This window comes from [Clostridium] innocuum (assembly GCA_012317185.1).
Taxonomy (GTDB): domain Bacteria; phylum Bacillota_I; class Bacilli_A; order Erysipelotrichales; family Erysipelotrichaceae; genus Clostridium_AQ; species Clostridium_AQ innocuum.
The window spans coordinates 4,037,005-4,094,675 of record CP048838.1; the positions used below are offsets into that span (position 1 = coordinate 4,037,005).

Sequence of the window (57,671 nt, forward strand, 5' to 3'; positions counted from 1 at the left end):
GTTCGAGCATTTCTTCAAACTCCTGCATTACATCCAGTATTTGCTGTATGACAGCATCATCCAGAGAGCGCAGATCCAGAGAAAAGCTTACACGATCACAAATGATATTGCAGGCGCCGGGGTAGGTATGAATTTCCCCGATTGTAGCCACCGTATGCGGCTGCTGCTGCGCAAGCTTCGTCATGTGCAGAATCCAGCGGGACATGGCGGTTACCGGATCATGACGACGATGCATCGGTGTTGCCCCCGCATGTGCACTTCTGCCATATATTGTGACCGTATATCTCACCAGCCCGGCAATCCCCTCAACAATTCCCACGGAGAGATTCTGTGCTGCCAGAACATCAGCCTGCTCAATATGTACCTCATAAAATGCTTCCAGCGATGACAGCTGGCAGGTCGCATAACACGCAGGATGATAGCCTGCCTGTGTCATTGCCTGTGCAAGTGTAATTCCCTTATGATCCACAGACAGCAGTCCGTCTTTTTCCACTTTCCCGCAAATCGAGCGGCTGCCAATCATGCCATATCCGAAACGGTTTCCTTCTTCATCCCGAAAGCCAATGACCATGATGGAACGCTGCGGCTGTATTCCTGCTTCCCGTATGGTCTGCAATACTTCAATACCTGTCAGCACTCCCAGACAGCCATCGAATATTCCGCCTTCCTTTACCGTATCGAAATGGGAGCCGCAAACAACAGGAGGCAGGTTTGGTTCAGCTCCCTTCAGCGTACCTATGATATTACCACAGGCATCAATCGTTACATGAAGACCGGCTTCCCGCATCCATTCCGTCAGCTGAAAAGCTGCCGCCTCATCCTCTTTTGTGAACGAAAGCCGTGTTACACTTCCATCTTCTGCTTTTCCAATCTGCCCCAGTGTCTGTATATGATTCCATAAACGCTTCTCATTGATTCTCATAGGCTACCTCCTGATTATGAACATTATAGCTGATTGCTTCAAAAAAGCCAAGACAGCAGAAAAGACACCATCAAACCGGTGTCTTGTTCTTTCGGTGCTAACGATGAGAGGAGTTGAAGGATTTGGTAATACTTATGAAATCAAGCGTCAGACGCACCTGTGATGTTTCATCCCGGATACTGCGCAGCTCCCGCATCAGATTCAGCTCTATCGGCATCAGCACCTGCTCAGTCTGAATACCGCAGATTCTGCTGATATCCATATTCAGATAATTCGCTATTTTCAAAGCGACATGCAGAGGCATCGTCCGTTCCTTTTTCAGATATTTTGTTACAGAGTTTTTATCCAGCCCGACACTTCTTGCGAGAGAAGACTTCGTCATATCCAGATCCTCAATTCTGTCATTCACATAATCTATAAATTTATCAGTCATCACGTCATTTTGCATACTATCACCACTTATATGTTCATTATAGTATAAGTGTTACCATAACATCTAAATTTAAACTTATATTATGCCATATGTAATATTTACACAGTATTTTAGAATCTTTTTAGTTACTACATTATAAATAAATGATTGCATTTTATGCAAAATTCGTTTATAATAACGATACCGTCATCAGAATACCTGACTTTTAACTTCATTCTCACAAATCAGTATCTGATGACGGCCTGCCTAGGTATCTGACAGTAAAAAGCTGTCAGATTTTTTTATTTCACTGGTAATATTTACATACAAAACCATACGATTTCCTGCACCAAACCGGATAAAACATGATATGATAAACAAAAGGAGGCGTTTTCTATGAAAAAGCTGTTATTTGTCTTACTTGCAGGAATGCTTATGCTTACCGGATGCGGTGGAGGAAATGATGATAAGAGCGGGGAAGCACCAAAAAGCAATGATGAAAGCTCAACAGAATTATCTACAAAGGAAGTGAGTGCCAAGCTGCGTGAAATCAATGACTGGTATGTTACAAATATCTGGAATGTCGGTTTATGTGATATCGGGTATTACACTTCCAGCGGTACTTCTGCGACAGGAGAGGAGCTGGACATCGAACTGACATTAAAGCAGTATAACGAAGCTGTTGCAAAGCTTGAGGAATACAACACCTTTGTGAACGGATTAAAGGATAAGAAGTACGATGATGTGAAATTTGCATGGGAAAAGCTGTATAAGGGCATCAAGGAATCCGATAAAATCGTTCAAAGCAATGAAATTAAGGCGAAATCCGATCTGGATTTAAAAACAGACAAGCTGAGCCAGTATCAGACAGCATTCCAGAAATATATCAATGCTCTGAGTGAAAGCTGACAGCCTATAAATTCAGCAGCATATAATGGTGTTTCAGCGAATTCCACAATCATTTTAGTATTGGCAAAACAAAGAGCCCATGTTCTGCCTTCCTTCAATACGTTGAAGGACGCATAAGGTAAGCCGGAAAATATCCATTGAGATTAGAAGATCAATCCCTTTCGTGTTTAACGACAAGGTGAAATCTTCTTTTTTTACCTTAACGCACCAGCACATCGCATTATCCTGTACACACAAAAAAGGGGTATTCACAACCATTGCACGGCAACGATCATTAGCACTCCTTTTGTATGCTTATGTTTTTACATCCACCGGCTGCGTTTCTTTTACAGCTTGGTGAATCCTTTACTAACATGAAAGTATAACAGGTTCATGAATTTATAAATATGCCTGTACAGCATCACCGCCGAATAATCGGAATCCATATTTCCATGTGATAATCCTTTGCCTCACATGATCCTTCTCCATACAGCTCCACGGTCGGCATGCTTTCATTTCGGTCATAGCCGCTCGCTGGCAGCACTTCTGCATAAATAGTTTTCCACAATGCAGGCAAGCCCTCAGCTATTGGTCCGGTGTTCTGAAATATCATCCAATCTGCCGCGGGAAGCGCAAAGGCCTCATACTCTTCTGACAGCATACCTTCCACCGCAATCATATAGCGGTTATTGCCGTACTTATCATATCCGAAGCACAGGCCGTAGGAAACTGCCGTAGCTGCTTCCTGCATCATACGCTGCAATGTGCCATCTGCCTTTACATCCGACCAAAATTTTATTGAACGATTTTCATTTTGTGTAGAAATCACGGAATGACCGGACAGATGCATACCGGCTTTCCTTTTTATTTCATATTTCATTTCTGTATTTCCGTGCACAGTGATAGCAAAGGATCTCGGCAGAAACAGCGGAAGCTGCAGATTCTGTTTTCTGGCCTGGCTCGGTGAACAGCCGAAGGCTCTGCGAAAAGCTGCCGCAAATACATCTGCGCTTTCATAGCCGTATTCCAATGCAATATCCAGTATGCGTTTCCTGCTATGAATAATTTCCACAGCAGCCTGCGATAGCCTTCTCGCTTTGACATATTCCAGATAACTCATATGATTCAGTAATGAGAATACTCTTTGAAAATCCGCATAGGAGCACCCGCTAAGCTGGGCAAGCTTAGCGCAATCCAAATCCTCCCTCAAATGTTGCTCCGTATAAGCCATGACCCTGTTGATTCCTGTAATCAGCTCCATCACCATCCTCCTTTCATTCAAAGTATAACCGGAATCGCATAAGAAAACCCGATGTTTAGAGAATTGATTTTATCGGGTTTATATTTTGTTTTTACAGCGCCTTTTCCATTAAATCAACCTGATCATCAACAGCCTGTAATTGTTCTTTAAATGTATAAAATCCATTGTGTTTCCAAAAGGAAGCAGCTTCCACATTCCCGTGTATACAGCCAAGACGCACACAGGTGATTCCCTGATTCGCAAGCTGTTTAAAAACTCCCTTCATGATATTGGAGCCTGTTCCTTTTCCCTGCTCTGAAACATCCAACATAAACAGACCGATATATGCAATTTGTGGTTTCGGATAATCGAAGATCAAATCCAGAATCGCAATAAGTGTCTGATCCTTTTGAAAAAAGCCGAGGAAGTATTTATCGTCTGCAGTCTTTCCCGGTGGAGTGCGGGATAAGTCCTCCATGATATTTTCATGTGTTGGCGCTGTTTTGAAGTATTTGTAATAGGTTTTATTTGCCTTGCATAGCGCATATATGTTTTTCACATCCTCTGGACAGAGTCTGCGGACGTGAAATGTATCAGAAAAATCTGTGAGCTTCATAAGCATCCTCCTTATCGCATGGTATTTCGACAACTGCTGCAGCAGCTATATCACAGTCTGAGAAGAAACCATTTCGGTAGCCGGTATGCTAACTAGTCTTAATAAACTCCGATTTCAACAATATGTACCGGCTCTTGACCGGATTCTGTAAGGTAAAGCCGCAGGATAGCAATGTTTTTTCTGAAGCATGATTCTCCCTATCGATGTCAGCAGTAATTCTGTAGGCGTCTGGAAAAGAAAATATCCTGTTTACCAGCAATTTCAGCATATCTTTTCCAAGGCCTTTACCAATACAGTCTTCTTCACCGATAAGATAATCAATGCCATATGTTCCAATGCGTGGTAGTGTACCAAAATCTTCTTCACTATCTGTAGCCTTGTAATACTGACATAGACCAATCGGTTTTTCTTGCCACATAACAATGAGATGTGTGATCCATTGATATTTTCCGTTTCGCTCTTTATATTCCATCATCCAGTCTTCGAGCGTAACACCAAGCTGTGGAATTTCATACCATTTTCTTACATGAGCCTTATGCAGCCAAGCCTCGGCCAGTGCAAGGTCACTTTCTGTGAATTCTCGTAATTGCAACATGGTTTTCCTCCTTTTTTCTGCTATCTATATATATGTAATAGATAATAACCCCATGATCTCTTGTGAAATGCATGCTGTTTTTAGCCTTTTGATAAGGAAGGCACAGAAATATCCCGTCCTTTTCTCTTATCATCCTGATAAAAATATCATAGCATACTCTGCGCTTATCTACAATGAAAGATGGATGTATCAAATCCTGCTTCGTTTTCTATCGGGGAAGAGAAGTATAAAATGCGGATTCCAATCAAAAAAGTTGGACAAATCATCAAATAAGCCTTTATTTATCGGCTTTTTTCGATGACATCCAACTTGGCACTTTTATTTGGTGGAGGTGAGGAGAGTCGAACTCCTGTCCAGAAACAGCCCCACGTACAGACCTCTACAGTTTAGTCCATGAAGATTAAGACATCAGCAGGTCATGAACATCCGCTGATGAATGTGCCTGAAGAATTTTCGTGAATCTGATCTCAGGCAAACCAGATTCCTTATCCCTTGCGTCTTACGCGCACATCCACATGGTCAAGGAAGAAGCATGCAGAGGCGGCTGCGAACCTATATCGGTTATTAAGCAGCGAAAGCCATTCTCTGGTTTCCACCAAAGAGGTTAGCTAATTTAGTTTTTCCGTTTAAATTTAATTGGTTATTACGTAACCACTCGACTGCAGTCTGTACCAGACATATCCCTGTCGAAACCAGTACACCCCCGGTTTTCAGGCATTGATAGTTTACCACAAAATACCGCAAACTACAATGCCGTTTGCTTTTTTGGCGAATTTTCCAGTCTAATACTGATTCTTCATCGCCTTTTCTATCTCGCGCTTGGCATCTTTTTCCTTTTGAACATTACGCTTATCATGCAGATCCTTCCCTTTTGCCAGAGCAATCTCCATTTTTGCCATTCCTTTTTCCAGATATACAGAAATCGGAATCACTGTGTAGCCCTTCAGCTTTACCTTCTGCTGCAGCTTACGGATCTCTTCCTTATGCAGGAGCAGCTTTCGTATTCTGGTTTCATCATGATTGAACCGGTTGCCAAACTCATACCCCAGAATATGCATTTCCTTTACATACGCTTCATCATTGGTAAAGCTGATATACGCATCCCGAATCTGGACATGACCCTGGCGAATGGATTTGATCTCCGTTCCCTGCAAAACCAGTCCGGCTTCAAAGCGTTCCTCCAGAAAATATTCATGAGAGGCCTTGCGATTAAATACAACAATTTTTCTTCCTGCCATGCCTGTGTTCCTTTCTAATATACGATCTTCACTTTATCATTCATAACCCTGTTCACAAGATTTATGTAATACTCCCTTGTATTCTCCTGATGATACTGCGTCGTCAGTGTATGACGTGCAGCAAGTTCATTTGTATAATCCTTCAGAGTATATGTACGAAAGAATGAGAAATTCCCTTCTATATGAGTAACGGTTGGAAGAAACTCCACATTTTTAAAGCTCACTTCACCATTCGTTATATTATAGGACAGGGTCCAGCTTGCCATGCCTCCCAGCATATTCTCATGATCATCCTGTGCAGACAGGAAATTGCCAAGTGAATAGATGACAAGAGTCTGATTCCCGTCTTTTCCTGTCACATAATCCATCGGCTGTATGACATGCGGATGCTCACCGATAATGACATCCACACCCAGATCACTCAGGAACTGTGCAAGCTCTTTCTGTTCCTCATTCGGCTCAAAGGAATACTCCGTTCCCCAATGCATACTAACGATTTGGACATCGCTGACCTTCTTCAGCTTTTCCACATCATTTTTTATTTTATCCTTATCAATCAAATCAACCATGTACTCTTTACCTTTTGGAAGAACATAGCCATTCAACCCATAGGTATATCCAAGTATTCCAAACTTCACACCCTCACGGGTGATAACCTGCAGCTGCTCACTTTCCTCTCTTGTTGCATGACTTCCCGTCACCCTGATATCCGGATGATGTTCCTTCATGTAAGCAAGCTGATTCAAGATACCCTGTACACCGGCATCCAGTGTATGATTACTGGAAGCCGCCATCCAGTCAAAGCCTGCATCCGCAACCGCATCCAGCACCTCGTAAGGCCCGTTAAAGGATGGATAATGGCTCAATCCCAGCTCCGTACCGCCGCAAATCGTCTCCTGATTGATATAGGCGATATCCGCCTTGCGTGTATAGCGGTTTGTATGCTCATAAATATCCTTAAAATCATAGGTGCCATCCCCCTTGGCATTGTAATAGAAAATTGCACCATGAATCAGATTATCCCCTACCGCAACAAAGGATACATCGCGGATATCATCTTTTTCCTCTGTTTTTACAACGGGGTCCGCAGCCTTTTCCTGCTTCGTTTCCTTCGTACCGCTTTTCCCCGAACAGCCTGTCACAAGCAGCACACACCCCAAAACTATCCATAATTTCTTCATACTCTTTCCCTCAATACCCTATCGGGATGCCTTCTTACGCTGCCGCTTTTTCTTCTCTACAACCTCAAAGTCAACCTCACGTTTGAAACGATCCGCTCCACTGCACTTTACACGAACCTTCTGCCCCATTTTATACACCTTAGCCGTATGCTCGCCAATCAGTGATTTCGTCATTTCATCATAATGATAATAATCATCCGTAAGGGCTGTCACATGCACAAGACCCTCTACCGTATTCTCCAGCTCTACAAACATTCCGAATTTGGTAATACCGCTGACAACACCGTCAAACATATGCCCGACAAAGCGCTCCATATACTGCGCCTTTTTCATATCGTCTACTTCCCGCTCCGCATCCACTGCATTGCGTTCCCGCTCACTTGCCTGATTAGCGGCAGCCTCACACCACAGCTCATCCTGCTTCATGCGCTCGACATCATCACTGGATGTAAAGATATAACGCCGAAGCATTCGGTGAACTACCAGATCCGGATAACGCCGAATCGGCGAAGTAAAATGCAGATAATTTTTCAATGCCAGACCGAAATGCCCGATACAGCGGTTATCGTAGCGTGCCTTCTGCATAGCCCGCAGCATAAAGCTCGATAACACAAAATAATTCTCCTGTCCTCTGGCCTCATTCAGAAGACTCTGCAGCTGTGCGGGGTAAACATTTTGTATACCGCCCTGAAAATTATAGCCGAGTGACTTTGCAGTAGTAGCAAAATCACGCATTTTCTTAGGCTCCGGAGCTTCATGGATTCGATACATGGAAGGGACCTCCATCCATTTCATGTGCATGGCGACACATTCATTTGCGGCAATCATAAAATCTTCAATGATCCGCTCACTCTCTCCGCGCTCCCGCAACACGATATCTGTCGGATTCCCCTTTTCATCAACGAGAATCTTTGCTTCTCTCGTATCAAAATCTATCGCTCCCAGACGCTCTCTTCGCCGTCGGATGATACCGGAAAGCACCTTCATGTTGAGACACAAGTTCAACAGGTGCGGATATTCCTTCTGTGACTGCGCATCACCCGCAAGAATCGCATTCACCTTTTTATATGTCATTCGCTCATCACTGCATATAATGGAAGGATATATCTTATAATTGTCGATTTCACCCTTCTTATCGATATCCATACAGCATGTCAGCGTAAGCCGATCCACTCTTGGATTCAGGGAACAGATTCCATTGCATAGGGCGTGGGGAAGCATCGGTACCACACGGTCAACGACATAGACCGAGGTACCTCTGGCATAGGCCTCCTGATCAATGGCACTTCCCGCCCTCACATAATGGGAAACATCCGCTATATGAACATACAGCCGGTATCCTTTATTGTTCTCCAGCTTTTCCACAGATATGGCATCATCCAGATCCTTGGCATCCTCTCCATCTATCGTAATGGTCAGCAGCTTTCGCAAATCCTTGCGCTGTGCAATATCATCCTCTTGGATGGTTTCCGGTATCTGCTGTACCTCCTGCATGACATCCTCAGGAAACTGCGGATTGATATCCTTTTCCAGTAAAACTGATAAAATATCAATACCCGGATCATATTTATAACCGATTTCCTTCTCAATATGGCACTTCAGTACAGTCCCATAGCTGTCAATTCCTAGCAGAACCTTGGAATCATTCACAAGACGGAAATCATCGAAGTTTGTTATTCTAACCTTGCGGTAATTCAAAAATGCATCCGACAGGAAATATTTTCTGCCCTCTTTGATTTTCACGGTTCCCACCAGCTGTCTGACACTGTGCTCCAGAACCTCAATCACTTCTCCCTCAACACTTTTATCATTGTTTGTCCATGTCTTCGCAAAAACAATATCCCGATCCATACCGAGACCCAGGTGATCCCGACCTATATAATAGCTGGTATCCGCTGTTTCCACAAAGCCGAAGCCTTTCGGATTGATGCGTAGTGTACCTGTAACATACCCCAGCTCTTCACTTGTGAAATAACGCTCCTTGGCGTCTCTTGCGAGTATATGCTCTGCTTCCAGATCATTTAACAGCTTCATCAGCTGTGTGAAGGATGCACTGTCTTCCATATCCAGGGCTCTTGAAAGCTGTGCCGCATGCATACCTCGATAACCGTTTCCATGAATCAGCGCCAGCAGTTCTTCTTTTTTATTCATAGCTCATCAGCCCTCCTTTTTTCCTATAACAATATTATACCATTAAAAAAAGACCTTAGACGGTCTTTCTTACTTACTTAACAATACGAATGATTATAACAAGAGCGAAAAACACAATTCCTGTCACCAGAGTGACATTGGACATGACTTTTTCAGAGCCACGTTCCTTAACGTTTGCGAACAGATTCAGTCCTTCACTTCCACCGAAGGCGCTTCCCAACCCGTCAGATTTTCCGCTTTGCAATAAGGAGAGTATTATTAAAACGACCGCTGCAATCATCAGTAAGGTGTCTAAAATGCCCATAATAATCCTCCTTTCTCAATACGTTCTTAATCATTATAACAAACACACGGATAAAAAACAATTTATTTTTTGTAAAAGGACGAGATTCTCCTGTGTTCAAGGCATAATGGATGTATCTTGTATGCTGTACATAAGACTTATGCTGTCAGATGCTCCCTCCTCGATCTGAACACGCTCCAGCTTCTGCCCCACAGACAGGACGAAAAACAGCTGCTTAACGCTCTCACTATATGATATAGGGAACACTGACAACGGAAACATTGCGCAATTTGCTCAGCTGCAGCTTTAGCTGCATGGAGGTTTGATTGTGCAGAGCATGAAAACGTTTTTTCTTCATAACGAATTGCGGTAGAATCACCGTTACACTTTCCTTCTTTTTCAAATCGTTCTGCGCTTCCTCGACATGATGCAATATCATTTCATTCACATTCCGGTATGGAGCATCCTCGACGATCAGCGGAATATCGAGCCGCATTTGCTGATACAGCTCCTGCAGCTTTTCAGTCGCCTCCGCATTCGTATTTACGTGATAGAATTCCATTTCCCTCACCTGCAGGGAGCATGCATAATGATAAGCCTTCAGAAAGCTGCGGTTGATGGAATCAACTGGCAGTATGACGCTTCCATGGATCTGCAGATCATACGGCTGCAATTCCTCGGCAGAACGGATTTTCAGGCTCTCCTTGACATAGTGGTAATGCCGGTGTATCCGCTCCATGATATATACAAGAACCGGAATGCAGATCAACACGATCCATGCACCGTGCAGAAATTTACTTGCTGCGATGATCACACAGGTAATTCCGGTGATCACCATACCGGCTCCGTTGATGAATGCCTTATGCTTCCACTTATCTTCCTTTCTTTTCACCCATCGTACAAACATTCCCGCCTGTGATAATGTAAAAGACAGAAATACACCGACTGCATACAGCGGCATCAAAAGATGGGAGGACGCATGAAAATAGATCACGAGTGCGGCAGAGAGGAAAAACAGCAACAGAATTCCATTGGAGAAGCTTAAACGGCTCCCCCTTGACATAAACTGTCTTGGCACGAATCCATCCCTTGCCAGAATGGACAACAGTAATGGTAAATCAGCAAAGGCTGTGTTTGCAGCCATTGTAAGAATAACTGCGGTCGTTACCTGCACCAGATAAAACAGCAGAGTCCCGTTTCCGAAAACAGCCTCCGCTATCATGGCAATCACCGTCACATTCGCATTTGGTATAATATGATATAGGGAAGCAAGTGCAGAGATTCCAAGGAAAATCACAAAGACCAGCCCTGCCAGAAGGTACAGCACACGCTTGGCATTTTTCTGCGCCGGTTCACGGAAATTAGGAATTCCGTCGCTTACTGCCTCTACGCCGGTCAGTGCCGTACAGCCGCTGGAAAAAGCCTTTAGAAACAGCAGCAGACCTGCATTCTCCACAAACTGCGGCATAGCTGCGGAAACAGCCGGAGTTTCATGGAATATCAGCACCTTTACAAAGCCTGTGACAATTAACAGTAAAATCGTGATAATAAACAGATAGGTCGGAATACCAAACAGAACACTGCTGTCCTTCATTCCCCGCAGATTGCCAATCGTAAGCAGGCTGATAATTATCAGCGCGATGCCCGTACGCATAGAAAGCAGCTGTGGGAATGCGGAGGTGATTGCTGCTGTTCCTGCACAGACACTGACCGCCACTGTCAGCACATAGTCAATTGCCAGAGAAGCCGCCGCAATCAATCCGAATACCTTTCCCAGATTATCACTGGCAACGATATAGGAACCTCCTCCCTGCGGATAACAATTGATGGTCTGCCGATAGGAAAATACCAAAATAAAAAGAAGAAATACAATTGCAAAGCCTACCTTCATCAACAGTCCGTAGGATGCCATTCCCAATACAGGAATCAATACCATCAGAATTTCCTCACAGGCATAGGAAACGGATGAAATCGCATCACTTGAAAGGACAGGAAGTCCCCATATCACACTGAACTTCTCATGATCCAGTGCATCACTACGCAGCGATTGTCCCAGCACAAGATGCTTTATTTTTTTTAACATAGCTACTCCCTCGATTTCTATGAAGCATGCAGAAAATATCTGCTGACACTATTTTATGCTTCCAGCGAAAATAGTCAATTCATACACAGGTTTATTTAGATAAACTTTATATACGATATAGTTTCGCAAAGTATGATAGAAATTCATTAGAGAAATGCTAGAAATCCTTATCATATGAAAAGGCCCTGATGGACTGATCAAGCTCGAACAGACAATAGCCGGTATCAAATCGCAGAATTCTGCAGGTCGCTCATGGACTGGGAAACAGGTAAAGGGATTACCTTTCTTTGGTATGCGACAGGAAAAGAATATAAGCAGCAGCCCTGAAGCACTCTTCGCAACAGCTTGTCCTTAATTTCTATAAGCAGTGGGCCACATTATTACCGCATTGCCTGAATCCGCTGCACTGTGCTAAAAACCATTTCACAACAAAAGGGTATCCTCCAGTAAATTCGAGAACACCCCATGATGTATTTATAAACGCTGAATGAACGCTTAATGCTTGTAAATGTTATAGAATGCTGATTTTCCCTGGAAAAGAGCAACATCACCCAGCTCTTCTTCAATACGAAGCAGCTGATTGTATTTCGCAATACGATCTGTTCTGGACATGGATCCGGTTTTAATCTGTCCCGCATTGAAGGCAACTGCGATATCCGCAATTGTCGCATCCTCTGTTTCACCGCTTCTGTGAGATACGACAGCCGTATAGCCGTGTTTCTTTGCGAGCTCCATTGCATCGAAGGTTTCTGTCAGTGTACCAATCTGATTCACCTTAATCAGGATGGAATTCGCGATATCCTTATCAATTCCCTCCTGCAGGATTGCCGGATTTGTGACAAACAGGTCATCCCCGACAATCTGAATTTTCTTACCCAGATGCTCCGTCAGCTTTTTCCAGCCATCCCAGTCGCGTTCTCCCAGACCGTCTTCAATGGAGATAATAGGATATTTCTCAACCAGTTCATCATACCATGCTATCATTTCATCTGTTGTCTTGGAGCCCTGTCCGGATTTTTTCAAATCGTACATCTTTGTTTCTGTATTATAGAACTCACTGGCCGCAACGTCCATCGCAATGCAGATATCCTCACCGGCACGGAAGCCGGCAGCCTCGATTGCTTCCATAATACATTTCAGCGGCGCTTCATTGTCTTCCAGGTTTGGCGCAAATCCACCCTCATCACCGACAGCAGTGACCTGTCCCTTGCTCTTCAACACTTTTTTCAGGGCATGGAAGGTTTCAGCACCCATACGAATTGCTTCGCGAATGCTTTTTGCGCCTACCGGCATAATCATAAACTCCTGAAAATCCACAGAAGAATCCGCATGACTTCCGCCGTTTAACACATTCATCATAGGTACCGGCAGTGTCTTGGCATTGATACCGCCTAAATAGCGATACAGTGGCAACCCATAGTAATCCGCAGCAGCATGTGCAACCGCAAGGGAGATTCCCAGAATCGCATTCGCTCCGTATTTGGATTTATCCTTAGTTCCATCGGCATCAATCAACGCCTTGTCAATTGCAGCCTGGTCGGTAACATCCATTCCCAAAACCACATCGATCAGAATATTGTTAACGTTCTCCACTGCCTGCAGTACACCCTTACCGCCATAACGGGAAGGATCGCCGTCACGCAGCTCCAGTGCTTCTCTTTCTCCAGTGGATGCTCCGCTTGGCACCATGGCACGACCTACAAATCCGGAAGCTGTTTCCACTTCCACCTCAATTGTAGGATTTCCTCGAGAATCCAGAATTTCTCTGGCATGAACATTTGTAATCAATGACATAACCTATGTCCTCCTTTATCTACACTTTTTATACATGCACAGTATAGCACAAACCCCCTTTTGTCTAAAGGAGTTTGCCCAAACTAACACATTTTCACACAATTTATTCCGCAAGTAATTCTCTAAGATCATCAATGGTACGCGTTGGATAAATCTGTAGTTTTTCCACATCCTCGCGCTGATGCACACCACTGGTCACAAAAATCGTATCCACATGGTTTTCCACACCCAGCAGGATATCTGTTTCCAGATTATCTCCCAGAATTACTGCCTCATCCGCATACAGCTGAAAATATTTCAATGCTTCCTCCAGAATCGGAGCATGCGGCTTCCCGATTTTCGGAGAAACCTGCCCGCTTGCATATTCAAACATCGCTACAATGGAACCATTGCCTACCGCAAATCCACCCGGCTGTGCAAGCAGGCGGTCATTATTGGTACCGATCAGCTTCGCTCCCTTCAACAGAAAATCCAATGCCTTAGAATATTTCTCATAGGTACCTGTGTTATCCAGACCAACAAAGACCAGATCAACATCCTGCTCTGTAACGGTAAAGCCGTTATCCTCCAAGGCCTCTCTTAGTCCATCCTGCCCGATATACCAGACGTTTCTTCCCTCATAATGCGCAGCCGCATACCTAGCCGCTGCCATGCTGGAGGTAAAGAAATGCTCTTCCCGGATACCGGTGAATCCCATCTGTTCCATATGCTCCACATTCTGGCGCTTTGTACGCTTTGCATTATTCGTCAGAAAAACAAAACGCTCGCCCCGTTTCGTCAGCGTGTCGATAAACTCCTTAGCACCTTCTATAATCTGTGATCCGCGATACATGGTACCATCGAGATCTATGAAATATGTTTTTTTCATACTGCCACCTGCTTTCTACTCCTTAATGATATAGAAAGCACCATTTTTGTCAAGTGGCACCTATCTGCTTTTCCCTCTTGTTTTCTTCTTTTTCGGGTTAACCAGGAGCAGGCCGATAATAATCAGAATAGCCGGCCAGTAATTCCCCACAAGATAGTTGAAATACATTGCCATTTGATCCGGATCAAAATTAGGCTTGAGAAGAAGCACAACACCACTGATTCCAATGATAAATCCTGCCCGTTCCCGCATTTTTATCACTTCCTGCCTCTATTATAGGAAGATACAGCGACGAATTTTGTCAGTTTCCCGCCATGTCTGCATATTTTTTTAAACAGCTGCATATATGCACAGCAGTCAATTATTTCCACTTTATTAAGGAAACAGTTTCTATCCTATGCTCCTGTGCTGTTTAAAGGAAGCCCTGAAAAGTCTTTTGAGTGCTCATTAAGGTAAACGAAAAAAGACGCAGGTATTCTACGTCTCAATTATTTTATAGAAATTCGCAGCGCTTTAAAGCTCCACTTTCTCCAATTCGCCGTATCCGATTTCCGTCGGAGTTTCACGCCCAAACAGAATGGTCAGTACAACAGCTGTCTGAGAATCCTCATGCAGTTCCTCAACAGTTCCTTCAACATTGGCGAAAGCCCCGCTCAGAATGCGTACACGGTCTCCAACAACAAAATCGATCTGTACCTTACGCTCACTCATACCAAGACGGCGCAGGATGCTCTCCATTTCCTCTTCAGCAACAGGGAACGGCTTCGCACCACCACCACTGGATCCGATAAATCCGGTAACGCCCGGCGTATTACGTACGATATACCATGCTTCATCTGTCATGATCATTTCAACAAACAGATAACCGCTGAACAGGTTGGTCGTTTTCTCTACTTCCTTACCGTTCTTGTATTCAATCTCTTTTTCTTCTGCGACAATTACACGGAACAAATAATCCTGTAGTCCCATGGATTCCACACGACGCAACAGATTTTCTTTTACACGATTTTCATGTCCGGCATATGTATTGACCACATACCACTGCTTTTTATTTTCCTCAGCCATGCTTTACCTCCTACACGATTCCAATCAGTTTCAAGAAACCGGATGATACAACCTGACACAGGTAAAAGAATAAGGCCAGGAATGCTACAAATCCAAATACTGTTACACTGTCTCTGGCAAGATCCTTTGCCTTTGGCCAGCGTATTCTCTTCATTTCGGTTAAAATCCCGTTAATACTGAACCATTTCATAAGCTGCCTCCTTATTTCGTTTCCTTGTGAAGTGTATGTTTACCGCATTTCTTGCAGAACTTCATCAATTCAATACGCTCATTATGCGTTTTTTTGTTCTTTGTAGTTGTATAGTTTCGAGAAAGACATTCGGTGCAGGTTAATATGACTTTATCGCTCATCAGGAACACCTCTTTCTTTGCCTATTTACTTTATCATAAAGAAGTGGTTTCGTCAATTTAATTTCCAATTCCAAGCAGGAATGCTGCGAATTCTACCGCATTTCCTCCCTTTCCCTGTCTTTTCGTACCTTCTGTAGTGTATTATCCACTTTTTTCACCTTGACCTGAAGCGTGTCCGCAATCTGGCGGTACGTATATCCAAGCGCACGCAAATCGACGATTCTTTTTTCCAAATCGCTGAGAGCCTCCTTGCGTGTATTCACACGATGCTGAAATTCATAGGAAACCGCAAAGCTTTCATTAGGCTTTTCCATTATATCAAGCAGACAGTAGCCTCCCGCATCCTCGCGTATACAGCTATCCAGGGAAAGCACACGTCGTTCATGTGCCGACTGCCGGTAACAGTCAATCAACAGATTGTGAAATACACTGCAAAAATAATGATAGAAGCTGGCCTCCTGATCCTCGCGATAGTCATCGATCGTCTGTACAAGCTTGAGTCTTGCCAGCTGCAGGTAGTCATCCTCAGATAGCCCGCTTTTGCAGGCTCCGATATATTTCTTAATCAGCTTATCAGCTATTTCCTCATACTTATGCATGAGGGCTGCAAATGCCATTTCGTCTTTTTGTCGTATTAAATATAGTAATTCATAATCGTTTTCGTAATATTCTTCCATCTATTTTCTCTCCCCGAAAGGGAAGCAGAAAATTACAGAGGATGGCGCTGTGCGTGAATCTGGTAAAGCAGGATGCCTGCTGCCACGGAAGCATTTAAAGAGCTGACGCTTCCCTCCATCGGCAGACGGACACAATAGTCGCAATTCTTTTTCACAAGAGAGCTGATACCGAAGCCTTCGCTGCCAATCACAAGAACAAGAGGTACATCATACTGTCCTTCACGGTAATCGCGGGAGTTCTCAAAATCTGTTCCGACCACCCAGTAGCCCTGCTTCTTCAGGTATTTGATTGCTTGTACAAGATTGGTGACCACGCTTACCTTTACGGTATCAATTGCTCCGGTACTCACCTTGGCAACCGTCGGTGTCAGACGAACATTGCGATGCTTTCCAATGATGACGCCATCTGCCCGGATACAGTCACAGGTACGTAGAATCGCCCCCAGATTATGAGGATCCTCCAAGCCGTCCAGCATCACCAGCAGCGGCTGTTTTCCCTGCGGAACGCTTTCCAGCAGCTCTTCCAGCTCCCAGGTCTTGTAATCGTCGATACAGGCGGCAATGCCCTGATGGTTTCCGTTCAGCAGCTGATCCATCTTCTTTCTGCCCAGAACCTTTACAGGGATTCGTCTTTTTTTGATTTCACCTTCCAGTGCTGTATCACGGATACCCTCCTGTATCAGAACCTCATGAATGGGCTTCCCGTCCTGCAGAAGCTGCTTTACAACATTCTTTCCATATACATACTGCGTCATTGGTATTCTCCTATCTTCTGAATTTCCTCCCACAAGGCCTTCAGACGGTCCTCCTGATGCGTCAGATACAGCCAGCCGAATAATGCCTCCAGACCGGTTGACATACGGTAGGTTGTCACATCCGCATTTTTTGCCTTGCTTGCGGAATGGGTATTGCGTCCGCGCAGGACGATTGCATATTCCTCTTCACTGAAAAATGCACGCTCCTTCAGCTGAATCAGAAAATACGCCTGTGCCTTCGCACTCACCCAGGACTCACTCTTCTTCTGTAAAATTTTGGATTTCTGCCAGCCCTGTGCCAGCAGCATTTCCCGAACCAGCAGCGACATGACAGCATCTCCCATATAGGCAAGCGATGTTCCGTTATACTCCTTAATATCCATTACAGGATACCCTTCTCTATCAGCTTCGCACGGTATTGATCAGCCGTCTCAAAATCCTTTTCCTTAACGGCTGCCTTCCACTGACGGTGCAGCTGTTTGTCTTCCTCGCTCATTGTCAGACGCAAAAGCTCAATGCCCAGGACATCCATCATTTTCTCCAGGGTACGAACCAGTGCCTTCACCGCCTGCAGATCACTTTCTCTCTGACGCAGTGCCTGATTGAGAGCCTTAACAGTTTCAAACACAGCCGCAAAAGCATTCGGTGTATTCATGTCATCCTGCATAGCATCAAGAAACGGCGCAAGCTGATCCTCATCACAGGTCTCATCCATGTCAACATCGGCAAGACCCAGTTTAACATACGCCTGCTTCATTGCAGTAGCCACGCGGTTCAATTCCTTTTTCGCCGTTTCGATTGCTTCCTCATTGATATTCAATGGTGCACGATAGTGTGCAGACAGCATGACCCAGCGCAATACATTTCCACCGATTTTCGCAATCATATCCTTTGCCCAGATCACATTCCCCAGACTTTTGGACATCTTCTCTCCATCAATATTCACCATACCATTATGAATCCAGTAATTAGCAATCGGAGAGTCGTAAGCTGCACGAGACTGTGCAATCTCATTTTCATGATGCGGGAATTTCAAATCCATACCACCGCCGTGAATATCAATCGTATGCTCACCGCCAAACTCCTGATTGATCATGACTACACATTCCGTATGCCATCCCGGACGTCCCACAGACCATGGAGAATCCCACTTGATACCTTCTTCTGTTTTTTTCCACAATGTGAAATCCAGCGGATTTTCCTTCTTGCTGTTCTCGTCAATACGCGCACCAACAAGCAAATCCTCGATCTGCTGATTGGACAGCTTTCCATAGCTTTCCACACTGTTTACTCTAAAATACACATCGCCTTCCATTTCATATGCATGTCCCTTATCCACCAGCAGCTTAATAAAAGCAATAATGGCATCCATGGTTTCTGTAACCCTTGGAGCCGCATCCGGCATTGCAGCGTGCAGGGATAAACGGTCATGATTATATGCATCTATAAATTTCTCTGTAATTTCTGCTTCACTTACTCCACATTCCTTTGCGACCTTGATGATCTTATCATCAACATCGGTATAATTTGAGACCATTTTAACGTTGTACCCAATCGCCTGAAACGTGCGCTTCAGCGTATCGAATACAACGATGGGCCGGGCATTCCCGATGTGGGGATAGTTATATACTGTTGGACCGCATACATACATATGCACCTCATTTTCATGCAGGGGTTTAAATTCTTCCACCTTTTGATTCATACTGTTGAATATTTTCATATCATTTCCTCCTTATAAATAAAAAAAGCACTTATATTATAGAGACGCTGTTTCGCGCGGTTCCACTCTATTTGAAAAATGCTTTTCCACTTGGTACGTTAACGCCGAACTACGTATTCTTCTACATTATCGAAAAATCCCTCCAAGGGGCATTTCCCGCATGAATTGTTTCTGCTTCCACCATTCAGAAATCGCTGTCTTTCCATACATATGCCGGTACTCATCCTTGTCACAGGTTTATCTTGTTTTAGTATAACAGGGAACTATGCGGATTTCAATACTACCGCTCATTTCCCTCGCTTTTTTCCTTCTCAAGCGCTTTTGATATATTCATGAATTGAGCCATCAGGTCATCACTCAGTCCGGATTTTTTCATTTCATCCACATAGACTGCATCCAAATCATCTAGCTCCTTGAAACCATTTGTATCTCCTTCATCATTGGTATTCAGCTTTGTACGCAATGCCATGATCTTCACCTCACTCAGAACTGTGGTTATAGTTTACACCTTTCCGTCACATTTGAAAAGAGGAGATGCTATATTTTTCTGCTGTTTTTCATTTTATACATCTGCACATCCGCCTCATGGAATACATCCTGCAGCGATGCACACTGTACAGGATCATACAGCGCATACCCAACCGATAGGGAAATCGGTATGTCACAGTCCTTAGGCACGGTTTCCTCATAGGTCAGAATACGTTCACACAAAGACTTCATCTTCTTATCATCCGCATCGGGTACCAAAACAACAAACTCATCACCGCCGAAGCGATATACCGGACAGGTACTGGCACATTTTCCAATCACCGTTGCCGCCTTCCTTATATATTCATCCCCGATCTGATGCCCCTGTTCATCATTGATTTTCTTTAATCCGTTCAAATCCGCAATCAGTATCCCCAGCACCTCATCCTGTTTGTTCTGGATATCGAGTTCAAATGCATTTCGATTTTTCAGACCTGTCAAAAAATCTGTATTCGCCATATCCTTATACATGGGATTGCTGATACGCTTAAACAAACGAACAGCGATGAATACGGCGAGCAGACAGGCAATTGCCGCAATGATCGGTGTACCGATGCGAATTATCTGAAAAGCACGGTACTGATGGGTGGCATCAAATTCAATTCCCAGCACACCCACGACCTCATTGCCCTTATGAATCGGGAAATAAGAGATAAAGATAGGACCCCATTCCGTATTTTTTATCTGATTCGGCAAAATAATTTTATCATGTAAAGCAGCCGTTAGCTCCGGTATGATTTCCTCTTCGATTTTATCTCCGGGATTACGAAAATCAGAGCTGTCATACGGCAGACCATCCACCAGATATACATACTCCCCCTGTATATTTTTTTCTGCAGTATATAGATAACGTACATTCGTGCTGGCTTTTACTTCTTCCAGTTTCTCCTTCATACGTATATAGGCAGGATTATCTCTCGTCAATGCCTCTGTATTTTGAAATGTGGTCTTATCCACATAATCATCCACATACTGATAGATGCTGTGAGAGCGCTCCTTGAGACTGTTGATCATATCCTCATGTGTGATAAAGTAGTTAAAAAAATACACACAGATCAAAGCTGTTGTCACAAGAACAGCTGTCACAATGGATACCTGTACATCTACTCTGCTGATTCGCCGTTTTCTATCCATAGTTCTCTCCCCAAATTTGTTATATCAATTATAGCATGCACATGGAAAGGAAAACAACGAGGAAACAGAAAACATTACAATTATTCTGCCGATATCAGTAGCTTCCATCTCAGAGGCGATATTTGTAATTGTTTCCGTCATTCTTTCACGCCATATCCGGAAGTGCGTTCAGCTTTAACTTCCTTCGCATGAATGCATAAAAAAGACCACCGTAGTGATCTTTTGTTTATACTTTTCGTCTAAGAATTAAGCTAATTCAGAGAAGAATTTGATTGTTCTAACCATCTGGCTAGTGTAAGAGTTTTCGTTGTCATACCAAGATACAACCTGTACCTGAGTATTTCCGTCTTCCATTTCCATAGCCATTGTCTGAGTTGCATCAAACAGTGATCCGTAACGCATACCGATAACATCGCTTGAAACGATTTCGTCAGTAGTGTATCCGAAAGATTCATTTGAAGCAGCCTTCATAGCAGCGTTGATTTCTTCAACAGTTACTTTCCCCTTAACAACAGCAACTAAGATTGTAGTTGATCCTGTAGGAGTAGGTACACGCTGAGCGGAACCGATCAGTTTACCTTTCAGTTCAGGGATAACCAGACCGATAGCCTTAGCAGCACCAGTAGAGTTAGGAACGATGTTTACTGCAGCAGCACGGGAACGACGCAGGTCACCTTTTCTCTGAGGTCCGTCCAGTGTCATCTGATCACCTGTGTAAGCGTGGATTGTTGACATGATACCGCTCTGGATAGGAGCTAAGTCATTCAGTGCTTTCGCCATAGGAGCTAAGCAGTTTGTAGTACAAGAAGCAGCAGAGATTACTGTGTCTTCCGGTTTCAATACATCGTGGTTTGTGTTGAATACAACGGTAGGCAGATCGTTTCCTGCAGGTGCAGAGATAACAACCTTACGAGCACCAGCTTCGATGTGTGCAGAAGCTTTGTCTTTTGAAGTGTAGAATCCTGTACATTCCAGAACAACGTCTACACCTAATTTTCCCCAAGGCAGGTTTTTAGCATCAGCCTCAGCATAAATTGTGATTTCCTTTCCATCAACTGTGATAGAGTTTTCACCAGCAACTACTGTATCAGCTTTAGCGTATGTACCCTGTGTAGAGTCGTATTTTAATAAGTGAGCCAGCATTTTTGGAGAAGTCAGGTCGTTGATTGCAACTACTTCGTAACCTTCAGCCCCAAACATCTGTCTGAATGCAAGACGCCCAATACGTCCAAATCCATTAATAGCAACTTTTACTGTCATCTTCAAAGTCCTCCTTTTAACACTCTTATTATACGTATTTCATAGGTAAATGTCAATTGAGAATCTTTTCACTTGCAGTTTTTTTCAGCCTTCCTTCCGTTTTGGACGGCATCCGGCGAAAATTGCGATTTTCTCCCTTAAAAAGGGCTTTTTTCAGTATAACAAAGCGTCATATTTTGTAAACGATTACATCAATTCACTGCTGACATACGGTATTAAAACGCCTCTTTCGAGCATACTGTGTATAGAGACGGGAGTGATAGTATGGTCTTTGTACCGACAATTATAGAAAGAAACGCAAGCAGTGAACGGGTGTATGATCTGTACTCCTGCCTGCTGAAGGAAAGAATCATCATACTAACGGGAGAGATTGACGATGCCATGTCCAGCTCCATTTGCGCACAGCTACTGTATCTGTCCAGCATCAGCAGCGAGCCGATTCAAATGTATATCAATTCTCCCGGCGGCAGTGTCAGTGCGGGACTGGCTATTTATGATATAATGAAATATATCCGCTGTGATGTCAGTACGATCTGTATGGGAATTTGCGCAAGTATGGCTGCTGTGCTGCTGAGTGCGGGAACACAAGGAAAGCGAAGCGCATTATCAAACAGTGAAATCATGATTCATCAGCCTATGGGCGGTATGCAGGGACAGGCCAAGGATATGGAGATCGCTGCACTGCATATTCAGAAGCTGAAGGAGCGTCTGTACAGCATTCTCAGTGAGAATACCCGGCAAAGCAATGAAACACTACGCCGGGATTGTGATAGAGATTACTATATGGATGCGAAGGAAGCACTCTCCTATGGCTTGATTGATGCCATCATCTAATGCAGAAAATTCTGCCCTTTCCTTATATGTTATGGTAAAATAATCGTATAAAGGAAGTGATACTATGGAACGTAAAGCAAAGAAGGTATGTGAATCTGAAGCAGAGCAGGTTCAGCTTGTCATGGCCAACCATCTGAATGGCAGCGGTCGTCTGTTTGGCGGACAGCTTGCCGAATGGATTGATGTTCTTGCGGGTGTGGTTGCCAGAAGGCACTGCAACAGCAATATTACAACCGCATCCATTGACAGCCTGAATTTCAAGGAAGCAGTACATCTGAATGAGCTGATGGTGCTTCATGGAAAGGTGACCTATGTGGGAAATACCTCAATGGAAATCCGCGTGGACAGCTATGTGGAAAACAGGGACGGTGTCCGCCGACTTGTCAATACAGCATATCTGACAGAGGTCGCTTTGGATGATGAAGACCGCCCGACTACTGTACCGGGGCTGATTTGTGATAGCGAAGAGGAAAAACAGGAGTATCAGGCAGGCATTCGTCGAAGAGAAATCCGCCTGCAGCTGCAAAATATCGCAAAGGGCAAGGATTAGTATCATAAAAATACTGCACTTACAGACCCTTCACATCATGATAGGGAAAGTATAAGACTTATCCAAGCATGTATACCAGCATGCAGGAGATAAGTCTTTTTATTGCCTCATATAAATTCACAGCTGTATTGTCCTTCAAACATATAGAAAACACTGAGTCTTATAACGCCGACTCAGTGTTTTTTTCACACATAGGATTTTCGCGCAAAACCAACTGCTTTCTTTTGGTAGCTAACACGTAGCTATCATCATTTCAGGGTAGATATGGCCCGCCGCAGCTGTGCAACATCCTTATGCGTATAGATTTTTTCTGTCGTGGTATAGGAGCTGTGCCCGATCAGCTTTTTGATGCAGGTACTGTTTGCGCCGTAATTACTCAATCTTGTCGCAAACGTATGACGGCAGTCATGTGGCAGATGCTCCATTTCCAGCATATCCATTATTTTATCAAAATACTGATTGCGGTACATATGATAATTAAATTTTTTACGTGTATCCGCATCACTGATCAAATATTCATGACCCTGCAGATAGTAATCCATCACGTATTTTTGAATTTTTTCATGCACCGGAACGAGTCTGTTTTTACCAGCTTCTGTTTTACTTCCCCCGCGTATGGTCATATTCTGCACATCTACATCTTCTCTGCGAATGTTAAAAAGCTCTCCTACGCGAAAGCCGGTGTAGATCATAATAAGAATCGTATCTACAAACGGAATATTTTCATGGTCAAACAGCTTTTCAATTTCCCATTCAGTAAATGGCTTGTGAATTTCGGGGTGATCCTCTTTCCTATTGATAATCACGTATTTTGCGTAGTTTTTCTGAATAATATCGTTTTGCACAGCATATTCACATACCAGCATCATCAAAGAGCGCAGCTTGAGATCACTGGACAGCGACAATGTACTTTCATCCATGATTCGCTGGAAATGCATTGCCCTGAGATCACTCATGCGGACATTCCATATACTGGAACAGCGTGCATAGGCTGCCTTATAACCATTTATCGCCGTTTGTGATATATTCCGATATTTGGTGGATGACCATTCCATATAAACATTTTCAAACGTTATGGTACCCAGCTTTTCAATTTCCGCATACAAAGCAGGATTTTTATTATAATTCCATAACGAAAACTCCGCCATTTCCTCTGTCTCATAATATCCGATGATTTTACGCTTCTGATGCCGCATGCCATCCTTTCGTTTATAGGATACGGTCACACATGCTACCCATGGCTTTCTTCTATTTCCCTGCAGCTTGTATACACTGCCCATCCCGTTTGCCTTTTTTATACCTACTGATTTCCCTTTCATCCTTACACCTTCCAACTGCCTGTCCTCATATAAACCATACAATGTCAAGGATGGAATTGCAATCATGAAATGATTGGTTGCGAACACGTAGCTAACATACGGTATTCTGCTATTAATCGCATACCTCCTTTTTATATAGCGCTTATTCTTACCAATATGCCGTATTCCGTGAATTATTCAAATAATAATTTATCGAAAAATTAAAAAAATCTTATCTTAAATCATTGATTTGAAAGGAGAAACAACATGGATGTAAATATCATTCAAGCTTTACTGGTATTCATAGTGGCGTTCATTATGGGTATTGACCAGTTCAGTTTCTTAGAATCCCTGTATCAGCCTATTGTACTGGGACCAATTATTGGTGCTATCTTAGGTAACTTTGAATTAGGTATCGTTGTCGGTGGTGCTTATCAGCTTGTACAGATTGGTAGTATGCCAATCGGTGGAGCACAGCCGCCTAACGCAATTATGGGTACAATCATGACAGCTGTGTTCGCAGTTTCCATGAATCTTGAACCGACTGCAGAAGGTGTAGGTCTGGCTGTAGGTCTGGCTATTCCATTCGCAGTATTCGGGCAGTATGCAGTAACATTAACATTTACTATTATGTCAGGTTTAATGGCAAAAGCTGATAAAGCTGCTGAAGAGGCAGACGGAAAAGCAATCGCCATGATTAACTTTACAGAAATGGCTATCCTGGGTATCCTGTTTGGTATCCTGGCTGTAGCTGGTGTTTATGGTGGATCAAAACTTGGTGTAACACTGAAAGACCTGTCCTTCCAGTTCTCTTGGGTAATGGCTGGATTAGACGCTGCCGGTGGAGCTATGAAGTTTGTCGGATTCGCTATCCTGATGAAGGTTATGATGTCCGGCGAAATGTGGGGATTCCTGTTCGCAGGTTTCGTTATGGCTAACATCTGTATGGGTATCGAATCTGTTAGCAGCGCAACACTGTTGCTGTGTGCATTCGTAGGTCTGGCTATTGCATTATATGACTACCAGATCAACACAAAAATCAAAAACAGTGCAGGTTCAAATGTAGGAGGTGTTTCTGATGGCATATAATATTCCTGAAAGATATAGCGATTTAACTCCGGCAGCTAAGCTGGATAAGAAAACACTGAATAAAATGGTATGGATGTCATGCTTCCTGCAGGCTTCTTTCAACTATGAAAGAATGCAGGCCTGCGGATGGCTGTGGGGAATTCTCCCAGGTCTAAAAAAGATTCATACAAACAAAGAGGATTTAAAGGCTTCCATGGCTCACAACCTGGACTTCCTGAATACGCACCCGTTCCTGGTAACCTTCGTTATGGGTATCGTATTATCTCTGGAACAGAACAAGGCTGAAACAGCTACAATTCGTTCCGTACGTATTTCCGCTGCCGGCCCTCTGGGTGGTATCGGTGATGCGCTGTTCTGGTTAACATTGGTTCCGATTACAGCTGGTATCACAGCTAACATGGCGTTGAATGATAAGAGCATCATCGGTGCGATTCTGTTCCTGGTGATTTTCAACGCAGTACAGTTTGCAGTACGTTATTTCCTGATGCACTGGTCCTACAACCTTGGTACAAAGGCTGTAACTATGCTGACAAGCAACGCTAAGGAATTCACTCGTGCTGCTAGTATTCTTGGTATCTTTACAGTAGGTGCATTGATTGCCAACTATGGTTCAACTTCACTTCGTATCGCTATTGCAGATCCTGCTATCAATGTTCAGAATCTGTTGAACGGTATCCTGCCGAAGCTGTTACCGCTGGTTATCACAATCGGTCTGTTCTTCTTAATCAAAAAGGGTTGGACACCGATCAAATGTATCCTTCTGATTCTGGTGGCTGGTATTGTGGGATGCGCATTTGGAATCTTTGCCGGTGACTCTAAGGCAATTGATGAAAACGGTGCTTCTATCAATGGTGGATATAATCCACTTGTTTCCTGGTATGACTATCCTGAACCTGCAGCTGCAGAGAAAACAGGGCAGCAGGCATATGATGCAATTCAGGGCGTTGTTGATCAGTTGAATAAAGCTGGTGTCAGCGTAACAATGCCTGAATAAGGTTTACGATTATCTAAAACTCTCTCATCCTACTTAAGATACATGAATGTGTATCGAAAGAAAAAGATCATAGCACTTCGGTCTATGGTCTTTTTCTAAATCAAATAAACGAGGTGATTTAATGGACGGTATGGCAATTGTTATAGCAGTAGGTTTTATCGTATGCTTTCTGGCATATCAAATGATAAAAAATCATGTATTATCCAAAGTCAGTAAGGCAATGCAAAATCAGAATTATGATCTGGTCCTGCAACTTTCAGAAAAGTCATTCTATAAACGCTTTATGGGAAGCTTTGTCTGTGATCTTTATATTTTGCGTGCACTACTAAATAAAGGAGATGATACCGGTTTTAAAAAATATCTTTTGGAAACACTGGAGAAGCCGTATACTCTGGAAAAGCGTAAGGAAGTATTGGATATTTATTTTTATCATTTTTTATTCCATGAAGATAAGGAATGGGCGTTCAGGCTATTGGAGAAAATCAGGGAAACAAATGATACACAGTATATAACATACAATGAAGAAGCATATTCTGTTATGATAGAGCATTCTACGGATCTGCTGGATTCCATGATAGAAGGAATAGAAAATAAGAAGTATTCGGGTCTAGGACTGGGAATTGCTGTCTTCATGGTAGGAATGCAGTACCAGCTTCTTCAGGATAAGGATAATGCAAGAACATATTTCTATAACAGTTTGAGCTGCTTTAACAAAAAATCCTTTTACTATGCAAAAGCAAAGGCATATGTGGACCAGTTGACGAAAGAACTTGGTGCTGATGATTTAGATTATTGATACTTTTACTTCCAGCAGCGTCAAAAATTGGTTTTTTCATGGATCCTGCTGCATAATCTGTAGCAGAAACCTCAGAATAGAAAAAGGAAGTACGCTTTATAAATTAAAAGAAGAAATCTGTAAAGCTTTATCATGCTTTTTCACCTCAGATTTCCTCTTTTTCTTTACTATAGTGATTAACAAATCATTGTATATTTCAATAATCTAAATCCACTTCATCCATATCCTCTGTCAGTTTATCCACCCAGGCCTGTGCATGTGCAGCATAAATTGATTTTGCGTGAAAACAGCTTAGACTATTGTAAAAGAAAATACGTGCATTTTTTATATCTTCTAAATAATAGTATTGCAATGCTGCCAGATATAAAGTAATACCTAAGGCAAGTCCATGATATTTTTTATCATCGATGCCCTGAATCATGTCCTCAAGTAGGTCTGTATGCTTTAGAATCATTACCTTATAGGCATTTGTATTGTATTCAATATAGGCAGCATCATTGGTCTCTTTAATTCGATCGAGCAGCTTTTCAGCATAGTCTGCATCCTCTTTAAATAAGAACTGATAATAGTAAATATCCAGAATATCCTTTCTTTTCTCCAGCGTATAAGGCTTATCCAGTACGAGGTCTAAATATTCCTTTAATTCCTCTATCTGCCCTGTCTTGAAGAGAACGCGCAGCATATATAAATCACATACATAAGGGGATAGGATTCGCTGGTTCAAGGACTTATCGGTAAGTTTGCGGATTGCCTCCTTATCGTTCGCTGCCAAAGCCCTGTTCAAGCTGTTCAGCAGTCTGTTTTTCGTAATCTGGTAGGCCAGGATAAGTATACCACCGATAATAATGACTAATAAAATAGGGTTCATAAAATACCTCATTCCTTCATTGAAAACGGTACAAGCATATATATCATACTTGTAATGCGCTACAGATGCTGTAAGTAAGCGTGCAATATTCAGAAAAAAGGTTTCCGAAGAAACCTTTTCCACGTATGAACTGTACGTTAAAGTAGAGAGAGCTTTTTACTATTTATCTATAACAGCAATACTGCTATTATTTCTGTTCGTAACCAGAACCGCCGTAGCCTAAGTCACCAATAGCGTCTGCAGTAGCATCAATCTTGATACCCAGATCCTGCAGCTGCTTAATGATTTCCTGAGTTGCGTGTTTCTGCTCTTTAGCAGAAGGTTCTTTTTCACCGCCATCGTAAGTGTACCATTCAACCAGCGGGTTGTATCCACCTGCGATTGTGTTTCCATCGTTATCCATAGCTTTGGAATCACCAGCCCAGATACCAAATGCACATCCAACGATACCTGTAACCAGGATCAGAAGGATACATTTAACAGGTGTCCAGCCTTTTTTAATCAGCGTATAGATACCAAGTGTAATCAGTAATGGAATCAGCTTTGGCAGAATGCCATCGATCAGACTCTGAATGTTGATTGTAGGAGAACCAACAGTAATACGCAGAGAAGTAGCACCGTAGTTAGCAATCAGACCACCAACAACGAAGATACCAAGAATAGAAGCGGCACGGGTGAATTCCTTAGCATTGCTTGTAAGCATAGTTACAGCCTTTGTACCAAGGTTGTAGGACCAGTGCATCAGCCACCAACGAACGACAAACTGTACAGCATTGAAGATAATCAGGAACAATACAGCCCCCAGAATATTACCTTCCATTGCGATATTTGCAGTCAGACCTGCAGTGATTGGAACTAATGTTAACCAGAACAGCGCATCACCGATACCACCCAGAGGGCCGGCAGCGGAAATACGTACAGAACGAATGGTCTGTGTTTCCGTTTTGTTCTGTTCCAGAGATAATACGATACCCATAACAAAGGTTACCAGGAACGGGTGCGTATTCAGGAAGTCCAGGTTGTGAGCCATGGAAGCCTTCAGGTCATCCTTGTTTGTATGAATTTTCTGAAGACCCGGGAGAATACCCCACAGCCATCCACAGGCCTGCATTCTTTCATAGTTGAAAGAAGCCTGCAGGAAGCATGACATCCATACCATTTTGTTTAATGTCTTTTTATCCAGCTGAGGTGCCGGAGTTAAGTCACTATATCTTTCAGGAATATTATATGCCATCAGAAACACCTCCTACATTTGAACCTGCATTATTTTTGATTTTCATGTTAACCTGGTAATCGTACAGTGCGATTGCGATACCAACGAAAGCACACAGAAGCAGAGTTGCTCCGGAGATTGCGGAAATATTGCTGCAGATAACAGACATAGCGAAGCCTGCAAGCAGGAATCCCCACATTTCGCCGGACATCATAACCTTCATCAGGATAGCGAATCCGACAAATTTCATAGCACCACCAGCAGCGTCTAATCCAGCCATTACCCAAGAGAACTGGAAGGACAGATCCTTTAATGTGATACCTAATTTAGAACCACCGTATAAACCGGCTACAGCCAGTGCACCGAACAGGCAGCCCAAGATACCCATTTCGATGAAGTTGATGTTACGGATTCCCTTTACATCAGCGTTTTCAGCACAAGCATCAGCTTTCGCCATCATACCGGACATAATAGTGAATGTTAATGTAACTGCGTACTGTCCGAATACTGCGAATGGAATTGCAAGACCCATAGCAGCTCCGACACCTTCTGCAGTTGCCTCCATGTTCATAGAAACTGCGAATACAGTCGCCATGATACCACCCAGAATTGCGTTAGGCGGCTGCGCTCCACCGATTGGCATACTACCAATCTGAATCAGCTGATAAGCACCACCAACTACGACACCAAGCTGGAAGTTTCCAAGTATTGCGCCGATAATCGGACACAATACGATTGGCTGATACAATGATTCCAAGAAACTAAACTGGTCAATACCCATAATGAAGGCAACAACGAATACCAGTAAAGCCTGAATAATATTTACATCCATGTTGTTTCTCCTTTCAGATTATTAAAGATAATTGTAAGCAAATTGTTATTTGAATAATTTATCAAGATTTTCTACAGGTGTATCTGGAACACGTTTAATTTCCAGCTCTACGCCCAAGTCCTGTAGTTTCTTGAAAGTTGCAACATCGTCATCATCTACAGCAACGCTGGTGGCAACCTGACGCTTGCCGTCTGCCATATGCATGTTTCCGATATTGACTTTCTTAATCGGTACTCCACCTTCTACTAATCTTAGTACATCCTGTGGAGTTTCACAGATAATTGCAATGTGCTGTGCTGGACTTGCTTTTCCGATAATGTCAATTGTCTTCTGAATTGAGAAGAAACGTGTCTGCGCATAAGCCGGTGCAGCCATGTTCATCAATCCCTGACGGAATTCATCTGTAGACACTGCATCATTGGCTACTAACAGAAGGTTAGCTCCTACAACTCCACACCACTGTGTTGCAACCTGTCCGTGAATCAAACGGTTATCAATTCTTGTTAATACGATATCTGGCATTTTGCTCTCTCCCTTCTACCATTAGACATGAACTAATTTACCGAACCTTGATGAGGTGGATTCGATAAGTAAACCCTTTCAGTTCACTTAGATTCTATGTCAAAAAACAGCATAATTCTTTACACTTTTTATCAGCGATTTTGCACTTTTTAGTAATTTTCCGGAGATTTTGCAGGTAAATAATGCAAACTATCAGAAATATACATACCAGCATCAAAATTTTACATATTCCCATGATTTTTGTTAATTGTGTGATAAATAAATTAAATTTGTCTTTTTTTATTACCATTTCCATTTTATGAAAACACTTACATAAAAATATAGAGTTTTCAGTGATTTCATTGCTGCTTGATTTTCTTCCTTTTTCCTTTTATATCAAATCTGAATTTGATATACTAATAGTAATGAGAGGGTGATTGCTTTGTTTAATAAAACAACAAGTTTTATTTTCAATAAATACGGTGAAATCGTCAATGAACTCACAAAGCACCAGACACCGAAGCTCAGTCGCACAATTGTAAAGCTGAAGGACAAGAGCTTTGATAATTTCATGTTCTATACCAGTGACATCTATGTTCGCGTACAGAGCGGGATCGTTATGCTGGTCGTCACAAAGGACGATACGGCCAGAAGCTATGAGCGTTTTGTTGTACATCGCCATATCAAAATACGAAAGGGTGTTAAATTCAATTTTCTATGCATATCCTCCAGTGCAAAGCTGGAGGTGGAAATGGATTTCAAGGCAAAGAAGAGGCAGATGTCTACCTATGATCATAATCCAATCGTCTATGAGCCAATCGTACCAACCTTTGAAATAAAAGAAATTCTAGCCTATTATTATCAGGTCCGCAATGCCAGCTATACCTTTCCGGGTGAGAAGCACAATTACTGGGAGCTGACCTTCATTGACAATGGTGAGCTGGAAACAACTGTGGATGGAGAAACATATCAGCTGGATGAGTTGGATCTTATTTTATATGCACCCGGACAGTACCATACTCAGAAAACCGGTCATGCGAAATCATGTTCCTATTTAACTATCATGTTTGATATGGAAATACCTGATTCCTATCTTGTCACAAATCGTGTCTACAATGCCCACCGTGATATTCACAACGCCTTAAACAATTTTATTAAGGTCTCCGGAAATGATATGCTTTATGACAGTGAATTGATGCTTTGTTACATGAAGGAGCTGCTTATCAAAATTCTGCAATATGACTTCCTCACAAGCTCCCCTGTCGCATCAACACCGATGCAGCAGCGTTTTGAGAATGAGCTGTTAAATGAAATCGTAATTTTTATCAACGACAGCATCTATGAACAGATTACCATTGAAGAAATCTGTCTGAAATTCTCAATATCACGCTCCAGCCTGCAGACGCTCTTTAAAAATAACCTCGGAGTTGCGCCGAAACAGTATATCAGCGATCTGAAGCTTAACAAAAGCAAGCTGCTCATTAAAGAGAGTGTCTACACAATCAGCGAAATCGCCAGTATGATGGGATTTACCTCCATTCACTATTTTTCAAGGAAATTCAAGCAACAATTCGGTATCACTCCGACAGACTATGCAAAGACGATTTATAATTAGCAGCATCTGTAAAGCGTATGGTTATCACAACACACAGATATGTTCACAGATTCCTATTTGAAATATGGAATGAGTTAGTTTATGAAGGAAGAATCAACCCATATTCAAACAATGATTCATAAAAGGCAGCTGAAAACCAGACGATTTCTTGTATTGTCTGGTTTTTATGTCCTCATGTATATGAATTCAGATGAAAAAGCGAATTATTCTTCTGAGAGAACAGGAAAATGTATTTTATATACGGAAAAGTTTATGTCAGCGGTAGCAGAAGAATAGAAGCAATCATGAGATTCTGCAACAGCTCTGTGGTAATCACAAAGGGATATTCTTTCACATAGGAAAGACTTCTGAAACTTTAGTGTCGAATTCATAGAAAAAGCACACAATTCCAGCGTGGTTTTGTGTGCTTTTCATTATTTTGTTTTCGAAGAGTTTTTTTTCTCCAGCACCTGGTTGACCGCAAGTCTGGAAATTGTAATTTCAATTCCTTTTGCCACTTCAACATCGAGGTACTCTTCCTTTGCACGGATAATCTTTCCCCTGATACCGCCTGCGAACAGGATATCCTTCCCCGGCTTCATACGATTGAGCTGATCCTTCAGTTCTTCTCTTTTCTTTTTCATCATACGTGCGCTCACGATATAATAGATGAGCAGAAAGCAGATGAGCAGAAAACCAAGGGTGATGCAGCACCAGAGTATGGTATGCCAATCAATCATGCATCAGCTTCCTCTTAGATTCCGTCTGTTGGCTCTTCCTGCTGAACAGGCTTAAATTCATAACGAACAACCTGATCTTTTCCAGTGTTCATTGCCATTTCAGTCAGCATACCCAGTTCTTCTACAAACTGGCGTCCCATATTGACTTCAATCAGCATCGGCAGGTTTGTACCGGCAACAACTTCAACATTGCCTCTCGGGTATCCTACCATAACTGCAGTTTTGAATGGAGACCCTCCACCAAGGTCAGACAGAACCAGAACGCCTTCGCAGTCCTTCAGCTCGTCCAGTGCTTTTGTTAATTCGCGTTCCAGGTCATCTACAGAATAGCTTTCCAGGAAGTCTACTGCTACATAATTCTTTGGTTCTCCGGCAATCAGCTTCAATGAGCTGGTCAATCCGGATGCAAAATTACCGTGTCCGGTTACGATTAGTCCGATCATCTTTATATCCTCCGTTCCTATCTCTTTGTGTAAGGGTGCAGAATTACGCCCTTTACAACACGGTTAACCTCTCCTGTAGGACATGGGTTATCCGGAGTTATATCATATGATAAAGATTTGAATAATGCAAGTACCTGTGCAGCAACGATGTAATCAAATCCAAGGAATGCGTTTTCATGCTCATTGTCCAGATCGAATGAGAATGCATAGTCAACCAGACCTGCAACCTCTTCATCTCTCTTATTCATGATTGCCATCAGCTTGTTTCCTTTACGCTGTGGGCTCATTTCCTTAATCAGATCCACTTCATACTGACGGGTATATGGATCGTCACTCAGATAAACGATGGTCAGGGTGTCATCATTGATGATGGATTTCGGTCCATGACGGAATCCCATTGGAGAATCATACATTGTCGCAACGCGTCCGGCAGTCAGCTCCAGAATCTTCAGCTGAGATTCCTGTGCGATTCCCTTCAGGCAGTTTGCGCCAAGATAAACGATACGGTTGAAGTCATATGCGCCTACAGCATCCTTGAAGAATTCCCAGTTGTTGGCAAGCATTCTTTCTGCAGCCTTTATAACGTCCTCCAGCTCTGCTTTCACTTCATCCAGATTATCCAGACTGAAGCACAGCAGGGTAGCCAGCATCATATTAGAGAAGCTGGAAGTCATAGCGAAGCTTTGATCGTGTGTTTCAGGAGTCAGATTGATTGCATATGCATTCTCTCTTTTTTCCGCTGCCTTTGAAAGAGCACCCTCATGATTGCAGGTAATAAACAGATGATACAGATTCTTACCGCATACTTCATCCGCTACATCTACTGCACCTACAGATTCCGGTGAGTTTCCGCTGCGTCCGTAAGAAATCAGCAGGGTTGGTTTTGTCTGTGACAGATAGTTTTCCGGAGCTGCCACGATATCTGTAGTGGCATATGATTTTGTTTTATAGTTTGTTCTCTTGCTCACATATGTGAAGATGGCGTTTCCAACGAATTCACTGGTACCTGCGCCTGTCAGAATGATATCATAGTCATCGTGTTTCGTTACGTTTTCGATAAATGCCTTGATTTCTTCCTTGTGTTCCTCTACCTGCTTGATTGTTTTTTTCCAGGTGTTCGGCTGCTGGTTAATTTCTGTTGCCGTGTAAATTCCTTTTAAACTTTCCCATTCTTTTGTGTCTTTTCCAAAGATCATGTTCCTTCACTCCTTTTCCGGATTTGAAATCCTTTTCATTACGAATTCATTATAGCTCAGCGTTTATAAAAAAACAACGAGGTGCGCAAAATGTTGTTAATTTGTACAAAATTATTGCTAATTTATATTCTTGTTTTGCTAGACGAAAAAAGCGTTTCCATATATAATGTAAACTAGAGGTGATAACATGGCTAATAAAGCTGTAAATAAGAAGAAAAAAGGCATGAACGGTGAAGAGCTTGCCGGCATGCATATCTATAAGGATGATCACAACCGCTATGTGTATTATAATGTTTTCGATCATGTTGGTTACATTCTGAACGATATTCCAAAATACAAAACCTACAGCTCCCGTTTCATTGTAGGTCTGATTGGCGGTATTCTGGCATACTCCTTTGATTTGGGTGCTCTGCTTTCCATTATCATCGGTGTTGTCGCCTATGCACTGATGGAGGTAAAATTTCGTTTGTTTCTGAAAAAGCAGACGCAGATACCGAATTTCAAGCCGAAGGAGCGCCCGCCAAGACTGTTGACTGCCGCAAGTGAAGAAACAAAGAAAATTTATATGAAAATAGCCGCTTATCTGCTGTTTGGCATTCTGATCATTCTGCTTCCGTTCTCGGAGGGTGGCTATGATGATCTGATGAAAGCCATGTGTATTGCATTGGGCATTCTTGCAATCGGTGTTTCACTGTTTCAGGTTCGCGCTCTGTTTTATAAAAAAGCCAATCCTTCTTTGACAGATAAGAAATAAGTAATGAACGGATATCCGCTATATGGATATCTTTTTTTATCCCTTTCTGTCTTCCTTTATCAAAGGATGTATGGATTTTCATATGAGCCAGCCAGCACTTCCTCCTATGAGTGCCTGTGTCTGTTTTCAGAATGCACCTTAGGATTTCCATTACCTTCGCAGATGATCTCCAACCGGATGACTATGCTTCCCTTTGCTGGAAAGGCCTGTGTTTCAGGTAAACAAAAAAAGATATGCCGGATGCATATCCTTAATAATATTCATGAATCCAGAGCGGCCGCAGTGCAGAAGCAAAGGCCTCGGCAGCGGATTTCACCTCCAGATTGTAAAGCTTGTTGAAAAGCTCCGGATTATTGATTCTGGCCATGATGAATGGCTGTTTTTTTGGAATCAGCAGCGGAAATATTTTTTCCAGCTTCTCACTCTGGGATACCTCTACAAGTATCTCCTGTTCCCTGCCGATTGCCGCCTTCAACAGACGCATCAATACGACAGATTCCAGATAGATTGCTTCTTCCACATGAATCTCCTGCTTTTTCTTATGGAAAATCAGATAGCCGCAAACCTCCCCCTGCCGGTTCCGATATACCACCATCTGCTTCTGTGTAACCACAATTTCGTTTTGCAGAAGTACATAATATTCCTGATCACGCACATAGCAGCCGTCAAAGTGCTTTGTAAAATTCTGATAGGCCTGTAACAGCTCCTGCGGCTCAGCCGCATAGGATATGTTTGTCAGCGAAACCTTGTGCAGACATTCTCTGGGAACCGTATACAGCTTTCTCTCATACACGGTCTCAAATCCGAACTGCTCATACAGCTTTGGATAAAAGCCGCGAATCAGTGTTACCAGATGATTGTGTCCCGCCTCATCAAGCGCCGATTCCATCAGTCTGCGCATATGTCCTCTTCTGCGATAATCAGGCAGCGTGGACACACCGAGTATGTAGCTGATTTTCAGCTGCTTGTCGCGTAAACGAAGGATATGCTCATTGAGCTGCAGACTGGAAATAATGCGCTGATCCTGTTCCAGAGCAATACAGCGTCCCTTGTCGAATATATTTTTAAAATAAAAATTCAGATAATTTCGGTTTTGATTTGGATACGACTGCTTCCATAATTCATATATTTCTGCCTTGTCCTGCTTCCCTGCATCTCTCAGCATACGTTACTCATCATCCCGTTCTGTGAATTCCACATCAATGACATCATCGGAATCCAGATTGGAATTGTTGCCGGTTGTATACTCTTCCTGCTGCTGGTTCCATTCATTTTCATATTCCTCCATATGCCTGCGTACCTTTCGCTTGGCATACCAGATAAGTATGGAAAATGCAATCACAATAATTGCTACGATCGGCAATATCACCGGCAGCAGTGTTATCACAATATAAATGACCAGGCAGATAAAGAGTAGATAAATGATAACATCCATGTACGATTTCCTCGCTTTCTTCTCTCATTATAATATAAAACCGCACATCTGTGAATGTAAAAGCGTAAAAACTTAACCTGCCTCGGCATCTGTCTGTTCTTTTTCCACAGTCCGCTGCTTCTTTTTGCGTCTGTGCAGCATATACAGCAGCATGAGCAGCCAGAGCAGTAAAGCAGCACCGAAATACAGCGGGCCGACAAGTGCAGGACGGCTTTTGGTTTTCACTTCGGCAGGCTTAGCCATCGTCTGTGTGGCATCATAGGCACTTTCCAGACGTTTTTCATACGTATATTCCGGATTGCGGATCATCGGATAGGCGTGCCCCTGCTTCATCAGCTCCTCCTGTACCAGCTTATCATCAGCGAACAGATACACGGGAACCGGCTCTTCGATCTTGCTGGAAGGATCAATTTCAAAACGGATGGATGTTGCATCCTCCAGCAGCTCACAGGTCTTTTGCCAGCCCTCCTCCTTTGTTATTTTCGTATTGAACAGCGAAACTCTGAATTCACTGTCCTGACTTTTCAAAACAATCTGATCCTTGCTGCAGCTGACCAGCTTTGCAGAATAGCTTGTCGCATGCAGGAAAGGAAAAAGTGCAAACATAATAAACAGTCTTAATTTCATAAGATCACCCTTTATAGTCTGCACTTTCTATTCGATTTTATTCCTTGCGATACTGATCTGCCAGTTCCCGCAGCTTTGCAAGGCGATGCTTCATACCGGATTTGGATATCGTTTCATTGAATTCCTCTGCACAGTATTCACACAGCTCGTTCAGGCTGGCTTCCGGCAGCTGTTTTCTGGCATATGCGACATGCTGAAGCTTTTCCGGAAGGCTGTCCAGGGTGCGATAGGTCTCAATCCACTGAATATCCTCCAGCTGTTTTTTGCCGGCGGTTATGCTTTTCATTTCATTTGCCAGCTCACAGTTGTCCAACCGTGTTAAGGAATTCATGAAATCCCGTTGGATACGGCTGTCCTCAAAGGTGAATACCGCATCACTTGCTCCCACACAGCGCAGAAAGTCACTGATTTTATCACTGGCCTTCAGGTAGACAACCTCCTGATTCCGACGCCGGATCTGCTTGGCAGGAAGATCAAAGCGCTGCATCAGCTTCCATATGAATTTGGCCAAATCCACATTCTGGGTACTGATTTCCAGATGGTAGTTGGATTTGCTTGGAGAATTCACAGACCCTCCGGCCAGAAACGCACCCGCCAGATATGCTCTGGCACAGCATTCCTTGCGTACCATCTTGCTGGAGGGATGGTTCTGCAGTCCGCGCTCTGTCATAATTTCCAGATCACGAAGTATTTCCATCGCCTTGTTTTTCACGCGGATTACATAGATGTTGTTTTTCTTCAGCTTCATCTTCTTTATGACAGACAGCTGTGTATCCACCTGATACAGCTCTTTTAAAAAGCGAAACACACGCTTGGCGGTATTGGCATTTTCCGTCTTTACCGTCAGATGCATACCCTCCGATGTAAAATTCATCGTAGAGCACATCTGCAAGACAGCAGTCAGCTCCGCCTTCATGCAGCAGGGATGCAGCTCATTTGCCGCAATCTGCGATTTTACTTCCGTTGTAAACGACATTTCTATTCATCCTTACTGTTTATAATCTCTCCGAGAACATCCCGGATTTTATTTGAATCATGGCGGATCAGATCATCATCGAAATTCAATACATCCCGATATAGAATTTGATAGGAATGCTCCTCCTGTGCAACCCGTACAGGTTCACTTCCCATATCCTTATATTTTTCAAGAATATGCGGTTCTGCACGATTGTTGTGGGTGATTACGATATCCACTGCTTCCGGAAAGGAGTGCTTCTGTATCGCCGCTACGTGCTGCTCCAGCGTGAAATCATCGGTTTCTCCAGGCTGTGTCATGGCATTGCAGAAGTAAATCTTTTTTACCGGATTGCTGCGCAGCTGCTCAACCACACCGTCCACGATCAGATTGGGCATTATGCTGGTATACAGACTTCCGATACCGTATACGATAACATCCGCCTCATGAATTGCCTGCAGGGCTTCTCTGGTTGGCTCCACACGCTGCTGATAGAACACCTTTTCAATGCGGTTGTTGAAATTCGGAATATTGCTTTCCCCACGTACAATCGTTCCATCCTCCATTACGGCATACAGGGTGATGACCTGCAGCGAGCTTGGGATGATTTGACCCTTCACGTTGAGAAACTTTGAGAATGTACGGATAGCTTCCATAAAGCTTCCGGTTGTTTTTGTCATGGCGGTCAGGATCAGGTTTCCCAGGTTGTGTCCGCCGACATCATCACATTCCCCGTCAAAGCGATAGTTCATAAGAGACGTAAAGATACTCTCCTCCTCCGCCATGGCGCACATGACATTGCGTACATCTCCCATGGCAGGGATATGAAACTGACGTCGGATCCGCCCGGTGCTTCCCCCGTCATCTGCTACGGTGACAATGGCCGTCAGATTGATATTCTCAATCTGCTTCATACCACGCAGCATAACAGATAAACCAGTCCCTCCGCCGATTACGACTACATTTTTCATTCGGTCAGCCTACTTTCTTATCTCTGTGTGATTTATAGCAATGATACTGGTCCCTATAGTGGGAATACAGCCAGTTGGTGACAGACACGCTTCGGTGGTGCCCTCCGGTACAGCCGATTCCCACGGTTAAATGATTTTTCTTTTCATTTTTATACTGGATAAACACATAGTCCAGAAAGCTTTTCAGATGACGGATAAATTCCTTCGTCTGATCAAAGCTCATGACATAATCATAGACCGGAGCATCATCGCCAGTCTGTTCACGCAGCTCCTCTATATAATATGGATTTGGAAGAAATCTGACATCAAAAACAAGGTCTACATCCATCGGTACGCCATGCTTAAAGCCGAAGGATACGAAGGAAATCGAGAAGACCGGCTTGCTGTTGAGTGAGAGCTTCTCCATCAGCACACTTTTCAAGCCGTGCTGATCCATCATGGTCGTGTCGATGTGAAGGATCGCACGTTCATTCAGCGCGTTGAACATATCACGTTCCACCTCGATAGCCTCCTCCAGCGTATTCGCCTTGGAAAACATCATCATCGGGTGATGGCGTCTTGTGAATTTATAGCGCAGCAGCAGCTTTTCATTGGATGCGTCCAGAAAAACCACGCGTACATTTACATCTATATTCTCAAAATACTGCAGGAACTTCGGATAATCGATCGCCGTCGTTGCCAGAGCGATATTGCTGTAGCGCGGATCCGGCTTGGCGTTGATAATTTTTCCCAGAGATTCCAGCAGCTGCACGGGGAAATTATCAATGCAGTGATATCCCATATCCTCCAGAATACCCATGGCCGTCGTTTTACCGGCTCCGGACATTCCTGTTATCAATACTACGTTCTGTTCGTTCATTGCTACCACCTCATATCATAAGTTTACCACAGCATACAGGTGTGCGCCAGTTTTTAAGCAAAAATATAAGAATGTGAACCTTCCTGTCTGCACTTATGAGAAAAGCAGATACGTAAATGTATCGGCTTTGTTCACATGGTGCTTTGTCTGTCTGCCCGCCTGTTTTCTGTCATGGATAGACCGTTTGTTCAATTGGTTGGCTGTGAACTACCGCCAGCTATAGAGCAAGCGGCTTTTAATGAATGCCTGCACATTCATCAAAACGTTTTGTTCGTGTTCAGATACACGTAACTGGTACGAGGCGTTTTCTTTTTATGCGAATAGGAGCGTTATGGCATAGCCTGCCTGCATGTGCATTTCTACCATATCTCAGAAAGCGTTTACCGCAGTTTTCGATGTAAGCGTTTTAACATTACCGTATCAATATGGTAAAACGTTTTATCAAAACTGTTGACACCGCTTTCACTCCGTGATATTATATCCCCGTAAACGTGATAAAACGTTTTATCAAGGAGATGAAAGACATGAGGTTCCTTTGTAAGGATAATGCGCTTACCGCATCCATCTACATTGATTTGCGTAGAAAAGTGAATTTCAAAGAATACAGAAAAGAGGATGTGGAAACGGCGATTGCCAATTCCCTGTACTCCGTTGTGGTATTTGATGATAAGCGTCCCATCGGCATTGCCCGTATTGTCGGAGACGGCCGTATCGCCTTCTTTATCAAGGATGTGGTGGTGGATCCTGCTTATCAGAAGAACCGGATCGGAAATCTTCTGATGCAGAAGCTGCAGGAATATCTTGCAGGCGCTGCCTGTGAGGGTGCCTACATCGGTCTCATGTCCACACCGAACTGTGTTCCCTTCTATAAAAAGCATGGCTTTCTGGAGCGTCCATGTGACGGAATGGGGCCGGGTATGGTGAAATTTTATGATCCCTGTGAGGTGAGAAAATGAAAAAAGTGATTGTATTAGGTAGTTTAAACATGGATCTGACCATACAGTGTGTCGATCTTCCAAAGAACGGGGAGACCATCAACGGATCTGATTTCTTTGTCAATCCGGGTGGTAAGGGTGGCAACCAGGCGGTAGCTGCAGCCAAGCTGGGTGCCGAAACGCATATGATTGCCAATATCGGCAATGATGTGTTCGGAGAACAGCTGCTGGAGGCACTACAGGGCTATGGTGTTCATACCGAAGGCGTTTTCCGTGATGCGCATGAAACCAGCGGAGTTGCAATGATTATCCGAAGTCATGGAGATAACCGTATCATTCTGGGGAATGGAGCAAACCATACACTGCCGGAAGCGGCCTTCGTGGAAATGCTGCAGAAGCTGGCACGAAAGGATGATATCTTCCTGACACAGCTGGAAAATGATTATGCACTGGTAAGAAACGCATTGCGTCATGCAAAGCAGGCGGGCATGTACACGATGTTAAATCCCGCACCTGCCCGTGTTCTGGACAGTGATGTGTATGAGCATCTGGATCTGATTGTTGTGAATCAGAGTGAATGTGAGCTGTTGACTGGGATTTATCCAAGTGATGAAGATTCCTGCATGGAAGCTATGCACAGCTTTGAAGCCAGAGGTGTGGATGCGCTTATCACGCTTGGAACACACGGCAGTATGTGCAATGCCTTTGGCAGGTATCTGTTTGTACCTGCACAAAAGGTGGAAACCGTTGACACTACAGGAGCCGGAGATTCCTTTATCGGAGCTCTCTGCAGCTGCCTGTCAAGGGATGTGGATATGAAGGAAGCCATGGAATTTGCGACCAGAGTTGCGGCACTCACCGTAACACGCAGAGGCGCACAGGCATCCATCCCGTATAAAAAGGAAGTAGAGCACTACTTCAAGGAGGAAAACTGATATGAACAAACGTCCGATTATCATCGATACCGATCCGGGTATTGATGACGCACTCGCCATTGCCATTGCATTATTTTCAGAGGAGCTGGATATCCGTCTGATTTCAACCGTTGCAGGTAATGTCGGTCTGGATAAGGTAACCTACAACGCCCTGCGCCTGTTGAAATACTTCGGGCGTGAGGATGTTCCGGTGGCTGTGGGTGCCGACCGACCGCTGATTCGTGAATTTGAAGATGCCAGCAGTGTACATGGAAAAAGCGGTATGGAGGGCTTTGATTTTGAAGAGCCGACGCAGCAGCCGTTAAAGGAAAATGCCGTTGATGCCATGCGTAATGTCATCATGAACAGCAGCGAGCCGGTAACTCTGGTTCCGATTGCACCCTTGACCAATATCGCGCTGCTGTTGAAGACCTACCCCGAGGTGAAGCGGAATATCCGTGAAATCGTCCTCATGGGAGGCAGCGCAAGCCGTGGAAACAAGGGTGTCATGGCTGAATTTAACATCGCATTGGATCCGGAAGCCGCACATATGGTATTCCACAGCGGGGTAAAGCTGACAATGGTTGGACTGGATGTCGGATTAAAGGCTCTGGTATTGCCGGAAGACAGTGAGGAAATCCGCACCATGAACAAAACCGGGGAAATGGCATACTGCCTGTTTAAGAAATACCGCGGGGGAAGCTTTCGCACAGGCCTGAAAATGTATGATGCAACAGCAGTTGCCTATCTGTTGAAGCCGGAGCTGTTTGAGGCGGTGGAAACGTATCTGGATGTAGAGCTGCATGGCACGATGACTGCCGGCTGTACGCTGGTTGATCTGAAGGGCTATTTAGGGAAAGAGCCGAATGCCACAGTTTGTCTGGATATCGACGGGAATGCATTCCGTACATGGTTCAAGGAAGCCATTGCGAAATGCAGATAGAATGTATAATATAAAAGGAGAGAACACATATGAATGATATCATTATGTATGGATCTGCACTGATTGCCGTTATTATCGTCGTTATCATGCTGATCAAAAAAATGGATATTAAAATCACACTGTTTGCCATGGGTATTGTGTTGATGTATATCGCAATCGCCATGGGAAATCCAATCGCAATCAAGGAATTTGAATCAACCGGTCTTACCGTACTGGATCCGCTGAAGGCTGTAATCGATCAATTCAAGAGTACACTTCCGGCTGCCGGCTTCATCATCCTGATTCTGGGCGGCTATTCCGCCTATATGACGAGCATCGGTGCCAATGAGGTTACGGTTCATACTCTTACCAAGCCAATCAAGAAAATTAAATCGGTATATATCCTTGTTCCACTGGTATTCCTGATAGGAAATGTACTGTCTCTTGTAATTCCAAGTGCTTCCAACCTTGCCATCATCCTGCTTGCGACACTGTATCCTGTTTTGCGTCAGGCCGGTATGTCTCCGTTGACCGCAGCGGCAGTCATTGCCACTACCGCAACGGTTATGCCGACTCCTCTTGGCGGTGACAATGTTGCCGTAGCAACAGAGCTTGCAAAATATCCTGCATTTGCAGGTATGAGTGTTACCGACTATGTTATCCAGTACCATGCCATGATTTCCGTACCGACCCTGATTGTTATGGCCGTTGTGCACTTCTTCTGGCAGAAGTTTATGGACAAGAAAAACACAGGTAAGCTGGAAGACAATGTTGAGGTTCACGAGGTTAAGGCGGTTCCGGAAGGCGGATTGTATCGTTTTGTTTATACATTGCTTCCCATCTTCCCGATTCTGCTTCTTATCGTTGTTTATATCATTCGCAGCGTAACCGGAAGTAATGTTGATATCAGTGTTGAGGTAGCTTCTCTGCTCTCCTTCCTGATCGCTATCGTGTGTGAAATTATACGTACGAAGGATAGTGGAAAGGTATTGAAGCAAACAGAAGATTTCTTCAAGGGAATGGGAAGTTCCATGCCAATCGTTGCACTGCTGGTTGCAGCTAGTGTATTTGTATTAGGTCTGAATTCCATTGGTCTAATCGATGCTTTACAGACTGCCATGCTTGGTGTTCAGGGATCAGGAATGGGCTTTGTACTTCCGTTGATTCTGATGGGACTGACGATTCTGATCGTACTGCTGAGCGGAAGTGGAACAGCATTGTTCTATGCCATGGTTCCTTTGATGGTACCACTGGCTGAAGCTGCCGGAATCTCTGCCATCGCCGTATCCATTCCGATGGGACTGTGCGGTAATCTGATGCGTGCGGTATCCCCGGTTGCAGCCGTTGTTGTCATTGTTGCCGGTACGATTAAAGCGAACCCTCTGGATATTGTTAAGCGTACCTCTGTTCCTATGATCGCCGGTGTTGTTACCATGTTTGTTTTATCCATGATCATGTTCCTGTAAAATCATCAGCAATCCCTGCAGGATTATGATAAAATAAAGGTAATTATCAGGAAGGGTAATTACCTTTTTAAAAATTACAGTGCAGGAGGAATATATGAAAGTGACCATTAAGGACATCGCAAAAAAAGCGGGTGTCAGTGTCAGTACGGTGTCGCTCGTGTTGAACGATAGGCCATGCCGTGTAGCTCAGCAGACACGCGACACCATCAAGGACATTGCGAAGCAGTATAATTATAAGGTCAATCAGACCGCAAGAAGTCTGGTCACCAGAAAATCGAATATTCTGGGCCTCATCATTCCGGATATCGAAAACCTGTTCTTCTCCGCATTATGCAAACGGATGGAGGAATACCTCCGGGAGCTGGGATACGCACTCATGATCGTGAATTCCAATGATCATGCAGCGGATGACAGCATGCTCATCGATCTCCTTGTTTCAAGAGGGGTTGACGGTCTTGGTATCACCGTCAGCAATGAATCCTATCAGGATGAAACGATACGCAAAAAGCTGGCATCCCTTTCCATCCCCTATGTGATGATTGACCGTATGTATCCCGATCTGAATTGCAGCAAGGTTTATTTTGATAACGAATCAGGTGCTTATATGGCCATTGAAAAGCTAGTGAAAAGCGGCCACAAAAAAATCGCATGCATCGGAATTTCTTCCGCAAGCAAAACTGGGGCGAGCCGTGTTGCAGGCTATCGCAAAGCTATGCAGCAGTTCCAGCTGGAGGTTCGTGAAGATTATATTCTTGATGGAAATTATCGCTTTCAGGGTGGATATACCTGTGCAAAGCAGCTGATGAAGATGGATGTTACCGCTGCCTTTATCTGTAATGATATGATGACACTGGGGGTCATGCGTTACTTCCAGGAGCATCATGTCCGCATACCGCAGGATATATCCATCGTCAGCTATGACAACACATTAAACCGGTTTACGCTGGGTACTGAGATCACAAGTGTGGATCAGAATGTCGGGCTGCTGGCAAAAACTTCCTGTAATGAGCTGCTGGCACAGCTGCGTGACCCTGCGCATCGTAAACAGGATATCTGTCTGAAGCCGCAGCTGATTGAAAAAGACAGCGTCCAAATCATATAGTACAAAAAGTGCACCATGGCATCACCCGGGTGTACTTTTTTCATGTATAACCGCACTGGCTTTGGTTCAGGATGTAAATTGGCCTGTATCATTGAAACAGTCTTTGCAGAATTCGCAGGAAGGGAGCACTGCTTTCCCATACCTCCCCCATGATTTTACCGGATTGAGAAATCGTTTCATACTGTTCACCGGTTATCATGTCCTTTAAGGCAGCCGGATTCAATGTAAGAAATTCCCGCAGTACGGCGCTTTGCGACTGCTTTATCTGTGAAGAGCCTGTATTCTTGTTCTTCCCTGTATATAATTGCTCTGTATCCGCACAATCTGCTTGGGTTGTCGTCTGTTTTGCATCCGTTTTTCCTTCATGTTTCTCCATCCTGGTCACCTTCTCTTTTTTTCTCTGTTCTTTTTTTACAGCTTCGCTTATCTGTGAGGCATCCTGTCCAATCGTCCAAGGTATCGTTTCGTCTTTGTCATTCGGTGTATCCGGTACATAGGGAGACTCTCCTCTTCCACCGCCCTGCCCGTCATTTCCTTCTCCTCCGCCATCATTTTTATTCTGGTCAGAAGCATCCGGAATCGGATTTCCGGCAGCATCATGCACCTTTAGCACATAGCTTCGTCCATCATAATATCCACCGATGATTTCAACTCTGGCATAGGTGAACGGTTCTGTTACCTGCAGCATATAAACAACAATATACGGTGGCAGGACAATGCTTCCCGGTGCATACTGCGACATGCTGGGGATGCTGTCGTATTGAAATTTCCAATGCGTTCTGTCAGTGCTTGTATACAGATGAATCGCTTTGGCATTATATGCCCGGGGAATATGAAAATAATAATCGGTATCATTGCGAATCATATACAGTGACATATCAAATACAGGTTCGCTGTCGGGGATGATATAAAAGGGAAACGCATGCTCAATGATATCGATTCGTTCCCTGCTGCTTTCATCCGCAATACCATACAAATAAAATGGCTTGTGTGTCTGCATGCCACGCTCATATGCTGTGGTATCATACTGCAGGGATATCTGAAAGCTTTTTTCTTCTCCGGTTTCTGACACAGCAGTCACTTCAACCTGCTTAGGCAATGGCAGATCATTCACCGTATGGGATTGCAGGGCTGCAATCTCCTTTGCCGGCATGGGAGTGTCCAGCTTCCATTCCTTTTCCAGCGGTTGATTGTTTTCGACGATAATAACCTCATTGCCGATATAGTATCCGTCCGGTATCTGAATCGCCTTTGAACCAGTGCCGTTTACCTCAATGCGTGAATACTCAATTTGAAACCAGTCTGCAAGCACGCCGATGCTGTTGGCTCCGTTGGTATAGATATCAACATCCGCCATACTTGCGGAATAATAATGTTCCTGATACGGATTTTTATTTAATACTCCGATTGCATTGTCACCCTCAGCACTGATATAATTCTTCTTATCTGTATATTTTGCATATAATCCTTCACCGCCGGCTATTTCCAGAGCTGTGCCCTCTGTGCTGTGAATGCGCAAACCAAACGCACTTACACCGGTATTCATATATACCAGCGGTCTGTTTTTTCCGCTGCCCTCTATCGTCAGTGTTTTTTCTTTATCGACAAACCCCCATGCAGCATCGTTATTGAAATTATCTATATTAACGTTGGAATCCCCATCGATGTTATTTTCAATTCTTACCTGATAGCCATTGGTGTGAATGGTAATCTCTCTGCTTGTGATGATATCCGCATTGATGATCATGTCACCCTGCATTTCAAATGTCCCGCCCTGCGGATGCTCCTGTACAAAGCTGAGAAAGCGTTCAAATTCCGTTTGTATGCTATCAGCCGCATATACCGGTAACAAATAATGAAGCAGCATACATACCATGATTCCAATTCCTGTTATCCTTTTCATATTCTCTCACCTTTCACTGCATCACTTCTTCTATTTTAGCATATCCTGTCAGCCGGCAATATAACAGATTTCACATTTGAAGCATTCTTTATGCCATGGAATGTATTCCCTTGCGGTATTTATCTACTCTTCCTTATATTATGAGGTATCTGTTGTGATTTTTTTGTTTCAGAAAGCCATGACAATCAGGAAATGATAAGCTGTATGTGCATAGTTTTACATTGTATGCATGAAGAAAGTCTGTTTTCATAAAGCAGATGATTGTTCGCTATACAAGATACTTTAAGAGACAGAAAGAGAAGCATCAATGCAGAAAAAAAGACAGGTCTTCCAATATCCATGCAGGATATTGCGGATGACTGTCTTTCTTTATCCCATTCGATTTACAGCTGTGTGAACATGTCCTTCGGTGCACCGCACAGAGGACACTTGAAATCCTCCGGAAGCTCTTCCCACTTTGTACCCGGGGCAATTCCCTGATCCGGCAGACCTGCCGCCTCATCGTATTCCCAGTTACAGATATCGCAAACGTATTTTGCCATAATCAGATCCCCTTTATCTCATGAAATGCATGCTGTGCCGCAATGGCTCCGTCGTTGGTTGCCGTAACAACCTGGCGCAGTTTTTTCGCAATGACGTCTCCGGCACCATAGATGCCCTTTGCCTTTGTTTCACAGTTTTCATCCACGATCATGTAGCCGCGCTCATCCAGGATACCCAGCCCCTCTAAAAAGGAGGTTGCCGGATCCAGTCCGATATACGGGAATATGCCATGTGTTTTCATTTCTGTTTCCACATTCGTATCCACGTTTCGTATGACCAGACCGGTAACGCGCATACCGTCATCGACAACACGCACCGGCACATGCTTTGTCACCACCGTGATTTTTGGATTATCCTTGATTGCATTTTGAACAATGCTGTCTGCACGGAATACATCCCGTCGTATTATGATATTCACCTTGCTGGCAAACTGTGTCAGATAATTTGCTTCCTCCAGCGCAGAGTTGCCGCCGCCGATGACCACAACCTCCTGATCGCGGAAAAATGCACCGTCGCATACTGCACAATAGGATACACCGCGTCCGACATTTTCCAGTTCCCCCGGCACATTCATCATACGCTCCTGTGTTCCGGTTGCCACAATGACAGCCTTTGCCTCATACTCCGTTCCATCCTCACAGATGATTTTTTTATATGCGCCATCCTCCACACGGATGACATTGCCATACAGGTATTCCGCACCAAAGGATGTGGAATGCTCAAACATATCGCTTGCCAGCTTGGCACCGTTTGTTTCAATAATGCCCGGCCAGTTGCTGATTTCCGCCGTCTTGATCAGCTTTCCTCCGGGAGCCCCCATTTCCAGCATTGCTGTTTTCAAGCCGGCTCTGCTTCCATATATTGCCGCACTCATGCCGGCAGGTCCGGCACCAATGATAATTAAATCGTAACGTCGCTCCATTCGTGATCCTCCTTTATGATCGTAATCAGATCAGACATGTCTCTAATGATAGCACAGGGTTTGCACAACTGCATCTCTTGTGCCCGTGATTCTTCATAGACAAAGGCTACCGAGAAGGCGCCCATCTTCTTACATGCCTCTATATCCGTAGGTGCATCCCCTACATAGACAACATCATCATGCGGAACATGCAGCTGTTCACAGGCAGTCAGAATACCAATCGGATCGGGCTTCGGCCGCTCAACGTCCGCACCGCCCAGGATAATCTCAAAATACGATTCCAGATTAAACTGCTTCAATCCCATACGGACAATGTCCTGCAGCTTGTTGGACATGACGGCAAGCGGATAATCGTTTGCCTTTAAATATTCCAGCGTTTCCTTCACATGGGGAATCGGCTTGACAAATTCATCATGATGCTCATGATTGAAAGCACGATAGCAGGCGATGATTTCATCCACCTGTTCCTCCTTGAAATAGCGCAAGAAGGACTGCTTCAGCGTAGGTCCCAGAAAGGACTGCTTTTCCTCTTCACTCAATGTATAGCCCGGCTTGTATTGTGCAAAGGTATGCTCAAAGGACTTGTAAATCAGCTCCTTGGTATCCACCAGTGTGCCGTCCAGATCAAAGATCACCGCCGGCTTGTGCTTTTTAAACGGATAGATGTTTTTAAATACCTTATCCCAGACACCGAGTATTCCTAAAATGCCGATCAGGACACCGAGCAGAGATACCAGCTGTGCGACGCGAAGTCCTCCCAGCATCAGGGAATCGGTTCGCATTCCTTCAATAAAGAAGCGAATCATGCCATACCATGCCAGATAGGCAAATGCCAGATCCCCGCGTTTTTTTCTGCCGTGTTTTTTATAAACAACGGTAATCAATACGAAGCCAATCAGATTTCCGACGCTTTCATACAGGAAGGTCGGCTGACGGAATGCACCGTCAATATACATGTGATCACGGATAAAGGCCGGGAAATGATCATAGAAGCTGGCATTTACCACACCGCCATACGCCTCCTGATTTATGAAATTCCCCCAGCGGCCGATTGCCTGCGCAAGCATCATATTCGGAAAAACAACATCCATAATACGCAGTCCGTTATACTGATAGCGGCGGAAGTAGAACCATCCGAATATCGTTCCGGCAATCACACCCCCGTGAATCGCCAGACCGCCCTCCCATATATAGAAGATACGGATCGGGTCTGCCGCATACAGATTGTTCCATTCAAAGATAACATAATACAGACGGGCACCGATGATGGCGATCGGCAGCATCATCAGAAAGAAGTTTTCAAATACATCTTCCTTATACCCCCATTTCTTAAACTGACGAAGAGATAAAAAATATGCCAGAAAGGCACCGGACAGAATCAGCACGGCGTACCATGTGACCTGTAAGGATCCTATCGTCAATACGGTTTTCATATCGGGAAAAATTGTCATAAAAGCCTCCTATTGTTCATTCTTGTTCTTTTCGATATAGTCAAGGACACGCTGCTCAAACTCCTTGGCGCTGTCCATCCCCATGACGGATAACATATAATTCGTTACCGCAGATTCAATAATGACTGCCATAGAACGGCCTTCACGCACCGGGACAACGATTTTCGGTATGTCGATGCCCAGAATATTCTCATGCTTTTTTTCTTCGATTCCTACGCGGTCATAATCCTGATCCGCTTTCCACGGCTCCAGATTGACCTGGAAATTGATTTCTGCTTTAGGCAGGACAGAGCTGACGCCGAACATTCTGGATACATTGATGACACCGATTCCACGAATTTCCAGCATTTCCCGCAACAGCTCCGGAGCCTTCCCTACAATTTTGTTGTGGATTCGATAACAGTCCACTCGGTCATCCGCCACCAGCAGGTGACCGCGCTTGATCAGCTCCAATGCGATTTCACTTTTCCCCATTCCGCTTTCCCCGCGAATCAGTACACCTTTTCCATAGATGGAGAGCAGTCCTCCGTGAATGCACATACTGGTTGCCAGCTGCTCATCCAGAAACGCCACGATATCGACAATCAGACGGTAGGTCGGGGAGCTGGATAGGAAAATCGGAAAGTTTTTCCGCTTCGCATAGCGCTTTAATACATCCGGACACTTATGTCCCTTGGTCACAATAATGGCCGGTGTTTGTTCGTTGGTGATAAAGTCAAAGGATTTTCGCTGCTTGTGTACGCTCATTGTCGCAATATAGGCGATTTCCTTATCTCCGAGAATAACCAGCCGCTTCTGCTGGGAATTCTCAAAATAGCCTGCCAGCTCCAGACCGGGGCGATTGGTATCCGCAATGACAATGGGACGCTCCAGAGATGCATCATCTCCGGTTATCTGTATGAAGTCAAAGTTTTCGACAAGCGTTCTGACTTTCACGATATTCTGTTCTTCCATATGCACTATCCTTTCTCCAGTACCTTTTTCAGATACTGACCGGTATAGCTGTTTTCTACCTTGATGATCTGCTCCGGTGTTCCGCTCGCAATGATCGTACCGCCTTCGTCACCGCCCTCCGGACCGATATCAATGATATAATCCGCACTTTTGATAACATCCAGATTGTGTTCAATGACAATGACCGTATCACCGTTTTCCACAATCCGCTGCAATACCTCCAGAAGCTTTTTCACATCATGGGTATGCAGACCGGTTGTCGGCTCATCCAGTATAAACAGGGTTTTACCGGTTGCTTTTCTCTGCAGCTCGCTTGCCAGCTTGACACGCTGCGCTTCACCGCCGGACAAGGAGGTTGCACTCTGTCCCAGCTTGATGTAGCCCAGACCGACATCCTTCAGCGTCTGCAGCTTATGTTTAATTTTATGCATATTGGAGAAAAAGTCAATCGCTTCCTCCACGCTCATTTCCAGAACATCATAAATATTTTTTCCCTTGTAGGTTACCTGCAGGGTTTCTTCATTGTAGCGCTTGCCGCCGCATTCCTCGCATGGGACATAGACATCCGGCAAAAAGTGCATGGATATGCGCAGGATGCCATCTCCCTGACAGGCTTCACAGCGCCCGCCCTTCACATTGAAGGAGAAGCGTCCCTTTTCATAGCCGCGCATCTTTGCTTCCGGGGTCTGTGTATACAGATCACGAATATCGTCAAATACGCCGGTATAGGTCGCAGGATTACTCCGCGGTGTTCTTCCGATTGGATCCTGTGAAATATCAATCAGCTTGTCGATGTTTTCAATCCCCTTGATTTTCTTATGCTTGCCGGGACGGATTCTTGTTCTTCCAAGTGAATGCATGACACCCTTGCTTAACACCTCATTAACGAGGGATGATTTTCCACTGCCGCTCACACCGGTAACGACCGTTAATGTTCCCAGAGGGATTTTCACACTGACATTTTTCAGGTTGTTTTCGCTGGCACCGACAATCTCCAGCTTCTTGCCGTTTCCCTTACGTCGTTTCGTAGGGATTTCTATCTTTCGTTTCCCGCTCAGATACTGACCGGTTAAGGAGTTTTCATTTGCCATGACCTCCTCCGGTGTACCGGCTGCGACAACATTGCCGCCATGAATTCCGGCGCCCGGACCGATATCAATGACATAATCACTGGCGCGCATCGTATCCTCATCATGCTCTACAACAATCAGTGAGTTGCCAAGATCCCGCATATTTTTCAGGGTGTCGATCAGACGGTCGTTGTCCCGCTGATGCAGACCGATACTCGGCTCATCCAGTACATACAGAACACCGCTTAAACGGGAACCGATCTGGGTTGCCAGACGGATTCGCTGCGCTTCTCCTCCGGACAAAGAGCCTGCCAGTCGATCCAGCGTCAGATAACCGAGACCGACATTGCTCAAAAAGCCCAGACGATCTGCGATTTCCTTGAGGATCAGCTTAGCGATGTCCTTCTGCTGCTGTGTCAGCTCCAGCTGCTTCATAAATTCGATTGCCTGCTTGACAGACATGGTTGTCCATTCATAAATGTTGATGCCACCTACGCGAACACTTAATGCCTGTTCATTCAAGCGGCGTCCCTTACAGATTGGGCACGGTGCCTCCGCAAGGAAGGTCGCATACCATTCTCTGGACATTGTAGAGCTGGTTTCCATGTAACGGCGTTCAATCAGAGTACATACACCCTCAATAAATTCCGTCTTTTTCATGACATTGCCGCTGCGGCTTGCCAGCCGATAGGAAATGAGATCCTTAGAACCATACAGTAATATGTCCAGTTCGCTTTTCTTCAGATCCTTGATCGGTTTATCGATATCAATCTTATAATAGTCAATAAGTGCCTTGAAACGCTGCCATTCCAGATTTTCTGTTCCGACAATATTCTTATAATATATAATACCGCCCTGTCGTATGGACTTGGTGCGATCCGGGATCAGATAATCCACATCCACCTTCTGCGTGATGCCAAGTCCCTTGCAGTGGTCACAGGCACCAAACGGTGCATTGAAGGAAAACAGCCGCGGCTCCAGCTTCGGAATGTTGAAGCCGCAGTATTTACAGGAATAATTGCTGGAAAACAGAATCTCCTCTTCATTATATGTAACAACCGCCAGTCCATCACTCAGTTTCAGCGCAGTTTCCAGTGAATCGTGGAGGCGGGAACGATCACTCCCCTTTACGATCCGGTCTACCACCACATCGATATTGTGCTTTTTGTTTTTCTCCAAAGACTCCACATCCTCCAGAAGCTTCATTTCTCCGTCAACGCGGACACGGATATAGCCTTCCTTGCGCAGATGCTCAAACAAATCCCTGTGGGTTCCCTTTTTGCCATGCTCGATTGGAGATAAGATGGTCAGGCGTGTCTTATCCTCAATTTCCATGATACGGTCCACCATCTGCTTGATCGTCTGTGATGTGATGGGTTCATTGTGTGTCGGACAGTAGGGGATACCCACCCTTGCATACAGAAGTCTCAAATAGTCATAGATTTCCGTGACCGTTCCGACCGTGGAACGCGGATTGTTGCTGGTCGTCTTCTGATCGATGGAAATGGACGGGGAAAGTCCCTCAATGGAATCCACATCCGGCTTCTCACTGTTGCCAAGGAACTGGCGTGCATAGGCACTCAGCGATTCCACATACCGCCGCTGTCCCTCTGCGTAGACCGTATCAAATGCAAGAGATGTCTTACCGGAACCGGATACACCGGTCATGATGACAAACTTGTCTCTCGGGATACGGATATCAATGTTTTTCAAATTGTTTTCTCTAGCGCCTTTGATATCTATATAGTCATGATTCATAATCATTACCTCCAAACTTACCATATTATTATACATTAGTATTCCCGAAAAAGCCTAAGATTTCGCATCTTTTTTGTAGGAATTTCAAAGTTTGGAAAAAAATTAAATTTCTTTGAAAGGTTTTTAAGGGCTGCGGCATGTTATAGATGGAAACCCTAAGGAGGAAACAAAATGAAAAAGAAAGTTATGTTAGCATCCCTGCTGGCAATCGGACTTGCGGCAGGTGTAGGTACACAGATTCATGCACAGGATACAGCTTATCTATGCGGAGGCTATCATTCTCATATGCATTCTGCGGCGGATGGATGCCTGCGTACGTTAAAGGAACAGCAGGCGGCAAGAGATGCGGCTGCCAAATGTCAGGCTGAAGCAGCACAGAGACAGGCGCAGACGACACGGAAACAGAATGCGTCAACAACACCTGCTTCCAACACCACGGTACAGCCGGAAGCAGTGAGTACAGCGAACGCAAACAGCTCACAGCAGCCGGTATCACAGACTGCACAACAGGTCGCAGATACTGCATCCAACCCTTGCCCATATCACGAAAATTGCGACGGAATTCATCAGCATAGTGAAAACTGTGATGGAACTCACCAGTTGAATGAAAACTGCAATAACGGTATGCAGGGGTATCACCATAGTGAAGGTCGTGGCCAGGGAGCGCATCACGGCAATGGAAACGGCCATCACGGACGATAGAACAAACATGGTTTCAAAAATTGCGGTATAATGGAGGCATAGAGGGATGATAACGGTATGAAGAGTGAAGAGGAAATACAAAATGCCATAGAGCTGTATGCGGATATGGTACAGAAAATCTGTGTTCTGCATATGAAGCAGCGGGCAGATGCCGAGGATGTGTTCCAGACAGTCTTTCTGAAGTATGCGCAGAGTGAACCGTTTCGGGACCGTGAGCATGAGAAGGCATGGCTGTTAAAGGTAACAATGAATGCATGCAGGGAGAGATTTCGCGGTTGGTTCCATAAACATGCAGATTTACAGACTGAGGTGGAGGCCTGTGCCGATCTTAGCGAGGCTTCCTATTTCCTGCTGGATACATTGAATCAGCTTCCTCCGCATTACCGTGATGTCCTGTATCTGTTTTATTATGAAGGCTATAAGGTGCGGGAAATATCTGAAATCAAAGGAAAAAATGAAAATACAATCCATACCTGGCTGAAAAGAGGCAGGGAAGCGCTGCGTGAAAAACTGGGAGGTGAGCTTGATGATTTTCGATGAGTTTGACGGCATTCATGCCAGTGATGAAATCAAACAGAAAACCCTTCACAACGTCATGAAGCAAAGAAGCAGAAAGAAAAGAACCGGTATGACAGCAGCTCTCACGCTTTGTGTCACCTGCCTTCTGGTTGTTCTGTTTCAGCCCTGGAGGCTGATGGAGGCTTCTCCTGCACCGGCTCCTGCCCCTACTTTGGCAGTATACAGCTATGTGACTCTGGATATCAATCCAAGTATGGAATGGAAGCTGGATGAACAGCAGCGGGTGGTGAGGGTCACTGCCTACAATAAGGATGCGGACAACATTCTGACTGAGCTACAGCTGGAGGGAAAGCAGTTGGATACAGCACTTCAGATGCTGCTGGACAATGAACAGGTTTCCGCTTATATGAAAACAGGCTTTCTGGAGGTCAGCGTGTATTCTGAAAACAGCAGTGTTTCTCTGGATCTGGAACAGCAGATCAATCAGCAGCTGGAGGAAGTGGTGCCGCAAAATCAGTTTCACTGTTCCCATTTGGATGATGATACGCATCAGGAAGCACAGCAGCATCATATGTCTGCCGGGAAGTATCGTGTAATTGATGAAATCCTTCGGCATGATTCTGCAAAGAGTGTCGAGGAGCTGCAAAAGCTAAGCATGAAGGAGCTGTATTCCGTTTTGGAGCGTTATGATCCTTCGGCAGTACCGGAAGGATGCCATGGAAGGCAGATGAGAAAAGGGCACCATCACGGCAGCTAAAGCTATTCCCTGATTTCGATACCATCAGCTTACACAGCCTATTGGATGGGACTACAGCCTTTTGAAAAAGAAAGAGCAGAGAAAAGGAGTGGGCAACTAACATATGTCTGTTGCTTATAACACTCTTACATAAAACAAACACCCCGGCTCTGCTGGAGTTTTCTCATAAAAAAAGCACGGAGCATTCATGTTATATGATTGTTCTGTGCTTTATGCTTTTTGATTATGACTGAAATTTTCGATGCCTATGCAGGAATCGTTTTATACTATCGCTCACAGATTGCTTTGTCCGGGATTTCTTCCTTATTCCTTGATCTGTTTAAAATACTGAACCGCCTGACAGCCGCGTCCCGTGTGAACACCTACCACACTTACCAGCTTGATGATCTGATGCGTTGCATTTGGAAAAGCCTGTTTCAGCTTGTCCATATACACAAGTGCCTCAGCCTCGTCATCCGCATGGGCAACGGTGATCAGATAGGAATCATCCACATGCTCACGCTTCATAATTTCAATTACACGGTCCATCGCCTTGTGCATCGTGCGAACCTTGTCCAGCACATCAATTTTACCGCTTGTTTCCTCATTGATTTTCAGAATCGGCTTGATTTTCAGCAAGCCGCCCAATGTGGCTGCCAGCGGTGTCAGACGTCCGCCGCGTTTCAGATGCTGCAAATCGCTTGGCAACAGTATGGTATTGGTTGTATGCATAATGCGCTGCAGCACTTCCTTGATCTGCTCAATGCTTTTTCCAGCCTCATGCAGCTGCTTCGCCAGCTTGATCATGTATTCCTGCACTACCGCTGTTACATGGCAGTCAACATAATCAAACGCGATACCCTGCTGCTGTGCAATCATTTCCATGGCATTGATCGTACCGCTTAATCCGCTGCAAATCGGTACCGCAAAAATCATGTCATAGCCCTGCTGCTTCAGTCCCTGAAACAGCTCCTCAATTTTTCCAAGAGAAGGCAGGGAGGTGGAAAGCATCTTTCCATCCTTCATCAGAGCATAAATTTCATCAATGCCCAGCTCCTCCAAATCCTGATAATTTTTATTGTCACAGCTGACCTGCAGAGGTACGCTGTAGATTTCAGCCTGCGCAAGCTCGCCTACGGATTTCCCGGTCCCACTGTCTGTCACAAATGCTATTTTCATATGATTCAGCCTCCTGTTGTTTCTATTATACCTTATTTTCTCTTCAAAAAAAACTGTGTCTCCTTCGGTTCGACGGTTTCCGCTTGTATAAGACAAAAGGTGCACCGGGCACCTTTTACATTTCCACCTTGCGGATATACTGAATCCCCAGACAGCCTACACCGGTATGTGCACTGATAACTGCACCGATCAGGCCATAGTATACATCCAGTCCGGGAAACGCCTCTTCCATCATGGCTTTCAGCTTTTCGCCTTCCTTTGGCGCCCCGCTGTGAAGAACAGTGA

General features: G+C 44.3%; 62 protein-coding genes, 1 other RNA gene and 1 other annotated feature (2 of these 64 only partly in view). Of the genes, 17 read left to right on the forward strand and 46 right to left on the reverse strand.

Translation table 11 applies throughout. The features are described 5' to 3' along the window. Both G4D54_19855 and G4D54_19860 read right to left on the reverse strand, forming a co-directional pair. Window positions 1–922 carry the 5' portion of a Zn-dependent hydrolase gene (locus G4D54_19855; protein QJA04521.1) on the reverse strand. Its footprint begins 299 nt before the window's first position, so 922 of the gene's 1,221 nt are visible here — the first part of the coding sequence; the start codon lies at window positions 920–922; the stop codon falls past the left edge of the window. Between the two features lie 97 nt (window positions 923–1,019). After that, a complete protein-coding gene (locus G4D54_19860) occupies window positions 1,020–1,370 on the reverse strand; it encodes a helix-turn-helix transcriptional regulator (GenBank protein ID QJA04522.1) in 351 nt (116 codons plus the stop codon). A 360-nt stretch (window positions 1,371–1,730) separates the two neighbouring features. Here G4D54_19860 and G4D54_19865 point away from each other — a divergent pair, with 360 nt between their 5' ends. Beyond that, window positions 1,731–2,243 carry a hypothetical protein gene (locus tag G4D54_19865; GenBank protein QJA04523.1) on the forward strand — a complete coding sequence of 171 codons (513 nt, stop codon included), beginning with the start codon at window positions 1,731–1,733 and terminating at the stop codon, window positions 2,241–2,243. Window positions 2,244–2,643: 400 nt separating this feature from the next. On the opposite strand, the gene G4D54_19870 is transcribed toward G4D54_19865, so the two are convergent. From G4D54_19870 to gap, 22 genes are all read right to left on the reverse strand, one after another. After that, entirely contained in the window at window positions 2,644–3,483 is an 840-nt protein-coding gene (locus G4D54_19870; GenBank protein QJA04524.1) for an AraC family transcriptional regulator, read from the reverse strand. A 91-nt stretch (window positions 3,484–3,574) separates the two neighbouring features. Further along, a complete protein-coding gene (locus G4D54_19875; GenBank protein QJA04525.1) occupies window positions 3,575–4,078 on the reverse strand; it encodes a GNAT family N-acetyltransferase in 504 nt (167 codons plus the stop codon). Window positions 4,079–4,166: 88 nt separating this feature from the next. Continuing rightward, complete coding sequence (locus tag G4D54_19880; protein QJA04526.1) at window positions 4,167–4,673, reverse strand: GNAT family N-acetyltransferase; 507 nt, start codon at window positions 4,671–4,673, stop codon at window positions 4,167–4,169. 323 nt (window positions 4,674–4,996) lie between these two features. Further along, window positions 4,997–5,378: a transfer-messenger RNA gene (gene ssrA / locus G4D54_19885) on the reverse strand. A 77-nt stretch (window positions 5,379–5,455) separates the two neighbouring features. Further along, a complete protein-coding gene (smpB, locus tag G4D54_19890) occupies window positions 5,456–5,911 on the reverse strand; it encodes an SsrA-binding protein SmpB (GenBank protein ID QJA04527.1) in 456 nt (151 codons plus the stop codon). A gap of 14 nt (window positions 5,912–5,925) precedes the next feature. After that, window positions 5,926–7,092: a CapA family protein gene (locus tag G4D54_19895; GenBank protein ID QJA04528.1), complete on the reverse strand. Its 1,167-nt coding sequence runs from the start codon at window positions 7,090–7,092 to the stop codon at window positions 5,926–5,928. Between the two features lie 18 nt (window positions 7,093–7,110). Then, on the reverse strand, window positions 7,111–9,243 hold the full coding sequence (gene rnr, locus G4D54_19900; protein QJA04529.1) for a ribonuclease R: 2,133 nt from the start codon (window positions 9,241–9,243) through the stop codon (window positions 7,111–7,113). Window positions 9,244–9,316: 73 nt separating this feature from the next. Then, window positions 9,317–9,547 carry a preprotein translocase subunit SecG gene (gene secG / locus G4D54_19905; protein ID QJA04530.1) on the reverse strand — a complete coding sequence of 77 codons (231 nt, stop codon included), beginning with the start codon at window positions 9,545–9,547 and terminating at the stop codon, window positions 9,317–9,319. Between the two features lie 226 nt (window positions 9,548–9,773). Next, window positions 9,774–11,609, reverse strand: coding sequence for an APC family permease (locus tag G4D54_19910; GenBank protein ID QJA04531.1), 1,836 nt, complete (start codon window positions 11,607–11,609; stop codon window positions 9,774–9,776). A gap of 495 nt (window positions 11,610–12,104) precedes the next feature. Continuing rightward, the gene (gene eno / locus G4D54_19915; protein ID QJA04532.1) at window positions 12,105–13,403 is read right to left on the reverse strand and encodes a phosphopyruvate hydratase; all 1,299 of its coding nucleotides are present in this window, start codon (window positions 13,401–13,403) and stop codon (window positions 12,105–12,107) included. A 103-nt stretch (window positions 13,404–13,506) separates the two neighbouring features. Continuing rightward, window positions 13,507–14,271 carry an HAD-IIA family hydrolase gene (locus G4D54_19920; GenBank protein QJA04533.1) on the reverse strand — a complete coding sequence of 255 codons (765 nt, stop codon included), beginning with the start codon at window positions 14,269–14,271 and terminating at the stop codon, window positions 13,507–13,509. A 60-nt stretch (window positions 14,272–14,331) separates the two neighbouring features. Continuing rightward, window positions 14,332–14,523 carry a hypothetical protein gene (locus G4D54_19925; protein ID QJA04534.1) on the reverse strand — a complete coding sequence of 64 codons (192 nt, stop codon included), beginning with the start codon at window positions 14,521–14,523 and terminating at the stop codon, window positions 14,332–14,334. A gap of 261 nt (window positions 14,524–14,784) precedes the next feature. Further along, a complete protein-coding gene (gene nusG / locus G4D54_19930) occupies window positions 14,785–15,336 on the reverse strand; it encodes a transcription termination/antitermination factor NusG (protein QJA04535.1) in 552 nt (183 codons plus the stop codon). Between the two features lie 10 nt (window positions 15,337–15,346). Next, complete coding sequence (gene secE, locus G4D54_19935) at window positions 15,347–15,526, reverse strand: preprotein translocase subunit SecE (protein QJA04536.1); 180 nt, start codon at window positions 15,524–15,526, stop codon at window positions 15,347–15,349. 11 nt (window positions 15,527–15,537) lie between these two features. Beyond that, window positions 15,538–15,687, reverse strand: a complete 150-nt coding sequence (gene rpmG, locus G4D54_19940) for a 50S ribosomal protein L33 (protein QJA04537.1) — start codon at window positions 15,685–15,687, stop codon at window positions 15,538–15,540. A gap of 92 nt (window positions 15,688–15,779) precedes the next feature. After that, the gene (locus G4D54_19945; protein ID QJA04538.1) at window positions 15,780–16,364 is read right to left on the reverse strand and encodes a sigma-70 family RNA polymerase sigma factor; all 585 of its coding nucleotides are present in this window, start codon (window positions 16,362–16,364) and stop codon (window positions 15,780–15,782) included. Between the two features lie 32 nt (window positions 16,365–16,396). Then, complete coding sequence (gene rlmB, locus G4D54_19950) at window positions 16,397–17,119, reverse strand: 23S rRNA (guanosine(2251)-2'-O)-methyltransferase RlmB (protein QJA04539.1); 723 nt, start codon at window positions 17,117–17,119, stop codon at window positions 16,397–16,399. After that, on the reverse strand, window positions 17,116–17,502 hold the full coding sequence (locus tag G4D54_19955) for a Mini-ribonuclease 3 (GenBank protein ID QJA04540.1): 387 nt from the start codon (window positions 17,500–17,502) through the stop codon (window positions 17,116–17,118). The genes rlmB and G4D54_19955 overlap by 4 nt, the downstream gene beginning before the upstream one ends. Further along, entirely contained in the window at window positions 17,502–18,839 is a 1,338-nt protein-coding gene (locus G4D54_19960; protein ID QJA04541.1) for a cysteine--tRNA ligase, read from the reverse strand. The genes G4D54_19955 and G4D54_19960 overlap by 1 nt, the downstream gene beginning before the upstream one ends. Before the next feature lie 37 nt (window positions 18,840–18,876). After that, window positions 18,877–19,081: a binding site (T-box leader), on the reverse strand. A 38-nt stretch (window positions 19,082–19,119) separates the two neighbouring features. After that, window positions 19,120–19,308, reverse strand: a complete 189-nt coding sequence (locus G4D54_19965) for a hypothetical protein (GenBank protein QJA04542.1) — start codon at window positions 19,306–19,308, stop codon at window positions 19,120–19,122. A 68-nt stretch (window positions 19,309–19,376) separates the two neighbouring features. Continuing rightward, complete coding sequence (locus G4D54_19970; GenBank protein QJA04543.1) at window positions 19,377–20,501, reverse strand: GGDEF domain-containing protein; 1,125 nt, start codon at window positions 20,499–20,501, stop codon at window positions 19,377–19,379. A 246-nt stretch (window positions 20,502–20,747) separates the two neighbouring features. Further along, window positions 20,748–21,761, reverse strand: coding sequence for a type I glyceraldehyde-3-phosphate dehydrogenase (gene gap / locus G4D54_19975; protein ID QJA04544.1), 1,014 nt, complete (start codon window positions 21,759–21,761; stop codon window positions 20,748–20,750). A gap of 264 nt (window positions 21,762–22,025) precedes the next feature. Here gap and G4D54_19980 point away from each other — a divergent pair, with 264 nt between their 5' ends. Together G4D54_19980 and G4D54_19985 are read left to right on the forward strand one after the other, a co-directional pair. Then, a complete protein-coding gene (locus tag G4D54_19980) occupies window positions 22,026–22,595 on the forward strand; it encodes an ATP-dependent Clp protease proteolytic subunit (protein ID QJA04545.1) in 570 nt (189 codons plus the stop codon). Between the two features lie 64 nt (window positions 22,596–22,659). After that, a complete protein-coding gene (locus G4D54_19985; GenBank protein QJA04546.1) occupies window positions 22,660–23,145 on the forward strand; it encodes an acyl-CoA thioesterase in 486 nt (161 codons plus the stop codon). A 248-nt stretch (window positions 23,146–23,393) separates the two neighbouring features. On the opposite strand, the gene G4D54_19990 is transcribed toward G4D54_19985, so the two are convergent. Then, the gene (locus G4D54_19990) at window positions 23,394–24,464 is read right to left on the reverse strand and encodes a site-specific integrase (GenBank protein QJA04547.1); all 1,071 of its coding nucleotides are present in this window, start codon (window positions 24,462–24,464) and stop codon (window positions 23,394–23,396) included. A gap of 246 nt (window positions 24,465–24,710) precedes the next feature. On the opposite strand from G4D54_19990, the gene G4D54_19995 reads away from it, so the two are divergent. The 3 genes from G4D54_19995 (at window position 24,711) to G4D54_20005 (ending at window position 27,322) form a co-directional block, all read left to right on the forward strand. Beyond that, window positions 24,711–25,532, forward strand: a complete 822-nt coding sequence (locus G4D54_19995; GenBank protein ID QJA04548.1) for a PTS sugar transporter subunit IIC — start codon at window positions 24,711–24,713, stop codon at window positions 25,530–25,532. Beyond that, window positions 25,522–26,526 carry a PTS system mannose/fructose/sorbose family transporter subunit IID gene (locus tag G4D54_20000; GenBank protein ID QJA04549.1) on the forward strand — a complete coding sequence of 335 codons (1,005 nt, stop codon included), beginning with the start codon at window positions 25,522–25,524 and terminating at the stop codon, window positions 26,524–26,526. The genes G4D54_19995 and G4D54_20000 overlap by 11 nt, the downstream gene beginning before the upstream one ends. Window positions 26,527–26,647: 121 nt before the next feature. Beyond that, a complete protein-coding gene (locus G4D54_20005; GenBank protein QJA04550.1) occupies window positions 26,648–27,322 on the forward strand; it encodes a hypothetical protein in 675 nt (224 codons plus the stop codon). Between the two features lie 196 nt (window positions 27,323–27,518). On the opposite strand, the gene G4D54_20010 is transcribed toward G4D54_20005, so the two are convergent. The 4 genes from G4D54_20010 to G4D54_20025 all read right to left on the reverse strand — a co-directional run bounded on the left by G4D54_20010 (window position 27,519) and on the right by G4D54_20025 (window position 30,757). Further along, window positions 27,519–28,190 (reverse strand): hypothetical protein, encoded by a 672-nt coding sequence (locus G4D54_20010; protein QJA04551.1) that lies wholly within the window; start codon window positions 28,188–28,190, stop codon window positions 27,519–27,521. A gap of 187 nt (window positions 28,191–28,377) precedes the next feature. Further along, window positions 28,378–29,424, reverse strand: a complete 1,047-nt coding sequence (locus G4D54_20015) for a PTS system mannose/fructose/sorbose family transporter subunit IID (protein QJA04552.1) — start codon at window positions 29,422–29,424, stop codon at window positions 28,378–28,380. After that, window positions 29,414–30,235: a PTS sugar transporter subunit IIC gene (locus tag G4D54_20020; protein ID QJA04553.1), complete on the reverse strand. Its 822-nt coding sequence runs from the start codon at window positions 30,233–30,235 to the stop codon at window positions 29,414–29,416. The genes G4D54_20015 and G4D54_20020 overlap by 11 nt, the downstream gene beginning before the upstream one ends. A gap of 45 nt (window positions 30,236–30,280) precedes the next feature. Then, window positions 30,281–30,757, reverse strand: a complete 477-nt coding sequence (locus tag G4D54_20025; protein ID QJA04554.1) for a PTS sugar transporter subunit IIB — start codon at window positions 30,755–30,757, stop codon at window positions 30,281–30,283. Between the two features lie 421 nt (window positions 30,758–31,178). On the opposite strand from G4D54_20025, the gene G4D54_20030 reads away from it, so the two are divergent. Both G4D54_20030 and G4D54_20035 read left to right on the forward strand, forming a co-directional pair. Next, window positions 31,179–32,351, forward strand: coding sequence for an AraC family transcriptional regulator (locus G4D54_20030; protein QJA04555.1), 1,173 nt, complete (start codon window positions 31,179–31,181; stop codon window positions 32,349–32,351). Between the two features lie 81 nt (window positions 32,352–32,432). Next, on the forward strand, window positions 32,433–32,627 hold the full coding sequence (locus G4D54_20035; GenBank protein QJA04556.1) for a hypothetical protein: 195 nt from the start codon (window positions 32,433–32,435) through the stop codon (window positions 32,625–32,627). 137 nt (window positions 32,628–32,764) lie between these two features. Here G4D54_20035 and yajC read toward each other — a convergent pair whose 3' ends face one another. Genes yajC through G4D54_20050 form a run of 3 tightly spaced genes read right to left on the reverse strand, consistent with a single transcriptional unit; the run spans window position 32,765 to window position 34,709 of the window. Beyond that, entirely contained in the window at window positions 32,765–33,070 is a 306-nt protein-coding gene (yajC, locus tag G4D54_20040; protein ID QJA04557.1) for a preprotein translocase subunit YajC, read from the reverse strand. 14 nt (window positions 33,071–33,084) lie between these two features. Then, complete coding sequence (locus G4D54_20045; GenBank protein QJA04558.1) at window positions 33,085–33,513, reverse strand: PTS sugar transporter subunit IIA; 429 nt, start codon at window positions 33,511–33,513, stop codon at window positions 33,085–33,087. 17 nt (window positions 33,514–33,530) lie between these two features. Beyond that, on the reverse strand, window positions 33,531–34,709 hold the full coding sequence (locus G4D54_20050) for an SIS domain-containing protein (protein QJA04559.1): 1,179 nt from the start codon (window positions 34,707–34,709) through the stop codon (window positions 33,531–33,533). A 187-nt stretch (window positions 34,710–34,896) separates the two neighbouring features. Between G4D54_20050 and G4D54_20055 the strand changes: the two genes are divergently transcribed. Next, window positions 34,897–35,463, forward strand: coding sequence for a hypothetical protein (locus G4D54_20055; protein QJA04560.1), 567 nt, complete (start codon window positions 34,897–34,899; stop codon window positions 35,461–35,463). 250 nt (window positions 35,464–35,713) lie between these two features. Here the strand turns inward: G4D54_20055 and G4D54_20060 are convergent, their stop codons facing one another. From G4D54_20060 to rapZ, 6 genes are all read right to left on the reverse strand, one after another. Next, entirely contained in the window at window positions 35,714–36,628 is a 915-nt protein-coding gene (locus G4D54_20060) for a GNAT family N-acetyltransferase (GenBank protein ID QJA04561.1), read from the reverse strand. Between the two features lie 3 nt (window positions 36,629–36,631). Then, entirely contained in the window at window positions 36,632–36,898 is a 267-nt protein-coding gene (locus tag G4D54_20065; protein QJA04562.1) for a hypothetical protein, read from the reverse strand. Window positions 36,899–36,970: 72 nt separating this feature from the next. Continuing rightward, on the reverse strand, window positions 36,971–37,525 hold the full coding sequence (locus G4D54_20070; GenBank protein ID QJA04563.1) for a nuclease: 555 nt from the start codon (window positions 37,523–37,525) through the stop codon (window positions 36,971–36,973). A gap of 37 nt (window positions 37,526–37,562) precedes the next feature. Continuing rightward, window positions 37,563–38,501: a DNA-binding protein WhiA gene (gene whiA / locus G4D54_20075; GenBank protein QJA04564.1), complete on the reverse strand. Its 939-nt coding sequence runs from the start codon at window positions 38,499–38,501 to the stop codon at window positions 37,563–37,565. A gap of 2 nt (window positions 38,502–38,503) precedes the next feature. Continuing rightward, the gene (locus tag G4D54_20080) at window positions 38,504–39,451 is read right to left on the reverse strand and encodes a YvcK family protein (GenBank protein ID QJA04565.1); all 948 of its coding nucleotides are present in this window, start codon (window positions 39,449–39,451) and stop codon (window positions 38,504–38,506) included. A gap of 4 nt (window positions 39,452–39,455) precedes the next feature. Next, window positions 39,456–40,310: an RNase adapter RapZ gene (gene rapZ / locus G4D54_20085; GenBank protein QJA04566.1), complete on the reverse strand. Its 855-nt coding sequence runs from the start codon at window positions 40,308–40,310 to the stop codon at window positions 39,456–39,458. 524 nt (window positions 40,311–40,834) lie between these two features. Here rapZ and G4D54_20090 point away from each other — a divergent pair. The 5 genes from G4D54_20090 to G4D54_20110 all read left to right on the forward strand — a co-directional run bounded on the left by G4D54_20090 (window position 40,835) and on the right by G4D54_20110 (window position 45,649). After that, on the forward strand, window positions 40,835–41,266 hold the full coding sequence (locus G4D54_20090) for a GNAT family N-acetyltransferase (GenBank protein ID QJA04567.1): 432 nt from the start codon (window positions 40,835–40,837) through the stop codon (window positions 41,264–41,266). After that, window positions 41,263–42,180 (forward strand): ribokinase, encoded by a 918-nt coding sequence (gene rbsK, locus G4D54_20095; GenBank protein ID QJA04568.1) that lies wholly within the window; start codon window positions 41,263–41,265, stop codon window positions 42,178–42,180. Before G4D54_20090 ends, rbsK begins: the two co-directional genes overlap by 4 nt. 1 nt (window position 42,181) lies before the next feature. Then, the gene (gene rihC / locus G4D54_20100) at window positions 42,182–43,102 is read left to right on the forward strand and encodes a ribonucleoside hydrolase RihC (protein QJA04569.1); all 921 of its coding nucleotides are present in this window, start codon (window positions 42,182–42,184) and stop codon (window positions 43,100–43,102) included. A gap of 29 nt (window positions 43,103–43,131) precedes the next feature. Next, window positions 43,132–44,547, forward strand: a complete 1,416-nt coding sequence (locus tag G4D54_20105; GenBank protein QJA04570.1) for a TRAP transporter large permease subunit — start codon at window positions 43,132–43,134, stop codon at window positions 44,545–44,547. Between the two features lie 94 nt (window positions 44,548–44,641). After that, entirely contained in the window at window positions 44,642–45,649 is a 1,008-nt protein-coding gene (locus G4D54_20110) for a LacI family transcriptional regulator (protein ID QJA04571.1), read from the forward strand. Between the two features lie 88 nt (window positions 45,650–45,737). Here G4D54_20110 and G4D54_20115 read toward each other — a convergent pair whose 3' ends face one another. From G4D54_20115 to uvrA, 6 genes are all read right to left on the reverse strand, one after another. Next, window positions 45,738–47,525, reverse strand: coding sequence for a hypothetical protein (locus G4D54_20115; GenBank protein ID QJA05245.1), 1,788 nt, complete (start codon window positions 47,523–47,525; stop codon window positions 45,738–45,740). A 410-nt stretch (window positions 47,526–47,935) separates the two neighbouring features. Next, a complete protein-coding gene (locus G4D54_20120; GenBank protein ID QJA04572.1) occupies window positions 47,936–48,094 on the reverse strand; it encodes a rubredoxin in 159 nt (52 codons plus the stop codon). 2 nt (window positions 48,095–48,096) lie between these two features. Then, window positions 48,097–49,017, reverse strand: coding sequence for a thioredoxin-disulfide reductase (gene trxB / locus G4D54_20125; GenBank protein QJA04573.1), 921 nt, complete (start codon window positions 49,015–49,017; stop codon window positions 48,097–48,099). Then, the gene (locus G4D54_20130) at window positions 48,996–50,468 is read right to left on the reverse strand and encodes a prolipoprotein diacylglyceryl transferase (GenBank protein QJA04574.1); all 1,473 of its coding nucleotides are present in this window, start codon (window positions 50,466–50,468) and stop codon (window positions 48,996–48,998) included. Before G4D54_20130 ends, trxB begins: the two co-directional genes overlap by 22 nt. A gap of 9 nt (window positions 50,469–50,477) precedes the next feature. Continuing rightward, window positions 50,478–51,422, reverse strand: coding sequence for an HPr(Ser) kinase/phosphatase (gene hprK / locus G4D54_20135; GenBank protein ID QJA04575.1), 945 nt, complete (start codon window positions 51,420–51,422; stop codon window positions 50,478–50,480). A gap of 5 nt (window positions 51,423–51,427) precedes the next feature. Further along, a complete protein-coding gene (gene uvrA, locus G4D54_20140; GenBank protein QJA04576.1) occupies window positions 51,428–54,250 on the reverse strand; it encodes an excinuclease ABC subunit UvrA in 2,823 nt (940 codons plus the stop codon). 171 nt (window positions 54,251–54,421) lie between these two features. Here uvrA and G4D54_20145 point away from each other — a divergent pair, with 171 nt between their 5' ends. Genes G4D54_20145 through G4D54_20155 form a run of 3 tightly spaced genes read left to right on the forward strand, consistent with a single transcriptional unit; the run spans window position 54,422 to window position 56,228 of the window. Beyond that, the gene (locus G4D54_20145; GenBank protein ID QJA04577.1) at window positions 54,422–54,952 is read left to right on the forward strand and encodes a hypothetical protein; all 531 of its coding nucleotides are present in this window, start codon (window positions 54,422–54,424) and stop codon (window positions 54,950–54,952) included. Between the two features lie 57 nt (window positions 54,953–55,009). Further along, the gene (locus G4D54_20150) at window positions 55,010–55,492 is read left to right on the forward strand and encodes an RNA polymerase sigma factor (protein QJA04578.1); all 483 of its coding nucleotides are present in this window, start codon (window positions 55,010–55,012) and stop codon (window positions 55,490–55,492) included. Then, the gene (locus tag G4D54_20155; protein QJA04579.1) at window positions 55,479–56,228 is read left to right on the forward strand and encodes a hypothetical protein; all 750 of its coding nucleotides are present in this window, start codon (window positions 55,479–55,481) and stop codon (window positions 56,226–56,228) included. Before G4D54_20150 ends, G4D54_20155 begins: the two co-directional genes overlap by 14 nt. 303 nt (window positions 56,229–56,531) lie before the next feature. Here the strand turns inward: G4D54_20155 and G4D54_20160 are convergent, their stop codons facing one another. Together G4D54_20160 and G4D54_20165 are read right to left on the reverse strand one after the other, a co-directional pair. Beyond that, window positions 56,532–57,386 (reverse strand): DegV family protein, encoded by an 855-nt coding sequence (locus G4D54_20160; GenBank protein QJA04580.1) that lies wholly within the window; start codon window positions 57,384–57,386, stop codon window positions 56,532–56,534. A 115-nt stretch (window positions 57,387–57,501) separates the two neighbouring features. Further along, window positions 57,502–57,671: the 3' end of a DegV family protein gene (locus tag G4D54_20165; GenBank protein ID QJA04581.1), read on the reverse strand. The gene runs 685 nt beyond the window's last position; only the last 170 of its 855 coding nucleotides appear in the window; its start codon lies beyond the right edge, outside the window; it ends in the stop codon at window positions 57,502–57,504.

Bases quoted from the DNA above. Each gene is read 5' to 3' on its own strand.
- G4D54_19860 (QJA04522.1), bottom strand. From the start codon at position 1,370: ATGCAAAATGACGTGATGACTGATAAATTTATAGATTATGTGAATGAC.
- G4D54_19865 (QJA04523.1), top strand. From the start codon at position 1,731: ATGAAAAAGCTGTTATTTGTCTTACTTGCAGGAATGCTTATGCTTACC.
- G4D54_19870 (QJA04524.1), bottom strand. From the start codon at position 3,483: ATGGAGCTGATTACAGGAATCAACAGGGTCATGGCTTATACGGAGCAA.
- G4D54_19875 (QJA04525.1), bottom strand. From the start codon at position 4,078: ATGAAGCTCACAGATTTTTCTGATACATTTCACGTCCGCAGACTCTGT.
- G4D54_19880 (QJA04526.1), bottom strand. From the start codon at position 4,673: ATGTTGCAATTACGAGAATTCACAGAAAGTGACCTTGCACTGGCCGAG.
- smpB (QJA04527.1), bottom strand. From the start codon at position 5,911: ATGGCAGGAAGAAAAATTGTTGTATTTAATCGCAAGGCCTCTCATGAA.
- G4D54_19895 (QJA04528.1), bottom strand. From the start codon at position 7,092: ATGAAGAAATTATGGATAGTTTTGGGGTGTGTGCTGCTTGTGACAGGC.
- rnr (QJA04529.1), bottom strand. From the start codon at position 9,243: ATGAATAAAAAAGAAGAACTGCTGGCGCTGATTCATGGAAACGGTTAT.
- secG (QJA04530.1), bottom strand. From the start codon at position 9,547: ATGGGCATTTTAGACACCTTACTGATGATTGCAGCGGTCGTTTTAATA.
- G4D54_19910 (QJA04531.1), bottom strand. From the start codon at position 11,609: ATGTTAAAAAAAATAAAGCATCTTGTGCTGGGACAATCGCTGCGTAGT.
- eno (QJA04532.1), bottom strand. From the start codon at position 13,403: ATGTCATTGATTACAAATGTTCATGCCAGAGAAATTCTGGATTCTCGA.
- G4D54_19920 (QJA04533.1), bottom strand. From the start codon at position 14,271: ATGAAAAAAACATATTTCATAGATCTCGATGGTACCATGTATCGCGGA.
- G4D54_19925 (QJA04534.1), bottom strand. From the start codon at position 14,523: ATGCGGGAACGGGCAGGATTTATCATTGGAATCAGTGGTGTTGTGCTT.
- nusG (QJA04535.1), bottom strand. From the start codon at position 15,336: ATGGCTGAGGAAAATAAAAAGCAGTGGTATGTGGTCAATACATATGCC.
- secE (QJA04536.1), bottom strand. From the start codon at position 15,526: ATGAAATGGTTCAGTATTAACGGGATTTTAACCGAAATGAAGAGAATA.
- rpmG (QJA04537.1), bottom strand. From the start codon at position 15,687: ATGAGCGATAAAGTCATATTAACCTGCACCGAATGTCTTTCTCGAAAC.
- G4D54_19945 (QJA04538.1), bottom strand. From the start codon at position 16,364: ATGGAAGAATATTACGAAAACGATTATGAATTACTATATTTAATACGA.
- rlmB (QJA04539.1), bottom strand. From the start codon at position 17,119: ATGACGCAGTATGTATATGGAAAGAATGTTGTAAAGCAGCTTCTGCAG.
- G4D54_19955 (QJA04540.1), bottom strand. From the start codon at position 17,502: ATGGATATTAAGGAGTATAACGGAACATCGCTTGCCTATATGGGAGAT.
- G4D54_19960 (QJA04541.1), bottom strand. From the start codon at position 18,839: ATGAAAATATTCAACAGTATGAATCAAAAGGTGGAAGAATTTAAACCC.
- G4D54_19965 (QJA04542.1), bottom strand. From the start codon at position 19,308: ATGGCATTGCGTACAAAGCTGAATACCAATGATGAAGGAGATACAAAT.
- G4D54_19970 (QJA04543.1), bottom strand. From the start codon at position 20,501: ATGGATAGAAAACGGCGAATCAGCAGAGTAGATGTACAGGTATCCATT.
- gap (QJA04544.1), bottom strand. From the start codon at position 21,761: ATGACAGTAAAAGTTGCTATTAATGGATTTGGACGTATTGGGCGTCTT.
- G4D54_19980 (QJA04545.1), top strand. From the start codon at position 22,026: ATGGTCTTTGTACCGACAATTATAGAAAGAAACGCAAGCAGTGAACGG.
- G4D54_19985 (QJA04546.1), top strand. From the start codon at position 22,660: ATGGAACGTAAAGCAAAGAAGGTATGTGAATCTGAAGCAGAGCAGGTT.
- G4D54_19990 (QJA04547.1), bottom strand. From the start codon at position 24,464: ATGAAAGGGAAATCAGTAGGTATAAAAAAGGCAAACGGGATGGGCAGT.
- G4D54_19995 (QJA04548.1), top strand. From the start codon at position 24,711: ATGGATGTAAATATCATTCAAGCTTTACTGGTATTCATAGTGGCGTTC.
- G4D54_20000 (QJA04549.1), top strand. From the start codon at position 25,522: ATGGCATATAATATTCCTGAAAGATATAGCGATTTAACTCCGGCAGCT.
- G4D54_20005 (QJA04550.1), top strand. From the start codon at position 26,648: ATGGACGGTATGGCAATTGTTATAGCAGTAGGTTTTATCGTATGCTTT.
- G4D54_20010 (QJA04551.1), bottom strand. From the start codon at position 28,190: ATGAACCCTATTTTATTAGTCATTATTATCGGTGGTATACTTATCCTG.
- G4D54_20015 (QJA04552.1), bottom strand. From the start codon at position 29,424: ATGGCATATAATATTCCTGAAAGATATAGTGACTTAACTCCGGCACCT.
- G4D54_20020 (QJA04553.1), bottom strand. From the start codon at position 30,235: ATGGATGTAAATATTATTCAGGCTTTACTGGTATTCGTTGTTGCCTTC.
- G4D54_20025 (QJA04554.1), bottom strand. From the start codon at position 30,757: ATGCCAGATATCGTATTAACAAGAATTGATAACCGTTTGATTCACGGA.
- G4D54_20035 (QJA04556.1), top strand. From the start codon at position 32,433: ATGAAGGAAGAATCAACCCATATTCAAACAATGATTCATAAAAGGCAG.
- yajC (QJA04557.1), bottom strand. From the start codon at position 33,070: ATGATTGATTGGCATACCATACTCTGGTGCTGCATCACCCTTGGTTTT.
- G4D54_20045 (QJA04558.1), bottom strand. From the start codon at position 33,513: ATGATCGGACTAATCGTAACCGGACACGGTAATTTTGCATCCGGATTG.
- G4D54_20050 (QJA04559.1), bottom strand. From the start codon at position 34,709: ATGATCTTTGGAAAAGACACAAAAGAATGGGAAAGTTTAAAAGGAATT.
- G4D54_20055 (QJA04560.1), top strand. From the start codon at position 34,897: ATGGCTAATAAAGCTGTAAATAAGAAGAAAAAAGGCATGAACGGTGAA.
- G4D54_20060 (QJA04561.1), bottom strand. From the start codon at position 36,628: ATGCTGAGAGATGCAGGGAAGCAGGACAAGGCAGAAATATATGAATTA.
- G4D54_20065 (QJA04562.1), bottom strand. From the start codon at position 36,898: ATGGATGTTATCATTTATCTACTCTTTATCTGCCTGGTCATTTATATT.
- G4D54_20070 (QJA04563.1), bottom strand. From the start codon at position 37,525: ATGAAATTAAGACTGTTTATTATGTTTGCACTTTTTCCTTTCCTGCAT.
- whiA (QJA04564.1), bottom strand. From the start codon at position 38,501: ATGTCGTTTACAACGGAAGTAAAATCGCAGATTGCGGCAAATGAGCTG.
- G4D54_20080 (QJA04565.1), bottom strand. From the start codon at position 39,451: ATGAAAAATGTAGTCGTAATCGGCGGAGGGACTGGTTTATCTGTTATG.
- rapZ (QJA04566.1), bottom strand. From the start codon at position 40,310: ATGAACGAACAGAACGTAGTATTGATAACAGGAATGTCCGGAGCCGGT.
- G4D54_20090 (QJA04567.1), top strand. From the start codon at position 40,835: ATGAGGTTCCTTTGTAAGGATAATGCGCTTACCGCATCCATCTACATT.
- rbsK (QJA04568.1), top strand. From the start codon at position 41,263: ATGAAAAAAGTGATTGTATTAGGTAGTTTAAACATGGATCTGACCATA.
- rihC (QJA04569.1), top strand. From the start codon at position 42,182: ATGAACAAACGTCCGATTATCATCGATACCGATCCGGGTATTGATGAC.
- G4D54_20105 (QJA04570.1), top strand. From the start codon at position 43,132: ATGAATGATATCATTATGTATGGATCTGCACTGATTGCCGTTATTATC.
- G4D54_20110 (QJA04571.1), top strand. From the start codon at position 44,642: ATGAAAGTGACCATTAAGGACATCGCAAAAAAAGCGGGTGTCAGTGTC.
- G4D54_20115 (QJA05245.1), bottom strand. From the start codon at position 47,525: ATGGTATGTATGCTGCTTCATTATTTGTTACCGGTATATGCGGCTGAT.
- G4D54_20120 (QJA04572.1), bottom strand. From the start codon at position 48,094: ATGGCAAAATACGTTTGCGATATCTGTAACTGGGAATACGATGAGGCG.
- trxB (QJA04573.1), bottom strand. From the start codon at position 49,017: ATGGAGCGACGTTACGATTTAATTATCATTGGTGCCGGACCTGCCGGC.
- G4D54_20130 (QJA04574.1), bottom strand. From the start codon at position 50,468: ATGACAATTTTTCCCGATATGAAAACCGTATTGACGATAGGATCCTTA.
- hprK (QJA04575.1), bottom strand. From the start codon at position 51,422: ATGGAAGAACAGAATATCGTGAAAGTCAGAACGCTTGTCGAAAACTTT.
- uvrA (QJA04576.1), bottom strand. From the start codon at position 54,250: ATGAATCATGACTATATAGATATCAAAGGCGCTAGAGAAAACAATTTG.
- G4D54_20145 (QJA04577.1), top strand. From the start codon at position 54,422: ATGAAAAAGAAAGTTATGTTAGCATCCCTGCTGGCAATCGGACTTGCG.
- G4D54_20150 (QJA04578.1), top strand. From the start codon at position 55,010: ATGAAGAGTGAAGAGGAAATACAAAATGCCATAGAGCTGTATGCGGAT.
- G4D54_20155 (QJA04579.1), top strand. From the start codon at position 55,479: ATGATTTTCGATGAGTTTGACGGCATTCATGCCAGTGATGAAATCAAA.
- G4D54_20160 (QJA04580.1), bottom strand. From the start codon at position 57,386: ATGAAAATAGCATTTGTGACAGACAGTGGGACCGGGAAATCCGTAGGC.